We start from the raw sequence: 41443 nt of genomic DNA on the forward strand, positions 1-41443 counted from the left end.
CTCAATCCTGGCTATGGTGGTATTTTTACCCATAGCTTGAGAAAAGACGATCACAGCTTGCCTCTGAAGGCTCAAAAGAGCCTCCTGTGCTGCGTCACAAAATTCGCCTGCGCTTATATGAAATATCTAGTTGGGTAAAGCGTGTGCCCGGTTCAACCTGTACTCATTTAATTCGTTTCCGGCCAGCGTGAAATCGCGTGCCTCCGGCAGGCGGCTCAGGATGAAATGGGCGATGCGCCGGCGGCATATTTTTGCCAATAACACAATGTCGCTGGTATCGCAATTCATTGATAAGTGCTTTCAAATAAAGGCCTTATATATAGTGGCATATGACTTGCTGACAGAATTTTATACGCTTTACCTATATTTGGATATCGGAGAAGAAAAAGTCTCCTGACATGGAAAAGGCTACGGGAAATACGGAGAACCCGCACAGCAGGGATACAATGCGCGAAAAACGTGTAAAGGATTTAATGCTTGACCTGGGTACCCTTGAACATATCTCGCCGGAGACAAAAGTGGCGGAAGCGGTGAGGATGCTCAGAGAGAAATGGCAGAGTCTTTGCCCTGCCTTTCTGCTTGTGGTGGACGAGATACGCAATAAAGAAGAGATCCTTGGTGTGCTTTCAATGGATGATATTCTAAGTCATATGCAACCTTCTACGGAGCCTATGGAAGAGCTTCCGATTTTTTGGCAGGGTCAGTTCCATGAGGAATGTGAGGCAATATTAGAGAAGCAGGCCGGTGAAGTTATGTTGCAGGTAACCCATGTGATTCATCAGAGCGGCACCCTCATGGAGGCTCTCCATCTCACGAATTCCGGAAAGGTCGATTGGCTTCCCGTGGTAGAGAAGGGAGAGGTCGTGGGTATACTTATTAAGGAGGATCTCTTTAAAGAGGTCGTGGCAATGGCCGAGAGATCCGGGTGACTTGGCAATGTTGCATCAATCACAGACATGGGTTGAGCATATCTGTTTGCCGGGTAACTTCCTGATCTATTCATATCAAAATCGGCAAAAAAATGTCAATATTTCTTTATTTGTTAGATTAACGGCATAAATATGCCGATCTTTGAAACCCGGCTTGCGGGAAACCAGAGAACAAATATTATAAAATCAAAGTGTTAACCACAATATAACAGCCATTTCATTTTGGCACATCACTTGCTGAACTAATAAATAATAATGATATAAATATCTTTGCCTTGCCAGGGCAGGACGTAACGGGTTCACCGAAATATTTACTTATTAATCATCGCACATGAGGAGGGAGCGTCAAGTGGAGAAAGAGTCAAAATCTGGAAAATCCGGACGACAAGACTTCCCCTGAGGTTAACGGTATGCCCTCTGCCAGCCGGTCTCCCCGCAAAAGAAGGCTCTTCTTTCATCCCTTTGCCCTTACCTTTATCATTATGTTCGGCCTCTGGGTCGTGCTCTCGGGCCGTTTTGACTCTTTTCATCTCAGTCTCGGGCTCATCTCCTCTGCCATCGTGGCTTACCTTTCGTCCGACCTGTTGAGTCCTTCCGTGAGGGGTCTTTTGATTCTGCTGACCCGATGGATACCTTATCTCCCGTGGCTGATGAAGGAGATAATCAAGGCGAACCTCCATGTTACATATCTGGTCTTCCATCCAAGGATGATGGAACTGATTGACCCGAGAATCATCAAGTTTCGAAGCAGGCTTAAGAGTGATCTGGCCCTGGTAACATTTGCGAACTCAATCACTCTCACCCCTGGCACCATTACCGTCTACATATCTCTTGATGGTGACTTCAAGGTACATGCCATCGACAAGGCGTCCGGTGAGCCCTTGCCTGGCGAGATGGAGGCCAGGATTGCCAGGGCATTTGGGGAAGACTGATGGATAGCATCTTTTTATATTCGGGTCTTTACCTGGCCTTTTTGATGCTCCTCACTCTGTACCGCGCTGTGGTTGGGCCCACGGTTGTGGACCGTATGATCGGCGTCAATGCCATTGGGAGCAAGACCGTCGTATTGCTGATCCTGATCGGCCTTATCTATCATAGGGTGGATATGTTCGTCGACATTGCCCTGGCTTATGCGATGTTGAACTTTATTGCGGTGCTGGCGGCCTCAAGATACTTTCAAAAGCGCAAGGGATTGTATGACGAGTCCCCATATGGGTAGGGGACAGACCTGGGAGATTCTAAATAAATGGATATAATGGATATTATTGTATGTCTGCTTCTGTTTACCGGCCTGTTTTTCTTTACCGGCGGCGCGGTGGGAATTCTGCGCTTTCCTGATTTCTATTCCCGGCTCCATCCGGCAGGAAAGCTCGACACCCTCGGCTCCTTTCTGGCCATGATAGCCCTTGCCCTGTTTAACCTGCACCATTTTTCTCTGGGCACCTTGCTGACCGGTCTCAAGATTATGTTGATCCTGGTCTTTGTCTTTCTGGCCAGTCCCACGGCGACCCATGCCATTGTCGATGCTGGCGTGAGGGCCGGTCTGGCCCCATGGACAAAAGGGGAGAAAAGGAGATAGCCGATGCCCTGGCAGCTGGATTTGGCAATTCTTACGCTGGTCGTCATAGTCGGCATCGGCGCCATCACGGTGAAGGATCTGCTGGGGGCCGCTATCATGTTCGGTGCATACAGCTTTATGATGTGTCTCCTGTGGTCCATCATGGGGGCGGTTGATGTGGCCTTTACCGAGGCCTCGGTGGGGGCCGGGGTGAGCACCGTCTTTTTCGTCGCGGCGGTGTTCCGTACCACAAGGAGGACAAAGGATTGAAGATTACAGGATTGATTATAGCAGTCCTGGCAGGTGCACTGTTGATGTACGCCACAGTTGACTTCCCTCCGTTTGGTGACCCTTATTCTCCTGCCAGTATGCATGTTTCTCCCCGGTATATTGAAAAGACAATGGAGGAAACCGATGTCCCCAACATGGTGACCTCTGTCCTGGCCGACTATCGTGGTTATGACACCATGTATGAAACCACGGTGATTTTTTCAGCCGGTGTCGCCTGCTTTTTCCTTCTGCGGATCTTCCGGCGAAAGGAGCCTGGGGAAAGGCTCTACCGGCATGTGCTTACCGGCGTGACTATCCACGTGAAGAAAGGCGCGAAGCTGCCGCCCTCTGACGACTTCGAAAGGATCGACACCGCGTGGATCCCACACGACCTGATCATCGAGACAGGGTGTAGATTACTGATCCCCTTTATCCAGCTCTTCGCCCTATATGTGATCGCCCATGGACACCACAGCCCTGGCGGCGGATTTCAGGGCGGCGTCATGCTCGGAGCCAGTGTCATTTTGCTGGCCATATCGCAGGACCTCAGAACGGCGGTAAGACGTTTCTCTGAAAAGGTAGACGCGCTACTGTGTGCTATGGGCGTCTTTATCTATGCCGGCACCGGGGCATTGTGTCTGCTGTTGGGTGCCAATTTCCTGGATTACAGCGCCCTTGCTCCATTGCTGCATACCGATCCGGTCATGGCGCGGTCTCATGGCATCTTTATTGTGGAGATCGGTGTGGGAATCGCCGTCATGGCCACCATGATCTGGATCTATTGCAACGTCTCATCAAAGGGCGAATATGAGGAGGGGTTATAAGTGATGGGTGATTTAGTTCAGGTGGTCATCGCAAAGTACAACTACTGGATCTATATTACCCTCATGATGATCGGCCTGTATGCCATGATCGCCAAGAACAACCTGATCAAGAAGATCGTGGGCATGAACATCTTCCAGACGGCCATTATCCTGTTTTACATATCTATAGGCATGAAAAAAGGGGGCACCCTGCCGATAGTAGAGCACGGTCATGGAGCACACCACCACGCGGTCCATGCCGCTGACTATATAAACCCGTTGCCTCACGTCCTGATGCTGACCGCCATCGTTGTGTCCGTGGCCACCCTCGGAGTGGCCCTTGCCCTGGGTGTCAAAGTCTATAACCGGTATAATACCCTGGAAGAAGATGAAATCCTGGCACAGATAAGGAAAAAATGAGCCAAGACTATCCTGCACTCCTTGTCATAGTTCCGCTTCTTTCGGCCTTTATTATCAGTGCCGCCGGATGGGTCAATAAGAGACTCTGCTTTCCCCTTTCGGTTGCTGCCCTGAGTGTGTCGGCCTATTCGTGCATCGGCTTGCTGCTCCGGGTATTGAATGAGGGGGTGGTCCATTACCGGTTGGGTGGATGGCCGCCGCCATGGGGCATCGCCTATTATGTGGATTACTTAAACGGGCTGGTTCTATGCGTGGTGTCCGTGGCAGCCCTCATTAATTTGATAGCCACAAAGAAAAGCATCGAGCAGGAGTTCCCGGAAAAAACCGGGCCATTCTATACATTATATGTCCTCTTTGTTACAGGGATGCTGGGTATCACGGTAACCGGCGATGCCTTTAATCTCTATGTCTTGCTGGAGATAGGATCCATTACGGGCTACGCCCTCCTTGCCATGGGCGACGAGGACCGTGCCCCCCTGGCGAGCCTCAATTATCTGTATATGGGTACCATCGGGGCCTGCTTTTATCTCCTCGGTGTGGGGTACCTGTATATCGTCACCGGTTCACTGAATATGGTGGATATTGCCCATATCCTGCCCGGCCTCTACCAGTCCAAGGCGGTTACGGCCGCCTTTATCATCTGCATGGTGGGCGTGTGGATCAAGATGGCCTTTTTCCCGCTGCATGCCTGGCTGCCCAATGCCTATACATTTGCTCCCTCTGCGGCCAGCAGCTTGATTGCCCCGTTAATGACCAAGGTGATGATCTACGTGATGATTCGCCTCATCCTGACTGTCTTTACCCCTGCGTTTGCCTTTACTACCCTGGCCGTAAGTCACTACATCGTCTGGCTTGCCTGTATCGCCATTGTAATGGGCGCCATCCTTGCCCTGGCACAGCATGACTTAAAGAAGATGTTGACCTACATCATTGTGGCAGAGGTGGGATATATGGTTGGCGGTGCATGGCTCGGAAACCGTGCCGGAATGACAGGGGCAGTCCTCCATATTGTAAACGACGCCCTCATGACTCTCTGCGCCTTTCTCGTAGTGTGTAACATAGTTTACAAGGTAAGAGGATATGCCTTTGCAGACCTGAAAGGGTTGTTTGCCAAAATGCCCTTTACCATGGGTGCCTTTGTGATCGGGGCACTATCCATCATCGGGGTGCCTCCGACGTGCGGTTTTTTCAGCAAGTGGTATCTCATCCTGGGGGCCATCCAGGCGCACCATTACGATTTTATGGTCGCACTGCTCTTCAGCAGTCTGATCAATGTGGTGCTCTTTTTCAGGGTCTTTGAGATCGGCTTTTATGAGCCCTTCAGCGACCATGAGGGGCACGAACATCATTCGGCGGTGATGGCCGAGGCCCCGCTCAGCATGCTGATCCCCCTTTATATAGTTACTGCAGGCCTGATCCTGGTCGGTCTCTACACCGGTGACATCGTAAACCACATAATCCGGTTTGTCATACCAGAGGGCTTTATATGACGGTTTATATGACGGAGATAAAATAGGGATCGAATGGAAACGATTACGTCAATAAGGCCCCTGCTTGCCGTTCTGGTCTCTCTCCTGATTACTCCCTTGCTGGTGGTCTCGGGAAGGAAGCCGAATGTCCGTGAGGCATGGACCTTTGTGGCGGCCGTTGCAAAGTTTCTGATCGTCCTGTCCATGTTACCGGCGGTCCTGCACGGGACCGAGATCGTATATACGGTAGTTCAGTTCATGCCGGGGGCGGCGATCAAGTTCAGGGTTGATGCCCTGGGAATGCTCTTTGCGCTCGTGTCTTCGTCCCTGTGGATCATCACGTCTGCATACTCGATCGGTTATATGAGAGGGCTGAAAGAGCACGGGCAGACCCGGTATTTCTGCTACTTTGCCATCTGTCTTTCAGCAACCATTGGTGCGGCCTTCTCAGCGAATCTCTTGACCCTGTATCTCTTCTACGAGATACTCTCCCTTGCCACCTATCCACTGGTCACACACCATCAGGATATGGAGGCGCGAAGCTCAGGCAGAAAATATCTCCTTTATGTCGTAGGCGCGTCCATCGGCCTCGTGCTGCCGGCCATGCTTATATGTTATGACCTGGCAGGCACCCTCGAGTTCAGCAGACACGGCATCTTGGCAGGGACCGCCGCATCCCGCCCCATGCTCTTTGCCTTGTTGTTCATGTTTGTCTTCGGGTTCGCCAAGGCGGCTATTATGCCCATGCACTCATGGCTTCCGGCGGCCATGGTGGCACCTACGCCGGTCAGCGCCCTGCTGCATGCGGTGGCGGTTGTGAAGGTGGGTGTCTTCAGCATCGTTCGTATCTTGACCGGTGTCTTTGGGATTCAACTCTTATCCTTTTTCCATTTCGGGACGGCAGTATGTTATGTCGCCGCATTCACCATTCTGGTCGGCTCATTCATTGCCCTTTCCCAGGACGGCCTGAAGCGGCGTCTTGCCTTTTCAACGATCAGCCAGCTCTCTTATATCGTGCTTGGGGTAGCACTCCTTTCCCCGAAGGGGATGATCGGCGGCATGCTCCATATCGCCATGCACGCCTTTGGGAAGATCACCTTATTTTTTTGTGCCGGGGCAATCTTCGTGGCCACAGGCAGGAAGAACATCAGCGAGATGGTCGGGATCGGCAGGCGGATGCCGGTGACCATGGCGGCCTTTTTTATCGCATCATTGAGTATCATCGGAGTCCCGCCCTGCGGCGGGTTCATAAGTAAATGGTATCTCGCGTTAGGAGCCCTTCAGGCCCACCAGATAGGCTTTCTGATAGTCTTGCTCTTTAGTTCCTTTCTGAATGCCTGCTACTTTATACCCATTACCTATACGGCATTCTTCTGCAGGCCGGAAGAGGCCATGTTTGAAAACAAGGTGCAAGAGGCCCCTCTTTTCTGTGTGGTCCCCTTGGTTATTACAGCGATAATTTCCGTGATTCTGCTTTTTTATCCACAACCTTTTTTCAGGTTGGCCAGTATGATGGTAGAAAATATAACAGGGATGTAAGCCATGGGCGAGGAAAGAAGTGATGAAATAGAAGGGAAGATGGAACTCAGTCACGAGCCCATTCCCCCGTATAGGACTGTTTTTTTCATAGTGACTATAATAGCTACGTTATACCTGGGTCTTATTTTCGTGAGTACTTTTTAAGACTTGAGGAAATTGCCATGAAAGAAGAGACAGGCGAAGAAAAAAAGTATTTCTTTGACAGGCCGAGAAACTTTAAAACAGTTTTTGGGTGCTTTTTATCTGTGCTGACCGGTCTGCTTGTCGCTGAATTCTTTATCCACAAACATGCCCATTTTTCTTGGGAAGAGTGGCCGGAGTTTTATGCCGTCTTTGGATTTGTAGTCCTGGTATTGATCGTACTTGCCGCAAAATACATCCTGCGGCCGATAGTGGAAAGACGAGAGGATTATTATGATTAGCACGGTCCCGCCAGCAGTCATATTTATCACTGGGGGATTATTGGTTCCCTTTATCAAGGGAAAATGGAAAAGTGCCTTCTTGCTGCTCATCCCTGTGGTCGGCTTCATAAACCTGATCAGTATCCCTGAGGGGACCCACTGGGTCTTCCGGTTTCTCGGTTATGACCTTGTCTTCGGCAAAATGGACAGGCTGAGCCTCCTTTTTGGCTATATTTACCATATAATAACTTTTATTGCCCTGCTGTATTCCCTTCACGTAAAGGACAATCTCCAGCATCTGGCCGGGCTGATTTACTCCGGCAGCGCTCTCGGGGTCGTCTTTGCAGGAGATCTGCTGTCTTTGTTTATCTTCTGGGAATTGCTCACCATCAGCTCTGTTATGTTGATCTGGAGCCGGAGGACAAGGGCATCGCTTTACGCCGGCTTCAGGTATTTTCTGGTTCATGCCGCCGGAGGTCTGTGCCTTTTGGCAGGCATCGTGCTTTACGTGCAGGAGACGGGAAGTATTGAATTCGGACATATCGGATTACATAGCCTGGCCTCTTTATTGATATTTCTTGGCTTTGGCGTAAATTCCGCCTGGCCTATTCTCCATCCGTGGTTGCCGGATGCCTATCCGGAGGCCACTCCCACTGGAACGGTATTCCTGAGTGTGTATACGTCGAAGACCGCTGTCTATGTCCTGGCCAGGGGATTTGCGGGTACAGAGATCTTGATCTGGATCGGGGCAATTATGACGGTGTTTCCCGTCTTCTTTGCGGTCATTGAAAATAACTTAAGAAGAGTCCTGAGCTACAGCCTGATCAATCAGGTGGGCTATATGGTGTGCGGCGTTGGCATAGGAACGCAGTTGGCCATTAATGGCGCAATTTCCCATGTCTTTGCCCATATCATTTACAAGGCCCTCCTTTTTATGTCTATGGGAGCTGTCCTGCATCGCACGGGAAAGATTAATTGCACGGCCCTGGGGGGACTTTACAGGACAATGCCTTTTACTGCTATATGTTGCATAATTGCGGCTGCATCAATCTCCGGCTTTCCGTTTACGAGCGGGTTTGTCACTAAATCCATGACGATAACCGCGGCTGCTGCCAATAATAATTTGACGATCATTTGGTTCCTTTTGATGATTGCCTCAGTCGGAGTGCTGGAACATGCAGGTATCAAGGTGCCTTATTTCGCGTTTTTTGGTCATGACTCGGGCCTGCGTCCGAAAGAAGCCCCTCTGAATATGTGTCTTGCCATGGGTATTTCGGCCTTCCTGTGTATTGCCATAGGTCTGTTCCCCGGTTATTTATATAAGCTGCTTCCTTACCCGGTCGATTTTGTTCCGTACACAGCCTCCCATGTAGTCGGTATGGCCCAGCTCCTTTTGTTTGCTACCCTGGCCTTTGTGTTTTTAGTACTTTCCGGTGTCTATCCGTCCGAGAAAAGGTGCGTCAACCTCGATGTCGATTGGTTCTACCGCAAGGGTGGCCGGCTCTTTTACTCTATCATGGACAAGGGCCTGAACGGTATAAACGCCGCATCAGAAAAGATCTTTGTGGGTGGCCTGGCCGGTTATCTTGGCCGCATCTCAAGGGATGCTCCGACAAGGGCTGCGCTCTCGGTGATGGTGCCCATATGGGTGATAAGCGGTACAACAGGAGAAAAACTGGCCTGCAAAAAGGCCGGTCTCCGCGCAGCATTAGAGACAGGCAGCTCCCCCATCGGGGTAAGCGCTGCCATAGCCACCATTTTTCTTGTAGTCATATTTCTCTTAATGTGATATAGACGGAAAGGGAGATATAAATGGTTTCCATAGAAGACTTGAGAAGGGTCGTATTGTTTGGAGGTCTGACGGACCAGATGCTTGAGGAATTGGCTCCGATGGTTCAAACGGAGTCTATCGGGGAACGACAGGTCATTTACGAACCAGGCAGCAAGGCGGACCATTTTTACTCACTCAAACGCGGCAAGGTGTTGCTCGAGGCAGAGCTTGCCCCGACCCTTATTATCTCTCTCAGTGCCATAAAGCCGGGGTATTCTTTTGGCTGGTCCGCCCTTCTTCCATCGGCGACTCACACATCTTATGCCGCGTCTGTCGAGCCCTCTGAAATATTGGTTATCCCCGGGGCCGGTTTTCTGGCCGTCCTCGATAAGGACCAGGCTATGGGATATGCTGTTATGCAGAAAATAGTACAAATACTGGAAAACCGCCTGGAACATCGCACCGCCCAGTTCCTGAGGGTCATAAGCAAGCATCCTGAGATAGGAGCACTTTTGGGCATGTAGGATGCATCTCAGCGGGCCTTTCCTCATCATCAAGAATTGTGCTGGACCTTGACACGATCAGCAGCAAGATGGTATGTAACTTCTCAATAAGTCAGGGTTTATATGTATTTGCTGGTGAATATTCGGTGAACCCGTGGTCCACTTGGAAATTGACATCCGTGCCCTGCCGCAGGAGCGGTTTGCCTTTTGCAGGGTTTCAACCGCGGGCCGGATTGCATTGCCTCTCCGGTCTGCGATGAGTGAGCTTTGAAACCCGGAAAAAGGTAACCGCTCCAAGGCAGGATATAACGGGTTCACCGGATATTTACATTTGCTGGACCATGGTTCGATGAACAGTCTGTGTGTGTCGGTTATCATCGAAGGAAGATAAGGAGGGGAAAATGTCCAAGAAGATCTTAATCGTCGATGATGAGCCTGACATTATTACGTTTGTTGGTGCGGTTCTTGAGGAGAACGGCTACACAAGTATCAGTGCAAAGAACGGGGTTGAGGGCCTGGAGTTACTGCGAACGGAAAAACCGGATCTGGTACTCCTCGATTTGATGATGCCGAAGAAAAGCGGCATCACCATGTTCCAGGAATTGAGAAGTGATCCGGACATGAGCCATACTCCCGTAGTGGTGGTAACAGGTGTCTCTGAAGTAACAGGTGTTGATTTCAGAGATTTCATGTACAAGAAGCCGATGGCCGATGAGGAAAAGTTTGTGGAGACCACTGGGTTAACAAAGTATACTGTACCTGATGGTTATATTGAAAAACCGATTGACCCGGATGAGTTAATTAAGGCCATTAAGAATGCCTTAAAAGAATAAAACGGTTGTCCTGATCTTCCCTGTTAGCCTTATCATTTTTCGACACCGCCTGTTTTCAGGGGGCCGAACCATACTTTTTAATAATGGAATCAATCTTTTCCCTGGCACTGTCGCTAAGATCTTTGAATTTTACTCCCATGCCCCGCCTCTGGTCAGTGGACGTGAGTTTGGTCCGGCTCCACATCACCTCGGCCTTCACCCGGATGGGATAATTATGCCCTGGCAGAAGAAACTCCAGGATCAACTGGGTCCCCGGTTCAAAAGGATTCATAGTTGCTATGAACATTCCTCCTGTACTCAGATCATCAGCGAAGTCCCTGAGAAAGTTATCTACAGAATGATAATTTACTTGTATAGCTATTGGTGCTCTGGGTGTCTTTCTACGTTTGCTCATACAGTTTCTCCGGTAAGCCTTGCAGTAATCCCGCAGTCGGGTTATATATCCTCCACCATAAGAGAGAGGTTCTGAAAATGTCTAAGGTATGTGAAATATGTGGTAAACGCCCGGTCACCGGTTGCAACGTAAGTCATGCAAATAATCATACCCGTAGGCGCTGGCTGCCAAATCTGCAAAGGGTCAGGGCGGTTGTTAACGGGCAAATAAAACGCATTCGTGTCTGCACCCATTGTATTCGCTCCGGCAGAGTAATAAAACCCTCATAAGCCCCGATTTATCTTTAATCTCTTTCCTCTATATTATCGTATAAAAAGCAGAGATCCTAAAATCGAGCCCCCTTATCCTGGAGAAGTGCGCTCAGCAAGCTTTACACCCTCAAGCTTCCTTATGCTTGAGAGGATTTTCCTCAGTTGCATCCGGTTTTTCACCGCAATGACAAAGTCAAGAACGGCAGCATAATCCGGAGTCGTGGCAACCTTTGCCTCCAGGATATTTGCCTCTCCGGCACTTATTGCATTACTGACTGCGGCCAGCATGCCTTTTTGGTCGACCGTACTGACCCGGATCCCGGCAGGATAAGTGGCTCCATCAGCATATGCCCATGTAATCTCTACACGCCTGTCTGAATCCAGGTTACGGATATTAGAGCAATTTTCTCTATGGACTGTAACTCCTCTTCCCCTTGTTATATAGCCGACAACCTCGTCTCCCGGAACCGGTGTGCAGCATTTGCCCAGGTGGATCATGATATCATCAAGACCATGAATCAGGATGCCCTGCGGCTCTGTCTTGTCGGTAAATTTCTTTACCCTTGATTCCTTTTCTTCCGGTTTATATTCTTCAGGTTGTCCTGCCCGCAGCTTTCTGATTATCTGAGAAGGGGCAATCTTGCCGTATCCGGCTGCAATAAACATATCCTCCGGGGTCTTGAAAGACAGCGCCTTGGCAACTTCAGCACTTTTGGTCTTTATAAAATCGCTGAAGTCCAACCCGTGCCTCTTGAATTCCCTGGCACAAAGGTCCCTTCCCAGGGCAAGGCTCTTTCCCTTTTCTTCTGTTTTTATCCACTGGCGGATCTTTGCCCGGGCCCTGCTGGTCTTGGCAAACTTAAGCCAATCCCTGTTGGGGAAGTGCTTATCGGATGTAATTATCTCTACCATTTCCCCGTTATGGAATTGATATTTCAAGGGCACGATTCTGCCGTTTACCTTGGCCCCTGCACAATGGTTCCCTATCTCGGTATGGATTGCATAGGCAAAGTCTATCGGAGTGGCTCCCCGGGGAAACTCCTTAACCTCTCCTTTTGGAGTGAACACATATACTTCGTTGGGAAAGAGATCCATCTTCACCGACTCAATGAATTCCCTTGGATCATCCAGCTCCTTCTGCCACTCTATGAGCTGAAAAAGCCAGTCGAACTGGCGTGCCTTTTCCTTGCTGACTATTGTCCCCTCTTTATACAGCCAGTGGGCGGCAATGCCTTCATTCGCCACAATGTCCATCTCCTCGGTGCGGATCTGGATCTCCATTCTCTCGCCATAGGGACCTATAACAGTGGTGTGGAGGGATTGATACATGTTGGTCTTTGGAAGACTGATGTAATCTTTGAAACGTCCCGGAATCGGTTTCCAGAGCGAATGAACGATTCCAAGGGCCTCATAGCACTCCTTGGCACTTTTCATAATGATCCTGAAGGCTATCAGATCATAGATCTCTTCAAGGGGTATTTTTCTTGTACGCATCTTCCGGAAGATACTATAGAGGTGTTTGGGTCTTCCGAGTACCTTGCATGAAAGACCGAAATCAGCCATCTTCCCGGCTATGAGATCCTTGACTTCATCCACATAGGCCTTTCTCCTGCTCAGGCGGGCCTCTACTTCTTTTTGGAGCCTTTGGTATTCTTCAGGATAGATATTCAGAAAGGCCAGATCCTCAAGTTCGCTTTTGATCCAGCCGATCCCGAGACGACCTGCCAGGGGGGCATAGATATCCAGGGTCTCCCTGGCGATCTTGACTCTTTTATGCTCCTTCTGATACTCCAGGGTGCGCATGTTATGGAGCCTGTCGGCAAGCTTTACCAGCAGGACCCGGATGTCCTTTGAAATGGCAAGGATCATCTTGCGGGTGTTTTCCGCCTGCTTTTGGATCTGGCTCTCGAACCGGATTTTGCTGAGCTTTGTAACCCCATCCACGATCTGGGCCACGTCTTTGCCGAACATCTCCTCCAGTTCCTCAAAAGAGGTAAGGGTATCTTCTAATGTGTCATGCAGGAGACCGGCTGCTATGCTGGCCAGGTCCAGATGCAAGCGTGTCAGAATATAGGCCGTTGCCAGCGGATGCGAGAGATAGGGTTCGCCGGAAAGCCTTGTCTGCCCGGCATGGACCTTGGCGGAATATACATAGGCCTTTTCTACCAGACTGGTGTCTGCATCCGGGAGGTAGGAATGGATCCCGTCAAGTATGTCGTTGAGACGGATCACTTGAGTAATTCAACAGCCCTTTTCACGGCTTCGTTCTTTTTTACTGAGATAGTCTCACCTGTGGCGCGACCCCTGATTTCCACCTCATCTTTTTCTTTAAATCGCTTGCCCACAACAATTCTCAACGGAATCCCCAACAGGTCAGCATCCTTGAACTTCACACCGGGACGCTCCCTGCGGTCATCAAGCAGGACCTCCAGACCCTGGGCCATCAATCCGTTGTAGAGTTTTTCGGCAGCCTCTGACATCACAGTATCTCTGGTATCTAGCAGGGAGATTATTACCTCAAAGGGGGCAAGCGGTACTGGAAATATAATACCGTTTTCATCGTGATTCTGCTCTATGGCCGCCGCCACGGTCCGTCCCACGCCGATACCGTAACATCCCATGACGGTGAGCCGTTTCTTTCCGTTGGCGTCCAGAAATGTGGCCCCCAGGGCCTCGCTGTATTTGGTCCCGAGCTTGAAAATGTGTCCGACCTCTATGCCGCGTTTAAGTTCTATCTTCCCCTTGCATCTGGGGCACGGGTCTCCTTCGCAAATAACCCTGATATCGGCAAGTTCCGGCATGGAAACGTCTCTGCCCCAGTTTACACCGGTAAAATGGGCATCAACTTCATTGCCGCCTGTTACGAAATTCCTGAGCAGGGAAACGTCTTGATCAGCCACTACCTTAAAGTTCTCGTGAAGGCCGACCGGTCCTGCAAACCCGGCAGGTGCCCCTGTAACCTTCTGGACCGTGACCTCGTCGGCAAAATCGAGACGCTCCGCTCCCAAGAGACGCTTCAGCTTCAGGTCGTTCAGCTCGTGATCGCCCCTTATGAGAGCCACAACGGGTTTATCATCAGCCATCACTATGAGGGTCTTGACAAGGCGGCCGGCAGGCACCCCAAGGAAATCCGTTACTTCCTCTATTGAGCGTTTTCCCGGTGTATGGACCTTCTTACACTCAGCAAGGGACTCATTCGTGATTTGGTGATCTGGTGAATGAATTACAGGAGCAAGTTCAACATTTGCCGCATAATCACAGGATGTGCAGCATGCTATCCGGTCTTCTCCCGAATCCGCCATGACCATGAATTCATGGGAGGCGTGCCCCCCGATGCTGCCGGTATCTGCCTCAACAGGCCTGAAATCAAGGCCGCAGCGCTCGAATATCCGGCAATAGACCCTGTACATAACCTGGTAGGTCTCCTCGAGGGCCTCGGCATCCACGTCAAAGCTGTAGGCGTCTTTCATAATGAACTCCCTGCCCCGCATGAGCCCGAAGCGGGGCCGGATCTCATCACGAAATTTTGTCTGGATCTGATACAGATTCAGCGGAAGATCCCGGTACGATCTGATCTCCTTTCGCACGATATCCGTGATTACCTCTTCATGGGTAGGACCGAGGCAACTGGCCCTGCCGTGCCTGTCTTCAAAACGCAGGAGTTCCTTTCCGTAGCGCTCCCACCTGCCGCTTTCCCGCCAGAGCTCTGAAGGCTGGACCATGGGCAGGAGTACTTCCTGGGCACCGGCACGGTTCATCTCCTCCCTGATTATCTTTTCTACCTTGCGAAGGGATCTCAGGCCCATGGGCAGATACGAATAGAGGCCGGAGGCCAGCTTCCGGATCATTCCGGCCCTCAGCATCAATTTGTGGGATATAACCTCTGCCTCTGCAGGAACCTCCTTTAAGGTAGGTAAAAAAAACCTGGAGTATCTCATTATCCTTTGCCCTAATTTTCGTAAATATCCGGTGAACCCGTTATATCCTGCCTTGAAGCGGTTACCTTTTTCCGGGTTTCAAAGCTCACTCATCGCAGACCGGAGAGGCAGTGCAATCCGGCCCGCGGTTGAAACCCTGCAAAAGGCAAACCGCTCCTGCGGCAGGGCACGGACGGCAACCTTCCGCAGTGGACCACGGGTTCACCGGATATTTACTGATTTTCCCTATCTTCGACCTTACGTCTTTCGATCTCCGCCAACTGTTCTACCTCTTCCCAAAACGTTTCCAGCAGTTCCTGCTCAGGTACCTTTTTCAAGAGGCGATCTCCTTTAAAGATAAGGCCGACGCCCTTTCCGCCGGCAAGGCCGATATCTGCTTCCCTGGCTTCTCCGGGTCCGTTTACTATGCATCCCATTACAGCCAGCTTCAATGGATACGGAATCCGTTGCGCCCTGCGTTCTACCTCGGAAGCCAGAGAAAAGAGGTCTATTTCACATCGCCCGCACGTGGGACATGAAATTATTTCCGGACCACGCTGTCTTATTCTCAGTGCCCGAAGGATCTCGTATGCGACCCGGACCTCTTCTGCAGGATCTCTGGTCAGCGAAACCCTCATAGTATCGCCTATACCATCCATGAGAAGGGCTGCAAGGGCGATACTGCTCTTGACGGTTCCGGGGATAAGCCCTCCTGCTTCGGTTACACCAAGATGCAGAGGAAAATCCGTCTCCCGGGACAAACGACGGTAAGCATCCACTGTATCAAGGACGTCCGAAGATTTTATGGAGATCTTGATGGACTCGCAGCCCATATCAACTATAAGGCCGATATTTCTGAGCGCGCTTTCCACCAGGGCTTCAGGTATTGGGCCGCCGAATTTTTTCCTGATGTCCTTTTCAAGGGAACCCGCATTGACCCCCACCCTCATGGATATCCCGTATTCTTTGACCTTTTCTACTACTCGTGCCAGCCTCTTCCAGCTTCCGATATTTCCGGGATTAATCCTTATGCAGTCGGCACCGGCTTCGATCGAGGCCACAGCCAGACGCCAATCAAAGTGTATATCTGCAATAACGGGTATGGAAATTGATTTTTTAATCTTAGAAATTGCCTGAGCAGCAGCAATATCAGGCACTGCCACCCTTATAATCTCGCACCCGACTTCCTGCAGGCGGTGAATCTGTGCGACAGTGCCGGTGACATCCCTTGTATCCGTGTTGCTCATAGACTGAACCGCAATGGGATAATCGCCGCCGATGGCCACATCCCCGACATGAATGACGCGGGTAGCTCTGCGCGCCCGGACTATGTTAGAAAGATTAGATTTCATAATAATTTATAATAAATCAGAGTCGGAGATTGGGCAATGCAGAGGCCATAAAGCCGCATCAAGTACCCATTATAGTGGCTGATTAATTCAGGGTCTGAGAGATTAGAAAAAATAAATCAATAAGTAGTTTAAATCCCTGGATATTATCTTCCGCTTTCTGCTGAACCCGTTGAAGTTTACCGATAAGGGTATTTACATCAATAAGATTTTTTGATTATATAAAAAAATGGAAAAAATCAAAAAACGCCTGCTCGTTATCGAAGATGACCAGAAAATCCTTAGCGTACTAAAGGATTATCTGACTTATTTTGGCTATGATGTTGTTACAGCTAGTGACGGGCTGCAGGGCTTGGAGGAGATCAAGAAAGACTATGACCTCGTAATAACTGACATAAGCATGCCTTATGTGAGCGGCATAGGGATCATCTCCGTTTTCAAACAAAATCATCCTGACACGCCTATAATTGCCATTACCGGTTACGGATACCACCCTGAAAAACTACCTCATGGGAAGAAGGCCGACCACGTTATTCACAAGCCTTTTAAAATGCAAGAGCTGAGAGAAACGATAGAAAATTTAATCTGAGATTGCTGTTTATGCTATCCGTCCTGTTTTTGCGGTGTAATCTTTTTCGAGATAACAACCACTTTTTCACCGACACCGGCATCAAGCACTTCTGCTGCACTTCCCTGATTTACGGCCACTTCCAGAAAACCGGAACTGCCGATAAGGGCCAGGGGCTTACCTTTGGCCACATCCGAGTAAGTGCTGAGTAAGGGTAATTCCATCCCCTTGATATTGACCTCGAACATTTTGCCAACAGGTCCCCTTTGCTGGATGAGGTCAGCGGGTATGTTGAGAATCAGGCTTCCAAAGCCGTCCATGTATATTACTTCGCCCCCAATGTATTGTTCCCTGATAACTGGTTCGGGCCATGGCAGCCGAACAGGATCCGGACAGAGAGGGCCAAAGGAGTGCGGTTCTGCTCCAAGGCTCAGATGAGCTGCAACAGGGGCAAATATATCCCTTCCGTGGAATGTATTGCTTACCGGATGCCTGAAATAGCGACTGTTCTTTATGCTGAAGCATGTCACTTGTTCGGAATATCTGAACACCATGGTCAAGAGACCGTTGTCCGGCGCCAGAAAGATGTAACGCTTCGTAACGGCCAGAAGACCAGCTCTTGGGGATCCGACACCGGGGTCAACTATAGCAAGAAAGCAGGTTCCGGGCGGGAATTCCCTGAAAGCAGATCCCAGCATAAAGGCCCCGCCCATGATATCCTGAGAGGTAACTTGGTGACTGATGTCCACGATATGCAGGGCTGGATTGATGCCAAGCATGACTGCCTTGACTATCCCCACATAGGGGTCCTTTAACCCGAAATCACTCAGAAATGCCAGGATCATCAATGGACCTGCAAAAGCAGGCTGATATGACATGCAAATGGTCGGGGCGAGAGGATTCGAACCTCCGACCCCCTGAACCCCATTCAGGTGCGCTCCCAGACTGCGCCACGCCCCGACATACGACTGTCAATAAACTCAAGCATACTTCAGCTTGGCCCCGATACCATTTTTTTGAATATACGTCAATGATTCTGAAGCCCGCTGTATTAAGCTGAGACCGATTATATTTCAGGGCTTTTGCAGTGTAAATAATATTTCGCGGACACCGGAAACCCGGTTTTTTTTCTTTATGACTATTGAGTTAGCTCCGCTTCGATATATAGTCTTTGATTATTGGGTAATCATCCCTTGTCCCTCCAATGCTTTCATCCCTTGTTTTCTGAGACTTTTGCAGCATGGGACCCTCCCTGTTCTCCTCCGCTTCGCTCCGGAGCCAGGGTTTCCCATACTGCAAAAGCCGAGAAAACTACGGGACTTCCGCAAGTCGCTCCAAGGGATGATTACCCAATAATCCGTTACAATTAGCATATGATGCGGAGCTAACTCAATAGTCATATTTTTCTTTTTAGCGCTGTCCTGATCGCGATAAATATGATAATTTTGTAAATATTCTTATGAACCCGTTATATCCTGCCTTGGAGCGGTTACCTTTTTCCGGGTTTCAAAGCTCACTCATCGCAGACCGGAGAGGCAGTGCAATCCGGCCCGCGATCGAAACCCTGCAAAAGGCAAACCGCTCCAAGGCAGGGCGCGGACGGCAACCGTTCACGGGAGGGGGGATATTTCTTTGAACAGTTTAACCCGAATTATGCAGCAGCCAAGTTTGCCAAAGATGCGAGGCGGAAGGCACGCAGACGTACTTTTGTACTTCAAGTGCCTGACAACAAAGCAGATTTGGTAAAATTGGCTGCCCCTTGTGGCTTCAAATACCGAACAATTTTTAACTCCGGTGGAATGCACCTTTTGGGTGAACATTCCAAACTGGACAATACACCATAACTTACTGATTTTTCTATTTGTTCCTTATTGTTCGGTGTTTGAAGTGCATAATTTGGGTTTAACGGAAGCCCCCGTAGTTTTCTCGGCTTTTGCTGTGGGGGAAACTGCATCGCCTTAAGCGCAGCGTAAGGCGAATGCAGAGGGGGCAGGACATCCCCCATGTCAAAAGCCTTAAGAAAACAAGGGGCTGAAGTGTGAAGTGAAAAGAAATATCCCCTTCCAGTGAACGGTTGCTGGGACCACGGGTTCACCGGATATTTACAAAATTGTTGTAGCATGCCTTGCAAATGCGAACTTGATATAATTTTTTTTGCAGACTCGCGTCAGCCTGTTTCGATTCCCGGCTGGAAAGAGCTTATATTCCAAGTCGCTGAGAACTCTGGGTCAATATTATGAACGATAAAGAAAACACAGACAGTCCGGAAAACCAGCATGAACAAGGTAGTCTTTCGAGCCGGTTCCGCCGGGCTTGTGGATCACTGGCAGCCTGGATATGGTCAGGGCCTGAACCTGACGGGCAAAGATGGCTGAAGTCACTGAAGATAGCCATGCGGATTCATCTTATAGTATTCCAGGAATTCCAGCGTGACCTCATAACCCTCAGGGCCAGTGCCCTGACCTATACGGTGGTCCTGTCTCTGGTCCCCATGCTCGCTTTGGGTACCGCTGTCTTAAAGGGCCTGGGCGCCGGAGGCCAGATGCGTGAGGCCGCTTATAAGTTTATTGACCAGCTTGAGCTGACCGTAACCCCTGCCGAAGAAAGTGGGGAACAAATCACATCGACTGCCGGCCCTGCTCCTGCCCAACAGACTGATAAGGAAAGATCAGCAGCGGCAGAACCGGTCCCAAAGGACCTTGCTGTCCACCTCCGGAGGGCAGTGGACCAGGTCTTTGATTATGTGGATCGCACCAACTTCGCCACATTGGGTGCCTTTGGGATTCTGGGGCTTGTAATTGCAGCAATTTTCGTCATGAGCAGCATCGAGCAGGCCATGAATGTCATCTGGCAGGCAGAGAGCAGCCGGCCAATCGGCCGGAAGATAATGGACTATTTGGCCCTTATGATCCTGTTGCCTGTAAGCATAAATACGGTCATGGCCACAATGGCGACTCTTCATAGCCATGCCCTTCTGATCAGGCTTCAGGGCGTGATGCCGGCAACATGGCTGGGGCCTTTCCTCCTTAACATGGTACCGATAGTCCTGTTGGTAGCCACTTTTACTATATTGTACAGATTTCTTCCGAATGCCAAGGTAAAGATTTTCCCGGCCCTGGCAGGCGGAGTCTGCGGCGGGCTGGGCTGGCTCCTGATACAGGTCATCTACATAAAGCTTCAGATAGGTGTGGCTCGTTATAACGCCATCTACGGCTCCTTTGCCACCTTGCCGCTCTTCCTGGTCTGGATGCAGATGGGCTGGGTGGTCTTTCTGGCAGGTGCGGAAATGGCCTTTGCAGTTCAGGTATGGCGTAGTTATCCCCGCAAAGGCGCCATACCGGATCCGAGCACCCGGCTGGCCCTTGCCTTTGACATCATGGAGACAACCCTGGCGGACTTCAGCGAAAGGAGGGTTACAGATCTGACCGGCCTTGCTCGGCGTCTCAGGCAACCGGATGCCTGTGTTGCAGGCGTGATTGAAACTCTCTTAAGTAAAGGTCTGTTAAGGGAAGTTGATGGGGAAAAAGATCGATTCGTGCCAGCAGCACCGGCTGAAGAAATCAATCCTGCGGAAATTATCGATCTGATATGCGGCACGGAAGTACCGTCTTCTCCAGGAGGCCGCATGGCTGAGGAGTGCCTGAAAGCGGCAAGGTCCTTTCTGGCCGGGAAAAAAATGATATACAGAAAACGATGACCAGATCCGTATTGTTCGACATGGACGGGGTAATACTTGACAGCATGTCATATCATGTAAGGGCCTGGCAGGAGGCCCTGTCCGAGCACGGGTTTTCAGTATCTACTGAGCTACTTTATCTCCACGAGGGCGCAATTGAGCCGGATACGGCCGCGGCGATCTTTAATGACAGCGGGCGTTCTGTAGACGCCGACATGTTCCGTGATATACTGGATCGCCAGATGCAGATATTCGCTGCCAGTTACCAGTCTATGGTCAAGCCGTTTCCTGAGGTGCCGCAGATGCTGGAGCGGCTCCGCAAAGCAGGGTGGCAACTTGCCCTGGTTACAAGTTCTCATGCGGAAATCCTCAATAAGGTCCTGCCATCCGAGATCAGGAGTTGTATGGACCATATTGTCACCGGAGATCAGGTTAACAAGAGAAAACCATTCCCGGATCCATTTCTGACCGCCCTTTCAGCTCTTGGGCAGGGGCCGGAGGCATGCTTTGCGGTGGAAAACTCCCCTGCCGGTATTATGGCCGCCAAGGCCGCGGGCCTTCACTGTGTTGCACTCACCACAACCCTTTCTGAAGAGCACCTGTCTGGTGCGGACATAGTGCTTAACTCTCATGCCGAGCTTATTGATTATATCAATAGGGTGGAATAGGATCTTGGATTTACGGCGTTCTCTTGCCCGAGTATTTGGTGGCTATGAACGAACATGATAAAGCCGGCGCCGGGCCTCCGGGCCTGTGTGATTATTCGGCCTTAGCGGAAAAATATCTGCACAGACCTGTGTCAGAGGCCCAGGCAGAAATATGGTCGCTGGTGCTCACTGCCCGTGATGTCCCTCACAAGATCCTTCAATCACTACAGGGGTACAGGATAGCAGTCCCTCCGGATCATGTAAATCTGGCTGTTGTAGAGCTTGAGGAATATGAAAGCGAGAACCGGGAATGGCCTTTGGCGCTTGAAGTTACTCCATGGTATCCGAATGCACGATCCACCTTTTGGATCATACTTATACTGACTGCCGTTTTCAGCGCTTCTTTTTCAGATGACTGGAGAGGGCGATTGATTGCAATTGGCAGCGGCAACGTGGACAGCATCCTTCATGACGGCCAGTGGTGGCGCCTGGTTACTGCCCTGACATTGCATGCAGACCCTCCTCATCTGCTTGGAAACATGATGATTGGGGGTTTAATGATGGTCTGCCTCTGCAGCCTTCTGGGTACCGGCCTGGGGTGGGGGATCGCCCTCCTGTCAGGTGTATCCGGCAACTTGATTAACGCCCTGGTTCACGGGGAGGCCCACAATTCAATCGGGTCTTCTACAGCCATTTTCGGTGCATTGGGTGCGATAATGGCGCTTCAGACACTCGGCGCACGGCGCCTTTCTCTCAGAAATAGCATAATTCCAATCGGGGCCGGCCTTGCACTTCTGGGGTTTCTGGACACCCATGGCAAGCACACGGATCTCGGGGCACACCTCTTCGGCTTCATATCAGGCATGATCCTGGGGCTGTCCGCAGGACAGCTATTGAAGGCCTCGGCCCTTCCCTGTCTCAGAACCGATCATGCTATAGGAATGATCACGTGCCTTGTGCCGATCCTGGCATGGCTGATAGCATTCCGATATTAAACCCGGATAGCGAAAAAAATGTAAATATTCGGTTTCGGCCGGTGGACATTTTCAACTATTTCAATCCATGTTTGAGGTAGGATTAAGGCTGGTGTATGATGGCCCGAAAATTAGGACAAAGGACTGAGCAATGGACTACAAAAAGACACTAAGCCTTCCCAGGACACGCTTTCCGATGAAGGCAAATCTCGCCCAGCGGGAGCCTGAAATACTCAGGCGCTGGAAGGCCATGGACCTTTACGGACAAATGAGAGACCAGGGAAAGGGGCGTCCCCTTTTCATACTTCATGACGGTCCTCCATATGCAAATGGCCGCATACACCTGGGACATGCGATCAACAAGGTCCTGAAGGACATAATTGTAAAATCTTACCATATGATGGGATTTGACACCCCGTATGTACCGGGTTGGGACTGCCACGGGCTGCCCATTGAGCACAACGTTGAGAAAGACTTGGGATCCAAGAGGTTCGAGATGAGCAAGCTGGCCGTGCGCAAGGCGTGCCGGAAATATGCGGAAAGATTCGTACGCATACAGAAAGAAGAATTCTCAAGGCTGGGAGTATTGGGGGACTGGGACAACCCATATCTCACAATGTCCCATGATTACGAGGCCTCCATCTGCAGAGAATTCTGCCGCATATTTATGGATGGCCGCATATTCAAGAGTAAAAAACCGGTCTATTGGTGTCCTGGCTGTATGACTGCCCTGGCAGAGGCTGAGGTAGAATACGCCCCCCACAGGTCTCCTTCCATTACGGTAAGATTTGCAGCCGGGGATAGCCTCAATCAGTGGCTTAAGGAGCGTTTTGGAATGCTCGCTGGTCCTGCCTTTGCACTCATCTGGACCACTACTCCCTGGACCCTGCCTGCCAACATGGCAGTGGCACTGCACCCTGACTATGACTACGTGGTGGCTGAAGTCCGGGTTGGGGGAAAAAAAGAAGTCTGGATACTGGCTGAGGGAAGGCTGCTTTCCACCCTGCTTGCCGCCGGTCTTGAGCAGAAAGATGCCAGGGTCCTTGGTACATTCAGGGGCGGGGACATCGAAGGAATGCATGTGAAGCACCCATTCCTGGAAAAAGAAGGTCTCCTTATTGTCGCCACGTATGTTACGCTGGATACGGGCACAGGTTGTGTTCATACAGCCCCGGGCCACGGAGCGGATGACTATGAAAGCGGTATCAGATATGGTCTTGATATCTATTCCCCTGTAGACGACCACGGCAGGTTTACATCAGAGGTAAAGGAATTCGAAGGGGAAGACATATTTAATGCAAATGACAGGATCGTCGAAATGTTGAGGGATAAGGGCAGCCTTGTGGCTCATGAGACCATTGAGCACAGTTATCCTCACTGCTGGCGCTGCAAAAAGCCTGTAATTTTCCGGGCGACTGCCCAATGGTTTATCTCCATGGATGCAGGGGCGCTGCGTGAAGAGGCCTTGCGCGCCATAGAGACGGTCAGATGGATACCGGATTGGGGAAAAGAGCGTATCTACGGAATGGTGGAGACCAGGCCTGATTGGTGCATTTCCAGACAGAGGGCCTGGGGCGTCCCTATAACGGTCATTATCTGTGAAGATTGCGAAGGACCTGTAATGGATCAGGCAATAGCGGACCGCATAGTAGAAATCTTTGAAAAAGAAGGCTCTGATACATGGTTCGCAAGGCAGGCAGAGGAATTCCTCCCTCCCGGAGCTGCTTGTCCTAAGTGCGGCGGCACGAGAGTCCGCAAGGAGACCGATATACTGGATGTCTGGTTCGATTCAGGAGTGAGCCATGCAGCGGTCCTGGAGACACGGAAAGGGCTTTCCTCTCCGGCCGCCCTTTATCTGGAAGGAAGTGACCAGCACAGGGGATGGTTCCAGAGCTCACTTCTCACCAGCGTGGCGACCAGGCACCAGGCACCTTATAAGGCAGTGCTTACCCATGGTTTTGTTGTGGACGGAGAGGGGAAGAAGATGTCCAAGTCAGTGGGGAATGTCATCCCGCCGGCTGATGTCATCAAGAAATACGGAGCAGAGGTGCTGAGGCTCTGGGTCTCGGCAGAGGACTATCGGGATGACATAAAGATCTCTAACGAGATACTTCAGCGCCTGACTGAAGCGTATAGGAAGATCCGTAATACCATTCGTTACCTTCTCAGCAACCTGTCTGACTTCGACCCGGAAAAACATTCTTTGGATTTTGACCGGATGGAGGTCCTTGATCGCTGGGCACTGGTGAGACTTGGAGAAATCACTACAAGGGTCAGACATGCATACAAGGAGTTTAAGTTTCACGTCGTGTTCCGCCAGATACAACAGTTCTGTACAGTTGACCTGAGCGCCCTCTACCTGGATATCTTAAAAGACAGGCTCTATTGTGAATATCCGGAGGGCCGTATTCGTCGCTCCGCGCAGACAGCCATCTATCGTATTGTCCATGATGTATTGCTTCTCATGGCCCCGGTACTTTCATTTACCGCCGAGGAGGCCTGGGGCCACCTGCCCGGCGCCAGGACCGAGAGCGTTTTTCTGGCGGATTTACCCGATCCCCCGCCCGTATCCATTGATAAATCGTTTTATGCTGAATGGGAACTCCTATGGCGAATCCGGGGAGAAGTTACAAAGGCACTGGAGCTTGCCAGGAAGGAAAAACGGATAGGCCTTGCCCTGGATGCCAAGGTCCTGATAAAGCCTCCGGAAGATATGGCGGATTTTCTGGAGGGGCGCAGGGAACTATTAAGGACTATCACCATTGTCTCTCAGCTTGACTTGATGAGCGTGGAACCCGACCCGGGAGATAGCGCCGTATGGCAAAGCGATGAGATTGAAGGGCTTGCTGTCAAGGTTATCCGGGCATCGGGTGAAAAGTGTGCCAGGTGTTGGACCTGGAGTGAAGATGTGGGCAAAGATCCTTCATGGCCTGATGTGTGCGGCCGGTGTGCGGGAGTACTCAGGAATTTGATGATTCAGTGATTTGGTGCTTAAGTGATTAATTGGTCTTTCAGCGACTGGTGCCGTGACCGGTTCAAGCCCTATCTGCTTTCAGTGGCCCGTTTTTTGGGAGGGCTCGGCCTTTCTCCCAATATGGTCAGCATCATCGGGCTTATTGCCTATGGAGCAAGCGGCCTGGCACTCGGCATGGGGCATCCGGCGGTTGCCGGCTGGCTGCTTGCCGTATTCGGGCCCCTGGATGCTGTTGACGGAATGCTCGCCAGGGAGCAGGGACAAGTCAGCCCCTTTGGCGCCTTTCTTGACTCGACGGTGGACAGGTATGCCGAGTTCTTTCTCTTTTTGGGGCTGATGACCTATCTGATACTACACAGGCAGGGCGGGTTGCTCGAAGCGGCCCTTGTGCTTTCCGCAATGACCGGGTCTCTCCTTGTCAGCTATACCAGGGCCAGGGCAGAGGCCCTGGGTTTTAACTGTAAGGTGGGAGTCCTTACCAGGTTTGAACGTCTGTTCCTCCTTGCCGTGGGCCTTATCTTCGGCTGGATTTATCCAATTCTGGTAATTCTTGCGGTCTTTACCCATATAACCGCCCTTCAGCGTATTATTCACGTATACAAACAATCAAGTGATTAAATTACCAAATAAGGGTGCTCTTTACATAGTAGGCACTCCCATTGGAAATCTTAAAGACATAAGTATAAGGGCCAAAGAGGTCCTTGGCCAGGTATCTCTTGTTGCGGCAGAAGATACGAGGAGTACCAGAAAGCTGCTCACTCATCTGGGCATCAGGGTCGGCCTCCTGAGCTGCCATAAGCACAATGAAAGGACCAGCGCCAAAAAGGTCATTACCTTGCTTGAAAAAGGAAAGGATGTGGCTCTGGTATCAGAAGCCGGTACCCCTGCACTCTCAGACCCGGGCGCAGGCATGGTAAAATTCGTCAGGGAGGCCGGCTTCAGCATAATTCCGGTACCGGGGGCATCCGCTATTGTCGCGGCACTGAGCGTGGCAGGCATGCCGGCAGGCTCCTTTTTTTTCGCCGGTTTTCTTCCGAGCAAGCAGGCTGAAAGATGCAAGATCCTTGAGCAACTGGCAGAAATCCCGCACACGATCGTGCTCTTCGAGGCACCCCATCGCCTGCCTGATGCCCTGGAAGATATTCTGGGCATCTTAGGTGACAGGCAGATGGTAATGGCCAGGGAGCTCACAAAGATACACGAGACCGTGATATACGGCTCGGTATCAGGTATTATGGAGCAGGTTTCAAAGCAGAGCGTGAAGGGTGAGATTACATTGGTGATGGAAGGGGCGGAGGAGGGCGAATACAAAGAAAACTTCCAGGACCCGGAGGCGGTAAAAAAAGCGCTTCAACACCTGATTTCAGGAAAGAGCTTGTCAGTCAGGGATAGCGTGGATCTTCTGGCCCGGCTTACCGGCATTACCAAAAGCCGGGTATACCCGCTCGCCCTGGAGATCAAGCAGAAAGACAGCCGGTCCAGGGGATTGCGGGGAGACTGATTACCATGCAGAAAGCACATTACTGGAATCACCCCGATCACCCAGTCAAAGTGGTTGCCATAATCCCTGCACGTTTCGGCTCATCCAGATTTCCAGGGAAACCCCTTGCAGAGATTCATGGCAGACCCATGATTCTCCATGTGCATGAAAGGGCGCTGGAGGTCCCCGGAGTTGACCAGGTAGTAGTGGCAACTGATGATTCGAGGATTGCGGAGTGCGTGGAAACAGCCGGTGGAACGGTTTTTATGACAGACCCCGGTCATCCTTCAGGGACCGACCGGATTGCAGAGGTGGCAAGGCTTATCGAGCTCTCGGACAATGATGTAGTGGTTAATATCCAGGGAGACCAGCCCCTGCTTGATCCGCAACCAGCAGTTGAGATAGTAAGGATGCTCCTTGATGTGCCTGAAGTTGCCATGACAACTCCTGCATGCCCTCTTGAGGCCCGGGAGGCCCTGAATCCCAACCGGGTCAAGGTGGTCGTGGACAATAACTGGAAGGCCCTCTACTTCTCCAGGGCCTTAATTCCATATTATAGAGACTCTGATACAGGGGAAGATCTGCCCGGGGGATCAGGTCATTACTATCTCAGGCACCTGGGTCTATACGCCTATAGACAGAATTTTTTACAGACCTTTGTTACTCTCCCTCCCGGGCAACTCGAACAGATAGAACGGCTGGAACAGCTCAGGGCCCTTGAAAACGGCTATTCGATCGGAGTAGTAAAGGTAGCAGAGGCTCCGCTGGAAGTAGACACGCCGGAGGACCTGGATGCAGTCCGCTCAGCCCTGGCCGGGCAGTAATGCCTGGGGACGATGAGCTGTAGTCAAATATATCCGAATGACTCCCCGTTCGGATAAGGCAAAGCCCGCAGCCCTATGACAACCCTCCGACTTATTGAGAGGTTACGATTCTTTGACGTATGAGCGTAATTTTGTTATTTATCTATAAAAATTATGAACTACGCTGAACTTATCAGAAGCCTGACGAAACCCGGATGTTGTTTTAGACGTTATGCAAAAGGCGGCCACAAGATCTGGCGGCATCTCCAATTGGAGCTGGAAGCAAAGACCGGCATACTCCGTGATCACTTGCCAAACAGGGCCTTAAGGACCTTAGTATGAAATTCCGTCCGTGTATTGACCTCCATAAAGGCAAGGTTAAGCAGATTGTGGGTTCTACCCTCAATGAGGATAATCCCGAGACCCTCAAGGAAAATTTTGTCGCTGAGAGGTCTTCCTCTTATTATGCAAAGATTTTCAGGCGTGACGGCCTTACCGGCGGACACGTGATTATGCTGGGCCCCGGGAACGAGGCCGCAGCCGCAGAGGCCCTTTCGGCATGGCCGGGCGGTTTGCAGGTAGGCGGCGGGATCAATGCGGACAATGCGGGATACTGGCTGGATCAGGGGGCGGCGGCCGTTATAGTGACTTCATACGTCTTCAGGGATGGCGCCATAGATGAAGAACGGCTCAAGGCCCTGGCGGGGCTTGTAGGCAGGGACAGGTTGGTTCTGGATCTGAGCTGCAGGAAAAGGGGAGGGGACTACTACATCGTCACTGACAGATGGCAGCGATTTACTGACGTGATAATTTCTTCTGAGACCCTTGATTATTTCTCAAAGTACTGCTTTGAGTTTTTGATTCATGCAGCAGACGTGGAGGGAAAATGCATGGGGGTAGAGGAGGATCTCGTGGAGCTGTTGGGCCGCTGGACACCAGTTCCTGCTACTTACGCCGGAGGCGCCTGCTCCATGAAAGACCTTTACCTGGTGAAGGAACTCGGCCGGGATAGATTGGATATTACCATTGGAAGCGCGCTGGACATCTTTGGCGGCAAAGGGGTTTCCTATGTCGAGGTCGTAGCCTTTAATGCGAAGCAGCCAGATTCAGGATCGGGATTTGTTCATGAAGAGCCATTCTGATGTTTCAGGAAGATCCGGGTCCCCATGCGCGGATCCAGATGAGATGCGCCGCTGGATAGAATACCTGGCCCTTGAAATCGGTCCCCGCCCGTATTATTCGCCAAGTCTTCTGAGAAATGTGGCTGATCGCCTTGCAGGAAATTTTAAAAGCTTAGGGTATAATGTGGATGAGCAGCTTTATTATTACAGAGGGGAGATATACTACAATATATGCGCTTCCCCGAAAGCCGGGAAGATGGAACAGGGATCCATGCCATTGCTTGTAGTGGGAGCCCACTATGATACGGTACCGCATTCTCCAGGGGCGGATGACAACGCAAGTGGAATAGCCGGTATCATGGAATTGGCCCGGTTGATTTCAAAAGATCCGCCACCCGGCGTGCGGCTCGTGGCCTTTGCCCTTGAAGAGCCACCTGTCTTCAGGACGCGACACATGGGGAGTTTTGTGTATGCCAGCAGGCTGAAGAGCAATAAGGCCCATGTAAGAGGCATGATATGCCTCGATATGATAGGATATTTCAGTGATCGTCCCAAAAGCCAGTCGTTTCCTCTTTTCTTCATGGACCGTTTTTATCCCGATATCGGCAACTTCATCGCCCTCGTGGGCAATACGAAGTCCTCGAAATGGACTAAAGAGGTCATACACGCCTTTTCAAGAGGCACGGACCTGCCGGCAGAGAGATTGAACGCCCCGATGATAGTTGTGGGCGTAGATTTTTCAGACCACTGGTCTTTTAATCACTTCGGTTATCCTGCCCTTTTGGTCACAGATACGGCCTTCTATCGGAATCGCAACTATCATCGTCCTTCTGATATGCCCAAGACACTGGATTTTCATAGGACGGCAAAGGTGATAGACGGTCTGGCTCATGTGGTCAGGACTTTGGCATAGTGTGGAAGTGACTGGAGGCTTAATTGAGTTTTGATGTAATAATAGTTAATTACAGTTGCCATGAGGCGCTGGGCAGGTGCCTTTCAGGGCTTGAGAGATGGGAGCGCTCAAAGCTCGATACAGTCTATGTGGTGGACAACAGCCAGACCTCCCTTCCTGATGATCTGGTAAGACGGTTTCCCGGAGTAATCTGGCTGGCAAACAGTGAAAACGTCGGTTTTGCCAGGGCGGTCAACCAGGCCCTTGCCAAGGCCACTGCACCATACGTATGCCTCTTGAACCCGGATGCAGAAGTATCAGGACCTTTATGGGGTCCTCTTGAGGAATGGCTGGAAAGGAATTCCCGCGTGGGTATTGTAGGCCCGAGGATATTGAATACTGATGGCTCTATCCAAGGCTCTGCCAGGACCTTTCCCACACTGGCTACAGCTTTTTTCGGAAGGACCGCACTCATTTCACGTCTATTTCCGGATAACCCCTTTACCAAAACAAATATTTTGACATCCCGATCTATATGCGAGGCTACTGATGTGGATTGGGTCTCCGGGGCCTGCATGATCGTGAGGCGTTCGGCAGTGAAAGACGTCGGTCCCATGGACCAGAAGTTTTTTTTGTATTGGGAAGACTGTGACTGGTGTACCCGGTTTCGATCTGCAGGATGGAAGATAGTCTATCATCCAGGAGCAGGACCAGTGATCCACCACGTAGGCCAGGCCAGCAAAAATGCCAGGTGGCTTGCCCTTTACCACTTTCACAGGAGCGCGGTTCTTCTCTACTGGAAGTATGATCGTACACCGGCGAGAATCGGTTCTCTGATAGCCTTGGCGGGGGCAACATTAAGGTGTGGTGTATTGGGTCTCAAGTTGGCATTGAGGTAGATCGCATTCACTTTTCGTCCAAAGACAATCATCCTGGAACCTGAAAACTGCGTACAGAGTCAAGATGGCAATTGTATTACCATTTCGCGGAATAAGATATAATACCGGTCGTGCCGGGGATATGGCCCAACTGGTAGCCCCGCCTTATGATGTAGTTGATGATGAGAGACGAGATGAGCTTGTATCCAGAAATCAATACAACATCTTTTCCCTTGAATTATCCAAACCTGATTTTAACGGAATGCATAAGGTAGATAAATATACCTGTGCAAAGAGGAGATTTGAGAGCTGGCTGTCAGGAAAAATCCTGGAGCAGAAAGATGAGCCTGCCATCTATCCCTATGACATCGGCTTTTCGTTCCGGGGTGGTGATTATTGCAGAAAGGGATTTGTGGCGTTGATACGCATAGAGGAATGGGAGAGTCGAATCGTACGCCCCCATGAGCAGACCTTCGACAGGGTGACGGAAGATCGATTTTGCCTGTTACAGGCCACAGAGGCCCAGTTCAGCCAGATTTTCATTCTTTATCGCCACAACCCTGATGTTGCTCGTATCTTGGGCGGATCAGAAAGGAAAGAGCTCTATACCGTAAAGGACGAGGCAAGTAATACCCATAGATTATGGAAAATAACTGATGTGGACAGGCTGAAATCTCTTCATGAGTGTCTGCTGGAAACTGTTCTGTATATTGCCGACGGTCACCACCGCTACACCACTGCTATAAGATACCGAAACAAGATGCAAAAGGTTTATGGAAAAGACCCGTCAAGGCCTTATAACTACCTCATGGTTTATCTCGTAGATGCGGAAGATCCAGGCCTTGTAATCCTTCCGGTTCACAGGGTTGTTACCCTGCCGGAGGACCTGGATGTGAAGCTCGCAGAAATCACGGCATCTCAAGTGTTCGAAGTTGAAACAATCTCTCATGCCCAGAATATGGAGCCGGAGCAACTATGCAACAACCTGATTCAATGCCTTGATAATAAACCGCAGAGACGAGGGGTCGGAGTGGTTTTTGGAAAGGGGAAAGCGGCACAGGTCTGGTGGCAAAAAGCAGCGGATCAAAGCAGATTATTGCCGCGCTTACACCCAGCCCTGTCAGAACTTGATGTGATCCTGGTGGAAGAGGCCGTTATTAAGAAAGTCTTTAAAATCAATCCCCAGGGCCTGGAGGCGGGAAAGACCATGAAGTTCACAATAGATGCTCCAGGTGCCGTTGAGGCCTTAGGTGAAAGCGATGTGCTTTTTATCCTGCGGCCAACACCGGTTGATCATGTCCTGGATGTTGCCGATGCAGGACTTATCATGCCTCACAAATCAACCTACTTTACACCGAAGATCTTGACCGGCCTGGTAATCAACTCGGTGGACAGGAATAAGCCGGTGTGGACGATTTCCTAAGCAAGGAAAAACTTCAGGCGTTCGCGGCGGCTCGAGTGCCTTAACCTGTTCAGGGCCTTCTTTTCTATCTGGCGGATACGCTCTCGTGACACGTTGAAGCGCTTTCCTATCTCCTCCAAGGTATATTCACTGTCTTCGCCTATACCAAAGCGGAGACGAATGATCTTCTCTTCCCTTGGGCTGAGAGTGGCCAGAATGCCTTTTATGCGCTCTGTAAGCTCTCTTTCACGTACTGTTTCGTAGGGGGAGACAATATCCATGTTTTCAATAAAGTCGCCTAAGGTGCTGTCTTCATTTCCGACTGGCGTCTCCAAAGAGACCGGTTCCTTTGAGGCCTCCAGAATAGACAAGATTTTTTCCAGGGGCAGTCCCGTTCGCAGTGAGATCTCGGCAGGCGTAGGCTCCCGGCCAAGCTCCTTTAGCAGGGCGTAAAATGCCTTAAAGAACTGGCTACGGAGTTCCAGGAAATGCACTGGAAGGCGTATTGTGCGTGTCTTGTCCAGGATGGCCCTGGTAATAGCCTGACGTATCCACCAGCTGGCATAGGTAGAAAACTTGTTGCCCTTTGTGTAATCAAACCGGAAAACAGCTCTCATCAGACCGAGGTTGCCTTCCTGGATCAGGTCGGGCAGTGACAGCCCTTGATGCATATATCGTTTGGCAATGCTGACCACTAGACGGAGGTTGGCATTGATCATTTCATCCTTGGCCACCTCTATTTTTGCCCGGTGTCTATCGACAGCTACCCCGAGAGGTTTAAGGCTGTCATCCTCTGGGTAAATTTCCAAGATACTGGCAACTGCACTTATCAAATAATTTAATTGCTGTTTTTTGGGCTTAAGGGTGGGATCACGACGTCTCCATATACGAATCTGCTCTCTCAAGCCTTCCATTGCAGGCAGATCCGAGGGGTGTTCCATGATGGCCCTGATAATCCCGTTAAAGCCTTCTCTGATTGTGCGGCTGAGATCCCGCTCATTTTCTGGCGTAAGAAGTTCATATCTACCCATTTCTCGCAGATAGGTAGTAGTAATCTCCTCTGAATCGGTATGACCTCCGGCATCAAGAACCACTGCCGCATTCTTGGATTCAGTCTTCTCCTCAGGGGCATCGTCCGTTCCTTTTTCGGCCGGACATTTATTTTCTGCGAGTTCTTTTAACAACTTCTCTTTGGAAACGGTCACTAATTCGGGGCCATCAATGACTTCAATATTATTAAGGCACAGCAGATCAAATATCTCTTCAAGCCTTTCAAGATCCTTTTCCTCATCAGGTATCAGCTCATTGAGCACCTGATAAGTAAGTGTACCTTTTTGGCCTGCCTCAATCAGACGATACAGATAATCATTGGATGACTCATTCTTTTTAGTAGGCACTTTTTCGGCCATGGTTTCATCCAGAACAAACTTTGTTAATTATTGTTCATTATATTGTAAATATTTGGTGAACCCGTTATATCCTGCCTTAAAGCGGTTACCTTTTTCCGGGTTTCAAAGCTCACTCATCGCAGACCGGAGAGGCAGTGCAACCCGGCCCGCGTTCGAAACCCTGCAAAAGGCAAGCCGCTCCTGCGGCAGGGCACGGATGGCAACTTCCACAGCGGACCACGGGTTCACCGAATACTTACATTATATGTCAAACTGGACCTGGACATGGCTGATGCAGACCATGAGCAATTTTCCTGTTTGGCCAATTCTGGCCACAAGACAAACCTGAAATATAGACGATTACCTGTTTAATTGCAAATATTAATTAAAGAGTTTAGGTCCGATGACCTTGAATGTAAAGTGCTTAATAGAAAAAAAGACAATACAGGCAGCTCCCTGCCAAGGACCTTGGAGGCACTTTATAACCGGTCACAGAGTGCTTCTTCCGGAAACGATTTGCGTCAGCCCTGTAGTTTTCTTGGTCTTTGCAGCATGGGAAACCCCCGGCTCCGGGCGCAGCGAAGGAGAACGGGGGAGGGCCTCCCATGATGCGAAGGCCTTAAGAAAACAAGGGGCGAGAGCATGTTGGAAGAAGAAGCACTCTGTGACCGGTTACGTCACTTTTTTACTTTCCATATCGGCGGGGAAGATATCCGTGCCGTCTATATAGGTCCATGGCTGTTTCAAAATTGGAAAGCCAATCGCTTGCATCCGTTTCCCTTTTTGGTATTTATGGTTATATTGCAAAATGTTCTGCAATATGATTCCACATCTTGGAGTATAAACTATGGAACGGACCCCATTTACAAAAGAGGGTTTCGAAAGGCTTAAAAAAGAACTTGATACCCTGGAGAGGGTGGAAAGATTTAAGGCAATCAAGGCTATTGAAGTAGCCAGGGCCCACGGTGACCTAAGTGAAAATGCCGAATATCATGCTGCAAAGGAACGACAGGGTCAACTTGAAGCCCGCATTCGTTACCTTCACAGCAAACTCTTTGCAGCAGAAGTGATTGAAAATGAAAACCAGGACTGTGACAGGGTTGTATTCGGGGTCAAGGTCAGGCTGGTAAATATGGATAGCGGAGATGAAGTTGTCTATAGACTGGTGGGTCCGGACGAATCCGATGTACAAAAAGGAAATATTTCGGTTAAGTCCCCTCTCGGCCGGGCATTGATAGGCAAATATGAGGGAGATGATGTTAAAGTCAGCACACCGGCAGGGCTCAGGAATTATGAAATACTGGAGATCTTTGTCTGACGTGCTGCCTTAAATATTCTCGGTGGGCCATCCCATGGGTACGCATAGCACAGGGCAGGGGAGAAGGCGAACCACTTTTTCCACTGTGCCGCCGAAAAATATCTCGTCGATCTGTCCCTTTCCCTTACTTCCGTAGCCGCCCATTAAAATAAGGTCGGCTTGAAGTTCCCTTGCCTTTATGGCAATTTCCTGAAATGGGGAGCCATAAGATACGATAGTATCTTTTATCAGGATATCACTGTTCCAATTATTCAAAAGATGCCGAAATTCCTGTTTGGCCTGGTTCGTAAGCCGTTCTTTTACATTCTCAATCGTTTCTTTGGTATAATTAGCGATTCGTGAAACCTCACTCGAATTTACTACATGAATGAGCAATAATTCCGCTTTCCATGAAGAAACTATTTTTCTCGCATACCTTATTGCATTTGCTGAACAATCTGAAAAATCCACAGGCACCAGCACCAAAGATATTTCCATTCTGTACATAACCTCCAAATTTTCATTTACATTACAAGAAAAAACAACAAATAAGAAGACCCGCTTGTAAATATTCTTATGAACCCGTCCGTGGTCCACTGGCAACCGGTCACACAGGGTGCTCCTTCTTCCAACATGCTCTCGCCCCTTGTTTTCTTTAAGGCTTTTGACATGGTGGATGTCCTGCACCCTCTGCATTCGCCTGCGCTGCGCTCCGGAGCCGGGGGAGGGTCTCCCTCCCATGCTTACGAAGGCCTTAAGAAAATAAGGGGCTGAAGTGTGAAGTGAAAAGAAATATCCCCTGCCAGTGAACGGTTACGTGGGACCACGGGTTCATAAGAAATTTACGACTCACTGCACAGACAAATTGTTCAGGATGTGGTCCTGAATCCATTTCTGATCCCACCACTCTAAGGGATTAACAAATACCCCCTGGACCATCATTCCGAAGTGCAAATGGTCTCCACCCGCCAGACCGGTCATGCCGGTTGTCCCTATCTTTTCCCCACGTTTCACCTTATCACCTGCTGATACCCGGATTTCGCTGAGGTGGGAATACATACTGAAAAGGCCGAGGCCGTGATCCAGGATTACTGTATTTCCATATATCCCAAGGTAGTCTGCAAACACTACAAGGCCCGTATTTCCTGCCGGGACCGGAGCATGAGAAACTGACGCAAGGTCTGAACCCATGTGATAAGACCGGCCGATTTCCTTGCCCTTGTAATAGTAATGACGCTCATCCCCAAAACCTGCCCTGAAGGCCGAATTAGGAAGGCAAACAAAGCTTCCGTGCCAGAGGATTTCGGGAACGCTTTCCTTGCAGTAACTCTCGATTTCCTTATTGCTGCGGCGCCTCAATTCACTGTTTATTTCGAGAAATACTTCAGGGTATGAACCTTTTAATTCAGGGTATCTGGCCATGAAGTCCGGTATTTTCTGCTCAAGGAACCAGTCAGTTATATTTATCTTGTCCACCTTTGGAGGTTTGCGAAGGATGCGATAAGGAAAGCCGGCCCTGGCAATGTTTCCAGCCTGGTCTACCGCCTCGATGAGCACCTTCTTCGGCTTACTGACATTGAAGGGAACCGCCACCATAGCCACGTACATATCCTCTGCCCCTCCAGGCATTGGATAACCCCGGAAAAATCTTTCGCCTATCCAGACTCCCGTCTTACTGGGTAATTCACTTACCCTATAAGATACAAGGCCGGTACCTCCTGTCCTTATATTATGAACAGTACTTTTCACTGCTATTCGGGGCGGTGTCATGTCTATTGAAACTTCTGTCTCCCAGGTCTGCTCATTGCCTTTGAGACCGTTCCGCCACGAAGAGTCCCTTGCTGTGATCAGGAGGAGGGCTTTGCCATCGGCCATACCCGACTCGAACGGCTTAATGACCCAGGAGACCGTCTCGTCCTTTACGCCGGATCCCCTCCACCACTCCTTTACCTTGTGAATCCTTGGATCAAGTTCAAGGACCTTATCACCCTGGCTCAGGACGGCAGAAATCGACCTTATTCCGCTACGGGCGTCTTTAACCTTAACCGTGAGCGTGTACTCCCTTCCCATTGTCTCCGGGATCTGGACTACCTGCAGATCCGGAGGGCTTCCTTCCAGAAGAAAATATCCAAGAAAGCATCCGGCAGCTATAAGGCCTGCAAGGACTATTAATGCAGTGTAACCAAAAAACTTGCCCATTTGCTCCTCCTCGAAAATCTCTAAGGGTCCTTTGCCGACCCTGCTTCTATCTTAAGGCCGTTAAATTCGTTCATAGCGGCTTCAATGCCCTTCTCCAGAAAACACACCAGACCCTTTGTGCCGATGCCGAGGATCTTATCAATTATCGGGACCTCTTCAGGCATGAAAGGTGATAGGACGTATCTGTCTATCGGCACAGGACTGCCAGGCCTTCCGATGCCGATCTTTAAACGCGGGAATTCCTTGCTGCCGACAGAACCTATAATGGATTCAACTCCTTTATGTCCCCCGGATCCACCCCCCTGTGCGAACTTCAGCCTTCCCAGGGACAGGTCCAGATCGTCATGTACCACTATGAGCCTGTCCCGGGGGATTTTGTAAAAATCAAGGACTGAGGCTACTACCTCGCCACTTCTGTTCATGTAAGTGAGAGGCTTAAGCAGTATAACAGGAATGCCTGCTATAGAACCCGATACACTTTCATATAAGGGAAATTTCTTATGCAGGATAAAATCAAGACCGAACTGAGAGGCCAGACTATCCAGGGCTGCAAACCCCACATTATGGCGTGAATTCCTATACTTGAGACCAGGATTTCCGAGGCCTGCCAAGAGCATTCTGGACAAGATCAGCTTTCACCTTTTATGCCTGCAAATAATGGCACTGAAATTGGATCACCCGCCCACGCAGTGATCATGCCATTTACTCGGATTCCTCTTTTTCCTCTTCCTCGATTTCTTCCTCTTTCTCCTCTTCAGGTTCCTCGGCTGCTGAAGTCACGACGGTCATCAAGGCCGTCTCGGGATCATCTAAAAGGCGGACTCCTTCCGGAGGTGTAATGTCCGCCACATGGACGGCGTCTCCCAGCCCGAGATCAGAAACATCGACCTGTATTTCCCGCGGAATGGCCAAAGGAAGGCAGGATATCTTAACAGTTCGTTGGATGATTTCCAGGACACCCATATCTGTTTCGACACCCTTGGCCTTACCCACTGCTGCGATGGGCACCTCAACCTGCACCTCTTCGTCCATGAGGGCTTCGTAAAAATCCACATGGCATATTTGGTCATCCACCGGATGCAACTGCAGGTCCTTGATTAGGGCGGTATGACTATTGCTGTCTCCATTGCCCGTTAAATTCAGAGTGAAAAGCAGCGGCTCTCCACGTGCCGAATTCAGCAGTTTGTTGAATTCATGAGAGTTTACAGAAAGAGGAATGGTCTCGCTCTTTGGCCCGTACAGTATCCCTGGGGTCTGCCCTGCATGGCGGAGCTTGCGGGCCACGCCTTTTCCGGCCTTTGTACGTACATGGGCCTCTATTGCCACATGTTTCATTGTAAAAACTCCTTATTAGACAAATAGTGAACTTACTGAATCGTCTTTATGTATGCGTCTTATGGCCTCCCCCAGAAGGTCGGACACGGACAGCACCTTGATCTTGTCAACCTTTTGGGCCTCTTCCCTCAGGGGAATAGTATTTGTAACCACCAAGGACTTAAGTACCGATTCCCTGATGCGATTTACCGCCGGGCCTGAGAGTACCGGATGTGTAATACAGGCATGGACTTCATTGGCACCGTGTTCCTTGAGGGCCTCAGCCGCCTTGCAAAGGGTGCCGGCAGTATCCACCATATCGTCCAGTATGACAGCCGTCTTCCCTTTTACGTCGCCAATAATATTCATGACTTGCGTCTCGTTAGGCCGATCCCTGCGCTTGTCGATTATGGCCAATCCAGCCCCCAACCTCTTGGCAAAGGCCCTTGTCCGCTCAACTCCGCCTGCGTCAGGAGATACCATCACCACTTCTTCCGGAAATCTATTTCTGAGATAATTGAGCAGTATCGGAGCTGCAAAAAGGTGATCCACAGGTATGCTGAAAAAACCCTGGATCTGGGTGGCATGGAGATCCATGGCAAGGACCCTCCTGGCACCCGCCGTGGTGATAATGTCCGCCACGAGCTTGGCGGAAATAGGGACTCTTGGAGCCGCCTTTCGATCCTGCCTGGCATAACCATAATATGGCAATACCGCCGTAATTCTCCTGGCTGACGCCCTTCTCAAGGCATCCACCATTATGAGAAGTTCCATCACATTATGGTCTACAGGGGGGCAAGTGGGCTGGATCACAAATACATCCGCACCTCTTACGTTTTCCCCTATCTCCACAAACACCTCACCGTCGCTGAAGGTTCGCACAGATGCCCTGCCAAGAGGCATGCTCAGGTAGTCACATATTTCCTGAGCCAGGGCAGGATGGGCATTTCCGGCAAAAATCATCATATGATCTATTGGCATAGTAAAAAACCTTAATTTTTTTTAATTACATCATGGCTGGGGTGGGAGGATTCGAACCTCCGAATGCGGGCTCCAAAAACCCGTGTCTTACCGCTTGACGACACCCCAATGGTCCCATTTCAACTATAAACTCTCTGCCAAAAAAGTGTGAAGGCCCTTTCTGGCTTTGAGGCTGGAAGCTGCCCTGTGGGCTTCCTCCTGCGATATGAAGGATCCGATGACTGTCGATCCACTCCCTGACATCATGGCCGTCTCGGCTCCAAGTGCCATAAGATCGGCCTTGATCAGGCCTATTTCTGGATATCTGGCCATAACTACCTTCTCCAGATCATTCCGCCACATGGCGGCTCGAATAGCCTCACCGGAGTCAAAAATAGTGTCCTCCTTCTGCCCTGTCAATACGCAATTCTCATAAGCCCATCGAGTATTTACGCTAAAACCGGGATAGACCAATACATAACATCCATGAGGGGCATCAACGACTTCAAGCTCAGTGCCTATCCCCCTTCCCACTGCTGCAGGCGCCTCAAGAAGGAAAAACGGCACGTCTGCCCCGAGACTGCAGCCGAGAAAATGGAGAGACGCCCCATTAAACGGAAAGCCGGTCAGCTTGTTCATGCCTTTCAGCACGGACGCCGCATCACTGCTGCCGCCTCCCAGACCTCCGCCTATGGGAATCCTCTTTCTCAAAAGAATTTCAACCGCGAGGTCCAGACCGGATTTTTCCAGGAACAGTCTGGCCGCCCTGTATGCCAGGTTATCCGGGCCCGAGGCCAGGTTGCTGCCAGGACATTCCAGATAAATCCCTCCCCCTTTTTTCTGGTTCACAGAAATTTCAATCTCATCCCAAAGAGAAACCTTTTGGAATATTGTAAAAATGAGGTGATATCCATCCGGACGGCGGCCGTTAATCAGCAGAAACAGATTTATTTTGGCAGGGGCCAAAAGGCTCAAAGAACTCATGCGATGGTCACTTTACTGGTAACCGTTATTGCTTCTTGCCTTAATTACATGATCAGGACATAGCCTTGACATATCTCATTCGCAAATCGTAAAGTATGTGCTCCAAAAGGCCTTTTTCGTCTTCAACAAGATTTCCAGCCGTCTTTTCCTGGAGCATGGCCAGGGTGTCTATAGTGTGTTGAGCAAGAGTGAGATCCTTCTTTATCTCTCCTGAGCCGAACTCGGGGATTTCACCCAGATGGACCAGGGCTGACGTATTAAGAGAGAATATAAAGGTGGAAAAATTCACCTCAGGAAGTGGCACTGAATCAGGCCTTTCCGATTTAGTGGACCCGGAGTCTTTTGAATCTTTCTGATCTGAGACATTCTTGGCACCGTGCCTCTTGTCCGTGACCTTAAAGCCTTTCCCGTCATTGTGACTCATTGCTATCTTCTCCTTGGATTTTGAGGTATTTTCAGCAGAATCATTTCTCTATTAAAAATTAGAACAGGAAATGCTTTTGAGCAAGTCCATATTAAACGAAATAAGTACAATCTGTGCTTTGGTATCGAATAGTACAGAACTGGATATTTCATATAAGATACAGGCAGCAAGCACCGGGTAGGCTGCTTGCCATACAATTACTGCCATTGGTCTGAAGATTCTTTCATAGAGCAACCATTTTTTGAGTCAACTCCTCAATTTTTCTAATTTTTTTTCACAAAACGAAAAATTTGTCCATGACGGTGATTTTCCGTCAATGTTATTTCCGTATCATTTAACGTGCCTGTGGCGGCGATAGCCGGGTGCTTGACGGTTAGTATATATCCCCTCCTATACCAAGGCCCAAAAGGCCGGCAGCGGCCAATGTAGGACGTCTTTTTTATCAAGAATATCAATAGGTTATATTGCATTCCCCTTTGACATCACCCGCCGTCTATGGTAGTTATAATTTTATGGGTTTAATCAATGATGCATCGCAAAATATAGCTGACCGCCTGACATGGCATACCGCCAACAGGGATCAGGCCGGCATAGCCAAAAATCTTGCCGACGGACAAGATATCCCCGAAGTCTATGGCCTTGGAGAGGCAGGGCTCTTCGATGAATTCTTTTACTTCCTCGACCATCTTGGTTTTAAGGATTTGTTTATGGGGCTTGATCCCAAGTCAAAAAAACGAGAAAGCAATGTGCCGTTCATGGCCATTATTTTCATCTACTTGATGCGTATTGTCGCAGGCCTCAAATTCTTCTGGCACATTGACCCTGTCATCCTTCATTGTCAATCTCTTATGAGGATTGTGGGATTCAACGGTAGACAGATTAGAGAAGGCACATGTAATCGGGGAAAGGAAAAAACTCCCTGCGATTCTGATGAGGAAGGCAGACAACCAACCAAAATACGAGGCCCTGTGTGTCCTAATTTCATTGCTTCTTCCATAGCAGCTATTACTGCACCTGCCCTGGAAAGACTTTTTAACCGGGCAATAGTCCTCCTT

Annotated in this window: 43 protein-coding genes and 2 tRNA genes; 30 read left to right on the forward strand and 15 right to left on the reverse strand. The window is 50.1% G+C overall.

Annotated features, from left to right (window positions below):
- Nucleotides 1-398 precede the first annotated feature (398 nt).
- The 13 genes from C4B57_00275 to C4B57_00335 all read left to right on the forward strand — a co-directional run bounded on the left by C4B57_00275 (nucleotide 399) and on the right by C4B57_00335 (nucleotide 10496).
- Entirely contained in the window at nucleotides 399-929 is a 531-nt protein-coding gene (locus C4B57_00275; protein ID PXF55928.1) for a hypothetical protein, read from the forward strand.
- 410 nt (nucleotides 930-1339) lie between these two features.
- On the forward strand, nucleotides 1340-1861 hold the full coding sequence (locus tag C4B57_00280) for a protein MnhE (GenBank protein ID PXF55929.1): 522 nt from the start codon (nucleotides 1340-1342) through the stop codon (nucleotides 1859-1861).
- Nucleotides 1861-2148 (forward strand): pH regulation protein F, encoded by a 288-nt coding sequence (locus tag C4B57_00285; GenBank protein ID PXF55930.1) that lies wholly within the window; start codon nucleotides 1861-1863, stop codon nucleotides 2146-2148. Before C4B57_00280 ends, C4B57_00285 begins: the two co-directional genes overlap by 1 nt.
- Before the next feature lie 36 nt (nucleotides 2149-2184).
- Entirely contained in the window at nucleotides 2185-2508 is a 324-nt protein-coding gene (locus C4B57_00290; GenBank protein PXF56140.1) for a sodium:proton antiporter, read from the forward strand.
- Nucleotides 2509-2511: 3 nt separating this feature from the next.
- Nucleotides 2512-2757 (forward strand): cation:proton antiporter, encoded by a 246-nt coding sequence (locus tag C4B57_00295; GenBank protein PXF55931.1) that lies wholly within the window; start codon nucleotides 2512-2514, stop codon nucleotides 2755-2757.
- A complete protein-coding gene (locus tag C4B57_00300) occupies nucleotides 2754-3581 on the forward strand; it encodes a sodium:proton antiporter (protein ID PXF55932.1) in 828 nt (275 codons plus the stop codon). Before C4B57_00295 ends, C4B57_00300 begins: the two co-directional genes overlap by 4 nt.
- 3 nt (nucleotides 3582-3584) lie before the next feature.
- Entirely contained in the window at nucleotides 3585-3980 is a 396-nt protein-coding gene (locus tag C4B57_00305; protein PXF56141.1) for an NADH-quinone oxidoreductase subunit J, read from the forward strand.
- Nucleotides 3977-5470, forward strand: a complete 1494-nt coding sequence (locus C4B57_00310; GenBank protein ID PXF55933.1) for a proton-conducting membrane transporter — start codon at nucleotides 3977-3979, stop codon at nucleotides 5468-5470. The genes C4B57_00305 and C4B57_00310 overlap by 4 nt, the downstream gene beginning before the upstream one ends.
- A gap of 33 nt (nucleotides 5471-5503) precedes the next feature.
- On the forward strand, nucleotides 5504-6988 hold the full coding sequence (locus C4B57_00315) for a cation:proton antiporter (GenBank protein ID PXF55934.1): 1485 nt from the start codon (nucleotides 5504-5506) through the stop codon (nucleotides 6986-6988).
- A 161-nt stretch (nucleotides 6989-7149) separates the two neighbouring features.
- Nucleotides 7150-7410 carry a hypothetical protein gene (locus C4B57_00320; GenBank protein PXF55935.1) on the forward strand — a complete coding sequence of 87 codons (261 nt, stop codon included), beginning with the start codon at nucleotides 7150-7152 and terminating at the stop codon, nucleotides 7408-7410.
- Nucleotides 7403-9178 carry a Na(+)/H(+) antiporter subunit D gene (locus tag C4B57_00325; protein PXF55936.1) on the forward strand — a complete coding sequence of 592 codons (1776 nt, stop codon included), beginning with the start codon at nucleotides 7403-7405 and terminating at the stop codon, nucleotides 9176-9178. Before C4B57_00320 ends, C4B57_00325 begins: the two co-directional genes overlap by 8 nt.
- 23 nt (nucleotides 9179-9201) lie before the next feature.
- Nucleotides 9202-9684 carry a hypothetical protein gene (locus C4B57_00330; GenBank protein ID PXF55937.1) on the forward strand — a complete coding sequence of 161 codons (483 nt, stop codon included), beginning with the start codon at nucleotides 9202-9204 and terminating at the stop codon, nucleotides 9682-9684.
- Nucleotides 9685-10064: 380 nt separating this feature from the next.
- On the forward strand, nucleotides 10065-10496 hold the full coding sequence (locus tag C4B57_00335; GenBank protein PXF55938.1) for a response regulator: 432 nt from the start codon (nucleotides 10065-10067) through the stop codon (nucleotides 10494-10496).
- Between the two features lie 55 nt (nucleotides 10497-10551).
- On the opposite strand, the gene C4B57_00340 is transcribed toward C4B57_00335, so the two are convergent.
- Complete coding sequence (locus tag C4B57_00340) at nucleotides 10552-10890, reverse strand: hypothetical protein (GenBank protein PXF55939.1); 339 nt, start codon at nucleotides 10888-10890, stop codon at nucleotides 10552-10554.
- Nucleotides 10891-10967: 77 nt separating this feature from the next.
- Between C4B57_00340 and rpmB the strand changes: the two genes are divergently transcribed.
- Nucleotides 10968-11159: a 50S ribosomal protein L28 gene (gene rpmB / locus C4B57_00345; protein PXF55940.1), complete on the forward strand. Its 192-nt coding sequence runs from the start codon at nucleotides 10968-10970 to the stop codon at nucleotides 11157-11159.
- Between the two features lie 72 nt (nucleotides 11160-11231).
- Here rpmB and C4B57_00350 read toward each other — a convergent pair whose 3' ends face one another.
- The 3 genes from C4B57_00350 to C4B57_00360 all read right to left on the reverse strand — a co-directional run bounded on the left by C4B57_00350 (nucleotide 11232) and on the right by C4B57_00360 (nucleotide 16410).
- Complete coding sequence (locus C4B57_00350; GenBank protein PXF55941.1) at nucleotides 11232-13373, reverse strand: GTP pyrophosphokinase; 2142 nt, start codon at nucleotides 13371-13373, stop codon at nucleotides 11232-11234.
- Nucleotides 13370-15079, reverse strand: a complete 1710-nt coding sequence (locus C4B57_00355; GenBank protein ID PXF55942.1) for a proline--tRNA ligase — start codon at nucleotides 15077-15079, stop codon at nucleotides 13370-13372. Before C4B57_00355 ends, C4B57_00350 begins: the two co-directional genes overlap by 4 nt.
- A 212-nt stretch (nucleotides 15080-15291) precedes the next feature.
- Nucleotides 15292-16410 carry a 4-hydroxy-3-methylbut-2-en-1-yl diphosphate synthase gene (locus C4B57_00360; protein ID PXF55943.1) on the reverse strand — a complete coding sequence of 373 codons (1119 nt, stop codon included), beginning with the start codon at nucleotides 16408-16410 and terminating at the stop codon, nucleotides 15292-15294.
- Between the two features lie 226 nt (nucleotides 16411-16636).
- On the opposite strand from C4B57_00360, the gene C4B57_00365 reads away from it, so the two are divergent.
- On the forward strand, nucleotides 16637-16996 hold the full coding sequence (locus C4B57_00365; protein PXF55944.1) for a response regulator: 360 nt from the start codon (nucleotides 16637-16639) through the stop codon (nucleotides 16994-16996).
- A 14-nt stretch (nucleotides 16997-17010) separates the two neighbouring features.
- Here C4B57_00365 and C4B57_00370 read toward each other — a convergent pair whose 3' ends face one another.
- A complete protein-coding gene (locus C4B57_00370; GenBank protein PXF55945.1) occupies nucleotides 17011-17853 on the reverse strand; it encodes a hypothetical protein in 843 nt (280 codons plus the stop codon).
- A 5-nt stretch (nucleotides 17854-17858) separates the two neighbouring features.
- Nucleotides 17859-17935 (reverse strand) — tRNA-Pro (locus C4B57_00375).
- A 578-nt stretch (nucleotides 17936-18513) separates the two neighbouring features.
- Here C4B57_00375 and C4B57_00380 point away from each other — a divergent pair.
- The 12 genes from C4B57_00380 to C4B57_00435 all read left to right on the forward strand — a co-directional run bounded on the left by C4B57_00380 (nucleotide 18514) and on the right by C4B57_00435 (nucleotide 31843).
- Nucleotides 18514-18819 carry a hypothetical protein gene (locus tag C4B57_00380; protein PXF55946.1) on the forward strand — a complete coding sequence of 102 codons (306 nt, stop codon included), beginning with the start codon at nucleotides 18514-18516 and terminating at the stop codon, nucleotides 18817-18819.
- 392 nt (nucleotides 18820-19211) lie between these two features.
- Nucleotides 19212-20672, forward strand: coding sequence for a YihY/virulence factor BrkB family protein (locus C4B57_00385; GenBank protein PXF55947.1), 1461 nt, complete (start codon nucleotides 19212-19214; stop codon nucleotides 20670-20672).
- Nucleotides 20612-21319 carry an HAD family phosphatase gene (locus C4B57_00390; GenBank protein ID PXF55948.1) on the forward strand — a complete coding sequence of 236 codons (708 nt, stop codon included), beginning with the start codon at nucleotides 20612-20614 and terminating at the stop codon, nucleotides 21317-21319. Before C4B57_00385 ends, C4B57_00390 begins: the two co-directional genes overlap by 61 nt.
- Before the next feature lie 44 nt (nucleotides 21320-21363).
- Nucleotides 21364-22293, forward strand: coding sequence for a rhomboid family intramembrane serine protease (locus C4B57_00395; protein PXF55949.1), 930 nt, complete (start codon nucleotides 21364-21366; stop codon nucleotides 22291-22293).
- A 130-nt stretch (nucleotides 22294-22423) separates the two neighbouring features.
- Nucleotides 22424-25255, forward strand: coding sequence for an isoleucine--tRNA ligase (locus C4B57_00400; GenBank protein ID PXF55950.1), 2832 nt, complete (start codon nucleotides 22424-22426; stop codon nucleotides 25253-25255).
- Between the two features lie 12 nt (nucleotides 25256-25267).
- A complete protein-coding gene (locus C4B57_00405) occupies nucleotides 25268-25864 on the forward strand; it encodes a CDP-alcohol phosphatidyltransferase family protein (protein PXF55951.1) in 597 nt (198 codons plus the stop codon).
- Complete coding sequence (rsmI, locus tag C4B57_00410; protein PXF55952.1) at nucleotides 25857-26747, forward strand: 16S rRNA (cytidine(1402)-2'-O)-methyltransferase; 891 nt, start codon at nucleotides 25857-25859, stop codon at nucleotides 26745-26747. Before C4B57_00405 ends, rsmI begins: the two co-directional genes overlap by 8 nt.
- A gap of 5 nt (nucleotides 26748-26752) precedes the next feature.
- The gene (gene kdsB, locus C4B57_00415; protein ID PXF55953.1) at nucleotides 26753-27550 is read left to right on the forward strand and encodes a 3-deoxy-manno-octulosonate cytidylyltransferase; all 798 of its coding nucleotides are present in this window, start codon (nucleotides 26753-26755) and stop codon (nucleotides 27548-27550) included.
- A gap of 317 nt (nucleotides 27551-27867) precedes the next feature.
- Nucleotides 27868-28671 carry a phosphoribosylformimino-5-aminoimidazole carboxamide ribotide isomerase gene (gene hisA, locus C4B57_00420; protein PXF55954.1) on the forward strand — a complete coding sequence of 268 codons (804 nt, stop codon included), beginning with the start codon at nucleotides 27868-27870 and terminating at the stop codon, nucleotides 28669-28671.
- Nucleotides 28619-29563 carry a hypothetical protein gene (locus C4B57_00425; protein ID PXF55955.1) on the forward strand — a complete coding sequence of 315 codons (945 nt, stop codon included), beginning with the start codon at nucleotides 28619-28621 and terminating at the stop codon, nucleotides 29561-29563. The genes hisA and C4B57_00425 overlap by 53 nt, the downstream gene beginning before the upstream one ends.
- Nucleotides 29564-29586: 23 nt before the next feature.
- Nucleotides 29587-30441 (forward strand): hypothetical protein, encoded by an 855-nt coding sequence (locus tag C4B57_00430; GenBank protein ID PXF55956.1) that lies wholly within the window; start codon nucleotides 29587-29589, stop codon nucleotides 30439-30441.
- A gap of 64 nt (nucleotides 30442-30505) precedes the next feature.
- The gene (locus C4B57_00435; GenBank protein ID PXF55957.1) at nucleotides 30506-31843 is read left to right on the forward strand and encodes a hypothetical protein; all 1338 of its coding nucleotides are present in this window, start codon (nucleotides 30506-30508) and stop codon (nucleotides 31841-31843) included.
- Here C4B57_00435 and C4B57_00440 read toward each other — a convergent pair.
- On the reverse strand, nucleotides 31840-33231 hold the full coding sequence (locus C4B57_00440; GenBank protein PXF55958.1) for an RNA polymerase subunit sigma: 1392 nt from the start codon (nucleotides 33229-33231) through the stop codon (nucleotides 31840-31842). The genes C4B57_00435 and C4B57_00440 overlap by 4 nt on opposite strands.
- A gap of 382 nt (nucleotides 33232-33613) precedes the next feature.
- Between C4B57_00440 and C4B57_00445 the strand changes: the two genes are divergently transcribed.
- Both C4B57_00445 and C4B57_00450 read left to right on the forward strand, forming a co-directional pair.
- Complete coding sequence (locus C4B57_00445) at nucleotides 33614-33940, forward strand: hypothetical protein (GenBank protein PXF55959.1); 327 nt, start codon at nucleotides 33614-33616, stop codon at nucleotides 33938-33940.
- Nucleotides 33941-34057: 117 nt separating this feature from the next.
- Nucleotides 34058-34528 (forward strand): transcription elongation factor GreA, encoded by a 471-nt coding sequence (locus C4B57_00450; protein ID PXF55960.1) that lies wholly within the window; start codon nucleotides 34058-34060, stop codon nucleotides 34526-34528.
- A gap of 9 nt (nucleotides 34529-34537) precedes the next feature.
- Here the strand turns inward: C4B57_00450 and C4B57_00455 are convergent, their stop codons facing one another.
- From C4B57_00455 to C4B57_00490, 8 genes are all read right to left on the reverse strand, one after another.
- Nucleotides 34538-35248 (reverse strand): hypothetical protein, encoded by a 711-nt coding sequence (locus tag C4B57_00455; GenBank protein PXF55961.1) that lies wholly within the window; start codon nucleotides 35246-35248, stop codon nucleotides 34538-34540.
- Between the two features lie 108 nt (nucleotides 35249-35356).
- Nucleotides 35357-36706, reverse strand: coding sequence for a M23 family peptidase (locus tag C4B57_00460; protein PXF55962.1), 1350 nt, complete (start codon nucleotides 36704-36706; stop codon nucleotides 35357-35359).
- Nucleotides 36707-36726: 20 nt separating this feature from the next.
- Nucleotides 36727-37323, reverse strand: a complete 597-nt coding sequence (locus C4B57_00465; protein PXF55963.1) for an aminoacyl-tRNA hydrolase — start codon at nucleotides 37321-37323, stop codon at nucleotides 36727-36729.
- Between the two features lie 85 nt (nucleotides 37324-37408).
- Nucleotides 37409-38041 carry a 50S ribosomal protein L25 gene (locus C4B57_00470; protein PXF55964.1) on the reverse strand — a complete coding sequence of 211 codons (633 nt, stop codon included), beginning with the start codon at nucleotides 38039-38041 and terminating at the stop codon, nucleotides 37409-37411.
- Between the two features lie 15 nt (nucleotides 38042-38056).
- Nucleotides 38057-39001 (reverse strand): phosphoribosylpyrophosphate synthetase, encoded by a 945-nt coding sequence (locus tag C4B57_00475; GenBank protein ID PXF55965.1) that lies wholly within the window; start codon nucleotides 38999-39001, stop codon nucleotides 38057-38059.
- A 33-nt stretch (nucleotides 39002-39034) separates the two neighbouring features.
- Nucleotides 39035-39109, reverse strand: a tRNA-Gln gene (locus C4B57_00480).
- Nucleotides 39110-39124: 15 nt separating this feature from the next.
- On the reverse strand, nucleotides 39125-39964 hold the full coding sequence (gene ispE, locus C4B57_00485) for a 4-(cytidine 5'-diphospho)-2-C-methyl-D-erythritol kinase (protein PXF55966.1): 840 nt from the start codon (nucleotides 39962-39964) through the stop codon (nucleotides 39125-39127).
- A gap of 52 nt (nucleotides 39965-40016) precedes the next feature.
- Nucleotides 40017-40388, reverse strand: a complete 372-nt coding sequence (locus C4B57_00490) for a DUF1844 domain-containing protein (protein PXF55967.1) — start codon at nucleotides 40386-40388, stop codon at nucleotides 40017-40019.
- Nucleotides 40389-40900: 512 nt separating this feature from the next.
- Between C4B57_00490 and C4B57_00495 the strand changes: the two genes are divergently transcribed.
- On the forward strand, nucleotides 40901-41443 hold a 543-nt coding region (locus C4B57_00495; protein PXF55968.1), incomplete at its 3' end, for a hypothetical protein.

Source organism: Deltaproteobacteria bacterium (genome assembly GCA_003194485.1).
GTDB lineage: Bacteria > Desulfobacterota > Dissulfuribacteria > Dissulfuribacterales > UBA3076 > UBA3076.

Excerpts from the sequence above, each read along its gene's own strand:
- C4B57_00275 (PXF55928.1), top strand. The coding sequence starts at position 399 with ATGGAAAAGGCTACGGGAAATACGGAGAACCCGCACAGCAGGGATACA.
- C4B57_00280 (PXF55929.1), top strand. The coding sequence starts at position 1,340 with ATGCCCTCTGCCAGCCGGTCTCCCCGCAAAAGAAGGCTCTTCTTTCAT.
- C4B57_00285 (PXF55930.1), top strand. The coding sequence starts at position 1,861 with ATGGATAGCATCTTTTTATATTCGGGTCTTTACCTGGCCTTTTTGATG.
- C4B57_00290 (PXF56140.1), top strand. The coding sequence starts at position 2,185 with ATGGATATTATTGTATGTCTGCTTCTGTTTACCGGCCTGTTTTTCTTT.
- C4B57_00295 (PXF55931.1), top strand. The coding sequence starts at position 2,512 with ATGCCCTGGCAGCTGGATTTGGCAATTCTTACGCTGGTCGTCATAGTC.
- C4B57_00305 (PXF56141.1), top strand. The coding sequence starts at position 3,585 with ATGGGTGATTTAGTTCAGGTGGTCATCGCAAAGTACAACTACTGGATC.
- C4B57_00310 (PXF55933.1), top strand. The coding sequence starts at position 3,977 with ATGAGCCAAGACTATCCTGCACTCCTTGTCATAGTTCCGCTTCTTTCG.
- C4B57_00315 (PXF55934.1), top strand. The coding sequence starts at position 5,504 with ATGGAAACGATTACGTCAATAAGGCCCCTGCTTGCCGTTCTGGTCTCT.
- C4B57_00320 (PXF55935.1), top strand. The coding sequence starts at position 7,150 with ATGAAAGAAGAGACAGGCGAAGAAAAAAAGTATTTCTTTGACAGGCCG.
- C4B57_00325 (PXF55936.1), top strand. The coding sequence starts at position 7,403 with ATGATTAGCACGGTCCCGCCAGCAGTCATATTTATCACTGGGGGATTA.
- C4B57_00330 (PXF55937.1), top strand. The coding sequence starts at position 9,202 with ATGGTTTCCATAGAAGACTTGAGAAGGGTCGTATTGTTTGGAGGTCTG.
- C4B57_00335 (PXF55938.1), top strand. The coding sequence starts at position 10,065 with ATGTCCAAGAAGATCTTAATCGTCGATGATGAGCCTGACATTATTACG.
- C4B57_00340 (PXF55939.1), bottom strand. The coding sequence starts at position 10,890 with ATGAGCAAACGTAGAAAGACACCCAGAGCACCAATAGCTATACAAGTA.
- rpmB (PXF55940.1), top strand. The coding sequence starts at position 10,968 with ATGTCTAAGGTATGTGAAATATGTGGTAAACGCCCGGTCACCGGTTGC.
- C4B57_00355 (PXF55942.1), bottom strand. The coding sequence starts at position 15,079 with ATGAGATACTCCAGGTTTTTTTTACCTACCTTAAAGGAGGTTCCTGCA.
- C4B57_00360 (PXF55943.1), bottom strand. The coding sequence starts at position 16,410 with ATGAAATCTAATCTTTCTAACATAGTCCGGGCGCGCAGAGCTACCCGC.
- C4B57_00365 (PXF55944.1), top strand. The coding sequence starts at position 16,637 with ATGGAAAAAATCAAAAAACGCCTGCTCGTTATCGAAGATGACCAGAAA.
- C4B57_00370 (PXF55945.1), bottom strand. The coding sequence starts at position 17,853 with ATGTCATATCAGCCTGCTTTTGCAGGTCCATTGATGATCCTGGCATTT.
- C4B57_00385 (PXF55947.1), top strand. The coding sequence starts at position 19,212 with ATGAACGATAAAGAAAACACAGACAGTCCGGAAAACCAGCATGAACAA.
- C4B57_00395 (PXF55949.1), top strand. The coding sequence starts at position 21,364 with ATGAACGAACATGATAAAGCCGGCGCCGGGCCTCCGGGCCTGTGTGAT.
- C4B57_00400 (PXF55950.1), top strand. The coding sequence starts at position 22,424 with ATGGACTACAAAAAGACACTAAGCCTTCCCAGGACACGCTTTCCGATG.
- kdsB (PXF55953.1), top strand. The coding sequence starts at position 26,753 with ATGCAGAAAGCACATTACTGGAATCACCCCGATCACCCAGTCAAAGTG.
- hisA (PXF55954.1), top strand. The coding sequence starts at position 27,868 with ATGAAATTCCGTCCGTGTATTGACCTCCATAAAGGCAAGGTTAAGCAG.
- C4B57_00425 (PXF55955.1), top strand. The coding sequence starts at position 28,619 with ATGCGAAGCAGCCAGATTCAGGATCGGGATTTGTTCATGAAGAGCCAT.
- C4B57_00435 (PXF55957.1), top strand. The coding sequence starts at position 30,506 with ATGGCAATTGTATTACCATTTCGCGGAATAAGATATAATACCGGTCGT.
- C4B57_00440 (PXF55958.1), bottom strand. The coding sequence starts at position 33,231 with ATGGCCGAAAAAGTGCCTACTAAAAAGAATGAGTCATCCAATGATTAT.
- C4B57_00445 (PXF55959.1), top strand. The coding sequence starts at position 33,614 with ATGACCTTGAATGTAAAGTGCTTAATAGAAAAAAAGACAATACAGGCA.
- C4B57_00450 (PXF55960.1), top strand. The coding sequence starts at position 34,058 with ATGGAACGGACCCCATTTACAAAAGAGGGTTTCGAAAGGCTTAAAAAA.
- C4B57_00455 (PXF55961.1), bottom strand. The coding sequence starts at position 35,248 with ATGGGAGGGAGACCCTCCCCCGGCTCCGGAGCGCAGCGCAGGCGAATG.
- C4B57_00460 (PXF55962.1), bottom strand. The coding sequence starts at position 36,706 with ATGGGCAAGTTTTTTGGTTACACTGCATTAATAGTCCTTGCAGGCCTT.
- C4B57_00465 (PXF55963.1), bottom strand. The coding sequence starts at position 37,323 with ATGCTCTTGGCAGGCCTCGGAAATCCTGGTCTCAAGTATAGGAATTCA.
- C4B57_00470 (PXF55964.1), bottom strand. The coding sequence starts at position 38,041 with ATGAAACATGTGGCAATAGAGGCCCATGTACGTACAAAGGCCGGAAAA.
- C4B57_00475 (PXF55965.1), bottom strand. The coding sequence starts at position 39,001 with ATGCCAATAGATCATATGATGATTTTTGCCGGAAATGCCCATCCTGCC.
- ispE (PXF55966.1), bottom strand. The coding sequence starts at position 39,964 with ATGAGTTCTTTGAGCCTTTTGGCCCCTGCCAAAATAAATCTGTTTCTG.
- C4B57_00490 (PXF55967.1), bottom strand. The coding sequence starts at position 40,388 with ATGAGTCACAATGACGGGAAAGGCTTTAAGGTCACGGACAAGAGGCAC.